Here is a 56,152-nt window from a genome sequence, read left to right on the forward strand (position 1 = left end):
TGAACTGTTGAATGGCAGCCGGGACTGCGTAACTGGCCCGGATAGCAGGAGGTGTACTACCGGGCGTTTGCGCAGGTGAGAGCGGATGGAGCCATTTGTTGGCAAAAGCTGCAACATGGCCCTGTCCTTTGGTAAATCAATCAAAGGAGAATTGATGATGGCTATCGAGTCCCATCTTGCCACGCTTGAACAGAAGCACGGCGCTTTGGAAGAGGAAATCTCCGAAGCTTTAGCGTCACCGGCAATTGATGACCTGCATGTTACGTCTCTCAAGCGCAAGAAGCTGGCTCTCAAAGAGCAGATTGAAAAGCTAAAAATTCAAGTGACGCGTCACTGATCCCCAAGCACGGTGTTCAACGCCCTTAACTGTTGATATTGCATCGTTTTTATAGGCTTATGATAGAGCGCGTTTCGATCTGATTAAATCAGATCGGCGCGCTGAATATTCGTTTTAATGAGCATCTTGTCAGAAAATGGAAACCCACTTTCGGGGATGCGCTCTAAATAAGCGATGTCGAGCAATTATTCTTTAAATATTGGCGGCTGCGTTACAGCCGCCGAACATCTTTATTTAATTGGCTTCGCTTTCCGCCCGTGGGTCGAGATTCATCCCCTCAGGCGTTGCACTCTTCACCGATGGCATGCTCTTAAACTGCTCTTTTTCTGATTTCGGTATCGATGCCCGTCTGCGGGAGCGAAACAGCGCGTAGCCCGTTATCGAAATATGCGCGAGCGCTGTGATGGCAAACAGGCCTGATGGCCAGAAAATATCCATCGCAGCCGCAGCCAGCAAGGGTCCGAGCATGGTGCCGAAGCCATATAGCAACAGCAGCCCACTCGATACTTTCACGAAGCTTTCAGATGTAGCGTGGTCATTCGCATGGGCTACTGCGACAGGATAAAGTGCATAGGCAAGTGCCCCATAACAGCCGGTCATGATGATGATAACCTTGCCGTTGGATGGACCGATAATAAAGGCTGCAAGGCCAACAAGGGCTGCAAGTGAAGCCACGCCAGCCAGCACATAACGGCGGTCAATCAGATCGGAAATGCGACCCACGGGTATTTGCATTAAAGCGCCAGCGGCAATTGTCACACTGACCATGAGCGCGATTTCCGGGGTCGAAATGCCTGATTTTGCGCCGAAAACTGCGCCAAGTGTGCCCCATGCACCGTTTGCAATGCCGATCAGGATACAGCCGACAAATGCGGCGGGTGAGTTGCGATAAAGTGCCTTCAGGTCAAGCTGCACTTCGGTCAGTGGCTTAGGGCTGACGGCAGTGGACATGGCGGTTGGTATAAGAGCCAAGCAGAAAAGAATGCCGGTGATCATAAAAAGGTGATCAGAACGAATATCGCCATTCGCCACCATCATCTGACCGCTCATGGTCGCACCGTAGTTGACCATCATATAGAGGCCGAAAATCTTGCCGCGCGATTCATTGGTGGCGCGCTCGTTGAGCCAGCTTTCAATGACCATGAAAGCGCCTGCCATTGAGAAGCCGGTAAATGTGCGCAGAATGATCCAGGACACCGCATCGATATAGATGCCAGATAAAAGTGCGATGATGGCCGCAGAGGCAGCGAAACAGCCAAAAGCACGCACATGGCCGACACGCCGCACAAGACGCGGTGCAAACAGACAGCCAGCAACGAATCCACCTGCCCATGTGGTGCCGAGCAAACCAAGCGATGCGACGGAGAAGCCTTCTAGCCCGCCGCGCAACGGCAGAAGCAGACCATGGAGGCCCGAGGCCATCAACAGAAAGGCTGTGCCGCAGAGCAGCGCCAGAACCTGAATATAAATGCGCAAGATCACGTTCCCGGGATTTTATGAAGTCGCTTTAATGCCACTTCGCTTTATCATTGATGACGAAACAGGGCAGTCTTAGAGCGTGTCGCACTTATTCGTATCCATAGCGCTCGCTCTAACTCCTGGTTCTTACGCATGTCGTTATCGGAAAAACGGTTCCCACTTTTCCGCGACATGCTTTAGCGGAAAAGGGCTTCAGCCGCAGCGCGACTGTCTCCCTTCTTAAGTCTCTCGGCTTTTAGGCGTTCTATTTCGGACTGGAGCAAAGCGATGTGCTGGTCGATTTCGATAACCGACAGCAGCGATAATTCTTCATCGCTAAGAACCACACTGTTGCGTGGTTTTGTAACATCTTCGTCAAAACCGCTCATGGCCTTCCTCCGGAGTCTATGATGGGCTTATAAAGAGAGAAAAGATTTAACACCTTGAATCTTCGCATATATATTTCCAGAAATCGATGATGATTTCTCTGAATTTGCCCAGCATGCCGATATGTGCGGCAAATATGCGACGATAGGACAAAACAGGAGCTTTGATCATGACGGCTGAATTGCCTTCCCAAATGACTGCAATCGAAATCGCGCAGCCGGGTGATGCGAATGTATTGCAACCTGTTGAGCGCGCAGTACCTCAGCCAAAAGTTGGCGAAATACTGGTGCGGGTTCGCGCTGCGGGCGTGAACCGTCCTGATGTATTGCAGCGACAAGGCAGTTATGCCCCACCAGCCGGAGCGTCAGACATTCCGGGATTGGAAATTGCGGGTGATGTTGTAGCAATTGGTGAAGGCGTTAAGCGTTATCGTATCGATGATGCGGTTGTCGCGCTTCTCGCTGGTGGCGGTTATGCAGAATATGCGACGGTGCATGAAAGCACTGCTCTGCCGTTGCTATCTGGCTATAGCTACAGTGAAGCGGCCGCAATTCCGGAGACTTTCTTTACCGTCTGGCACAATGTGTTTGAACGCGGCGGCTTGAAAGAAGGCGAAACGCTGCTGATCCATGGCGGATCATCTGGCATTGGCACCACGGCCATTCAGCTTGCGAAGGCTTTTGGTGCGAAGGTGATCATTACAGCTGGCTCCACTGACAAATGCGAAGCCTGTCTGAAGCTCGGTGCTGACCGCGCGGTGAATTATCGTGATGAAGATTTTGTCACTGTGGTGAAGGAGTTCACCGGCGGCAAGGGCGCTGATGTTATTCTTGATATGGTTGGCGGCGATTATGTTGATCGCAACTACAAGGCTGCGGCTGAAGATGGTCGCATTGTGCAGATCGCTTTTCTAAATGGTGCTAAGGCTACGGCGAATTTTGCAATCCTGATGACCAAGCGTCTCACCCATACTGGTTCGACATTGCGATCGCGTTCTGTGGAGTTCAAAGCAGGTATCGCGCGTGAATTGGAAGCAAAAGTTTGGCCGCTTCTGGCGGAACGTAAGGTTGCGCCGGTGATGGATATGACGTTCCCACTGAAAGATGCGTGCAAAGCGCATGAGCGCATGGAAGGCAGTCAGCATATCGGCAAGATCGTGCTCGAAGTTGCCTGATTTTATTCAATGAAAAGAGAACATGGGATGGGATGGCAGCAGTTTCTTGCTCTGCGCTTAAAAAAAATATATACAGACCGTGATTTCCCGGAATTTGTGGTTTTTCCCACGGCCCGCCCTACCGGAGCGGACGAACAAGAGGATTATATCTAATGGCCACCCAGCTTCTTATGCCGAAGGCAACGGCAGTCTGGCTCGTTGATAATACGGCTCTGTCCTTTGATCAGATCGCTGGCTTGTGCAAGCTGCATCCGCTCGAAGTGAAGGCGATTGCGGACGGCGAGGCCTCGCAGGGCATTAAGGGCCTGGACCCGGTTATCTCTGGCCAGCTTTCGCGCGAAGAAATCGCGAAGGGCGAAAAGGATCCATACCATCGCTTGAAGCTTTCCGAGCCAAAGGTTCGCGTACCGGAAGCCAAGCGTAAAGGTCCACGTTATACCCCGCTTTCAAAGCGTCAGGATCGTCCGAATGCGATTCTTTGGCTGGTTCGCAATCATCCAGAATTGAAGGATGCACAGGTTTCGCGTTTGGTTGGAACGACAAAGTCGACCATCGAACAGATTCGCAACCGTACGCATTGGAATTCGGCAACTTTGACCGCAATGGACCCGGTAACGCTTGGTCTTTGCACGCAGATTGATCTCGATCTTGAAGTTGATCGTGCAGCACGCAGCCGTCCTGTTGTCGAAGCCGACAGCACATTGCTGCCAGCATCGGCGACCGAAAACTTCGATTTCCGCGATGTGGCTCCTGAAGAAGAAGAGCTGGATGCGGAAAAGGTTTTCGCAAAGCTTTCTTCACTGAAGAGCACAAACACCGACGAAGACGAAGAATAAGATCGTCTTCGATGAACATAGAAAACCCGCCGGTCAGGCGGGTTTTTCATTTTAAGCTGGATGGCGTTTCAATCTTTAAAGGAATTCCATTCGCTTAATTCCATGAGTCGATAAAAGTCAGCCAGTGTTTTGCCGCGTTCTGAGCGGAATGTGCGACCAGCTTTGTCAGCAGCTATAATCCGATCCGTGCGAAACGTGCGGAAAGCATTGCGCAGCTCGCACCAGCCGATCACTGTCCAGACCTTACCCCAGAACCAAAGGCCGAGCGGACGGATATCGCGCTCACTCTCACGCGCTTCAAGATCACGATAGCGGATATTAAGCACCGTGCCTTCATCGACCGCGCGTTCAACGGCATCGATGATGCGCCGCTCATCCACACTGATAGATGTAGACGGTGCATGAATTTGCGTGCTGGTGATGCGCGCGCGTTCTTCCTTCGGCAGAACGGCTTCAATCTTCACCAATGCTTCTTCTGCACCGCGTGCCATAGAAACACCGCCCCATGCGCGGATCAGGCGTGCGCCCGCTACCAGTGCCACAATTTCATCGCGGGTAAACATCAGCGGCGGTAGCTCAAAGCCCTGACGCAGAATATAGCCGACACCAGCCTCCCCATCGATAGGAACGCCAGTTGATTGAAGATCGGCTATGTCGCGATAGATGGTGCGTTCGGAGACTTCCAGCCGTTCGGCCAGCTGGCGCGCAGTGACAAGCCTGCCACCGCGCAGGTGCTGAACAATCTGGAAAAGGCGGTCTGCTCGGCGCATGGTGATCTCAAGTATATTCGCGTGCAAAGAGCGCGCGCATTTGGCCAATACGTTCCCGTTCGGTTGGAAACAGCGTTTCTAGAAAAACAGCAGCGAAGGTGCCGGGTGCTGTACCCGGTGCCGAAACGATGCGTTTGTCCGCAACAGCATTCGGCACATCCTCATAGCGATCAGCACCCGCATATTGCGGTGCGCGCTCCGCGATCCATTCGCGGCCATTGCTGGTGTGATTGACGCCATTGAATATACCCGCGCGGGCTAGTGCAAGTGTTGCGCCGCAAATGCCACCAACTACACCGGATCTTTCGGCAATGGCGCGCAAGAGCGCCGTCATATCAGGAGCCTGTGGCGTCGCCCATAGATCGGAGCCGATAACGGCAATAGCGTCGAGATCAGCATTTTCTTGCAGGTCCGTGCTGCGATCGGGTGTTAGCCGAAAGCCGCTGAGCGAACGGACTTCCAAACCTGCGGGCGCAAGTGAAACGGTGTTTACGCCGAACCATTCGCGTGCTGATGCCGATAAAAATCCATATTCCCAATCAGCAAAGCCCTCAACGAAGACAAAACCGATCGTTTTGGTTTTCGCCATGGTGTTATTTCCTCTCATCGGCAGCGTTACGGCGCTGTTCGAGATAACGGTCCGGCCAGCCCATGTCCTTGCGCAGCTCGCTTGGAAGATTGTCGAGTGCGCGCTGTGTCAGCACAAAGCGCCGACGTTCATTTTGTCTGCGCCTGTATTCCTTCAGAATTGCCAGCAGTGGTGCGATTGCGAGTGCCATGGTGAATCCCTCATCTGTAAGAATGCACTATGACACAGTGCTCCTGACAACTCTCTGTCAGGAGTGAGCGTGATTTTCACGGTTTAAAACGCGGGTCTGCCGTGTAGCTGAGCGGTAGGCGTCCGCCGTCAGCATAAATGGTCTGGCCGGTGATGAAACTCGAATCGTTTGAGGCCAGAAATGAAGCAATTGCTGCAATTTCAGCGGCTTGACCGATTCGACCCAATGGTGTGCGGTCGAGTATTTTCTTGCGTGCCTCTTTGTCTGTATTCACCGCAGCAAGCATATCGGTTTCAATCGAACCGGGGCCAATCGCATTGACGCGGATACCCCATTTGGCAAGTGCCACTGCCATTGTGCGTGTCAGCTGGTTCATGCCGCCCTTGGAGACAGAATAAGCGAGCTGTTCCGGCAGGCCATAAATGGCATTGATCGACGACATGTTGATGATTTTGCCAGCGTCGCCACCGGCTTCCACGCGTGCGACCATGCGTTTTGCAACAGACTGCCCGCAGAGAAATGCACCTTTAAGATTGACGCGCATCACCCGGTCGAAATCATCTTCTTTCAGGTCTAGAAAATCGGACTGATGCACAATACCGGCATTGTTGACGAGAATATCGATCTCGCCAAGATTGGTCGTGGCATAGGTCAGCAGATTATGAATGTCGAGCTTGTCACCGACATCGCATGCAATCGACAGAACCTTGCCAAATTGCTCCAGATCTTTCATGGCTTTTGTGGCGGCTGTACCGTCAATATCCGATAAAACAACGCTTGCACCATCCATCAGGAAGCGTTTGGCGATGGCATAGCCGATGCCCCGCGCAGCCCCTGTGATGATTGCGACCTTGCCTTCTAACTGCATTCATCATTCTCCGAATTTTGCCGGAGAGTGGACCGGCGAGTTTCGCCGGTCAATGCATGATAAATAAATTAGACAAACGCTAGACCGATGTGGCGCTCTCGCAGAACAGTGCTTATCTCGTCCAGAATTGCCGGGTCATCGATGGTGGCGGGCATTTTCCATTCCGCACCATCAGCGATTTTTTGGATCGTTGAGCGTAAAATTTTGCCGGAGCGGGTCTTGGGCAAGCGCTTTACCGTGAGAGCCAGCCGGAAAGCTGCAATCGGACCGATGGCATCGCGAATCATGCTGACGCATTCCTTTTCGACTTCCTGAATATCGCGGTCGATATTGGATTTGAGGACGAGAAATCCGCAAGGCACCTGACCTTTGACAGAATCGGAAATGCCAAGCACCGCGCATTCTGCAACATCCGGATGGCTGGAAAGCACTTCTTCCATGGCGCCCGTCGAGAGACGGTGGCCAGCGACGTTGATGATATCGTCGGTGCGGCTCATGATGTAGAGATAGCCGTCTTCATCCATATAGCCCGCATCGGCAGTCTTATAATAGCCGGGAAATTCGTTGAGATAGGCTTTGCGGAAGCGCTCATCGGCGTTCCACAGGGTTGGCAAGCAACCGGGCGGCAAGGGCAACTTAATCAGGATGTTTCCAAGCTGGCCGCGTTCGACTTCATGACCTGCATCGTCAAGCACTTGAATGTCATAGCCGGGCAGGCAAACCGCGGGTGAGCCATATTTGGTTTCAAGCAGGCCGAGACCAAGCGGATTTGCGACCATCGGCCAGCCGCTTTCTGTTTGCCACCAATGGTCAATCACGGGACAGCCGAGCAGATTTTCAGCCCAGTGGATAGTGTCGGGATCGGCACGTTCACCGGCGAGATAGAGTGCGCGGAATTTGGAAAGATCGTGTTTGCGTACGAAATTGCCGTCCGCATCGTCTTTTTTGATGGCACGCAAAGCCGTTGGCGCGGTGAACATCACTTCCACATTGTGTTCAGCGATGATGCGCCAATAGGTGCCTGCATCTGGCGTGCCAACGGGCTTGCCTTCAAAAAGGATGCTGGTGGCACCGGCAATGAGTGGTGCATAGACAATATAGGAATGGCCGACGACCCAGCCGACATCAGATGCCGCCCAGAACACTTGTCCTGGTTCAACGCCGAAGACATTTTTCATCGACCAGGTAAGCGCCACCATATGCCCGCCATTGTCGCGCACAACACCTTTCGGTTCGCCAGTGGTGCCGGATGTATAAAGCACATAAAGTGGATCAGTAGCATCAACCGGCGTACAGAGAACGTGACGACCGCGGGCAGCATCGACGGATGTGCGGTAATCGATGTCGCGGCCTGCAACGGGATTATGCGGATGCTGCTCGCGCTGAAGGATGATGCAATGTTCGACCTTATGACGGGCCGTGGCAATCGCCTTGTCGAGCATCGCCTGATAGGGCACGACGCGGGTGGGCTCAATCCCACAGGAACCGGCGATAATCATCACCGGCTTTGCATCATCAATACGGGTTGCTAGTTCATTGGCGGCAAAGCCACCAAACACAACGGAATGCACGGCACCAATGCGCGCTGAGGCCAGCATTGCGATCGCTGCTTCAGGCACCATTGGCATGTAGATAAGCACGCGGTCGCCTTTGCTCACGTTATTGTCGAGCATGACAGACGAAAGCGCTTCGACCTCTTCGAGCAATTGGCGATAGGTGAACTTGCGCACGGAACCCGTCACCGGGCTTTCATAGATGAGTGCCACCTGATCGCCGCGCCCATTGGCGACATGACGGTCGAGCGCATTATAGCACGTGTTGCATTCAGCGCCTTTAAACCAGCGCCCATAGACGCCTTCATCGCTCGCAAAAACCTGATCCCATGGCTTGAACCAGTCAATGGCTTTAGCCGCCTCGGCCCAGAAGCCCTCTGGGTCTTTCTGCCATGCAGCATAGGTTTGCGCATATTTCGATGTCATGCCGTTCCTCCCAGACGCACGCTCTGACCGGCCTATAGCCTGTAAAAGCGTTGCGATAACATGCTGGATGAAAGCGCAAGATTTGGCTCGTTGGCCTTATCTCCTCCACACGCTTTTCATCTCCTCCGGGGATGAGTGTAAGCCGATGAGCGAAGTTTCGTCCATCAAACTAAAGATGAATAAACATATCAAAGTCGGGAATGCAGTGATCAGACTTGCAGCAGGCCTGTTGCTACGTCACAAGGAAGAATGAGAGGTGCTTCGTGACCAAAATTTTGCCGGTGCTGCTTATGGCCCTCATGGCGTTGCATATTATCAAGCCGCTGGGCTGGCCGGGACTGAAAAAGCGCGGTGATTTTTGGAAGATTGCGGTGTTTGCAATTTTCGCTATGGCGCTAGTCGTCGGGTTTCATTTCGCTGAAAGCTAAAATTATCAATTAGCGCACGATTTTATTGATATTTTCGCGGCTTAACAGCCATTTTAGCCATAATTGGGTTTTGAAATGGCGGTGAAAAATCCCATCTAAAGGCGACTAGAGCATTTCCAGTTTTCATTGAATCATTAGAAATGCTCTATCTATTTGTTTTTTTACGCGCATCTTGTTCCGAAAACCGTTTCACACTTTTCGGGATGCGCTCGAGTTATAGGAGGAGAGATGCGACGTGCCCTGTTAAGCCTGCCATTCATGCTGGCTGCATCGATGATCGCCGTTCCGATGCAAACCGCATTCGCGGAAAGTATCAATGCAGGAAGCAGGCAAGCCACCACTGAGTTGCCTTTCAATATAGCGCCAGTGGCGGAATTCGACACACCATGGGCGATTGCATTTTTGCCGGGCGGAAAACTAATCCTCACCGAAAAGGGTGGCAAAGCTTTTGTCGTAACCCAAAAGGGTGAAAAGACTGAAATTTCTGGTCTTCCGGAAGTTCTCTATAGCGGCCAGAACGGATTGCTGGACATTGTGCCAGCACCTGATTTTGCTAAGAGCAAGGCGATTTATTTCACCTATGTCATGCCGGAAAATGGTGGCGGCAGCCTTGTGCTGGCGCGTGCGACTTTGTCTGAAGGCAAAGGCAAGGCTGAGTTCAAGAACCTTGAGGCAATCTGGAGGCAGTCGGCGGTTGCCAAGGGTGGACAACCCGGCGGCAAGATCGCATTCTCGCCCGATAAAAAGCATCTGTTTCTGTCCGTTGGCGATCGCATGATCCCGGCCACTGCGCAGGATGAGAACTCCCCGATGGGCAAGGTTCTGCGTATGAACCTTGATGGTTCTGTTCCGAAAGACAATCCTCATGCATCAGAAGAGGGTGTTAAAGCGCTGACATGGAGCATGGGGCATCGCAATCCCTATGGGCTTGCTTTCGCACCTGATGGCAAGCTCTGGGAACATGAGATGGGACCGCGCGGTGGCGATGAATTCAATCTCATTAAGCCGGGTTTGAACTATGGTTGGCCGGTTGTTTCCAATGGCGACAATTATAGTGGACGGCCTATTCCACGGCATAGCACACGACCGGAATTTGAAGCGCCGATGCTGTTCTGGACGCCGGTGATTTCACCGGGTGGACTTGCTTTTTACAAGGGTAAGCAGTTTTCGGACTGGAACGGTTCTGCGCTGATCGCAGGCCTTTCATCGCAGGCATTGATCCGCGTCACGATTAACAGTGACGGTCAGCCGAATGAAGCAGAGCGCTTTGCGATGGAAAATCGTATCCGCGATGTGGCGGTTGCGCCTGATGGTGCGATCTGGGTGATCGAGGATGATAATCCGGGCCGGTTGTTAAAACTGACGCCTAAGCCATGAAGAAAAAGCCCCGGTTTCCCGGGGCTTTCTTTTTTACTTCTTTAAGACATCAACGCCTGGAAGCGGCTTGCCTTCCATCCACTCAAGGAATGCGCCGCCCGCGGTCGAGATATAGGTGAAGTCGTCGGCAACGCCTGCATGATTAAGCGCTGCAACCGTATCGCCGCCGCCGCCGACCGAAACAAGCTTGCCAGCTTTCGTGCGGGCTGCAACATGCTTTGCAGTCTTTACGGTTGCCGCATCGAACGGGCGCAGCTCAAATGCACCGAGCGGGCCGTTCCAGATGAGCGTTGCTGCATCATCAATGGCCGAAGCGATCAGATCAGTTGAAAGCGCGCCTGCATCAAGAATCATGCCGTCGCTTGGTACACCATCAACGCCGTAGGTCTGGTTTGGTGTGTCGGCAGCAAAGTGCCAGCCCACAACCGCATCAACCGGCAGAATGATCGCGCATTTGGTCTTTTCAGCCTTAGCCATGATTTCGCGTGCGGTATGTGCAAGATCATGTTCGCAAAGCGATTTGCCAACATCGTGGCCCTGTGCAGCGAGGAAAGTATTGGCCATGCCGCCGCCGATGACGAGCGCATCGACCTTTTCAATCAGGTTTGAAAGCAGGTCGAGCTTGGTGGAAACCTTGGCACCGCCAACGATTGCAACAACCGGACGTGCTGGCTGGCCGAGGCCTTTTTCAAGCGCTTCAAGTTCAGCCTGCATGCCACGGCCTGCATAGGCTGGCAGCACGTGTGCCAAACCTTCGGTCGAGGCATGAGCGCGGTGTGCAGCCGAGAATGCATCGTTGACGAAGATGTCGCCGTTTGCAGCAAGTGCCGCCACAAATTCAGGATCGTTCTTTTCTTCGCCCTTGTGGAAGCGGGTGTTTTCGAGAAGCAGGACGTCGCCGTCTTTCAGTGCATCGACTGCGGCTTTGGCTTTTTCGCCAATGCTGTCTTCCGCAAAATGCACACCATGACCAAGAACCTTGGCGAGCGGCTTTACGACATGCTTCAGCGAGTTTTCATCAGACGCCACACCCTTCGGACGACCGAAATGGGCGAGCAGGATAACCTTTGCACCCTTCTTCGAGAGTTCCGCAATGGTTGGAACAATACGTTCGATACGGGTGAGGTCTGTTACCTCGCCGTTTGCCATTGGCACGTTGAGGTCTACGCGAACCAGAACGCGCTTTGATTTGACGTCGACATCATCAAGGGTGCGGAAAGCCATTTTTCTTCTCTCGGTTTTGAATATGTAATTGAAAACGCCCCTTCGTGATTGAAGGGGCGTTGTCAGTTATTAGATCAGCTTGCCCATAGCGACTGCGGTGTCGCTCATGCGGCTGGAGAAGCCCCATTCATTGTCGTACCACGACAGGATACGAACCATCGTGCCGTCCATAACCTTGGTCTGGTCGGTGTGGAAGATCGACGAATGCGGATCGTGGTTGAAGTCGTGCGATACCAGCGGTTCATCGGTGTAACCGAGGATACCCTTGAGGCGGGCATTGGCAGCTTCGCGGATCGCATTGTTGATTTCTTCAACAGTGGTGGTGCGCTTTGCAATGAAAGTCAGGTCAACAACCGAAACATTCGGGGTTGGAACGCGGATTGCAACGCCGTCGAGCTTGCCTTTCAGTTCTGGCAGAACCAAACCAACAGCCTTTGCAGCGCCCGTCGAAGTTGGGATCATCGAAAGAGCTGCTGCGCGTGCGCGGTAGAGATCCTTATGCATGGTGTCCAGCGTTGGCTGGTCGCCCGTGTAAGAATGGATCGTGGTCATGAAGCCCTTTTCGATGCCGATGGCATCGTTAAGAACCTGTGCCACTGGCGCAAGGCAGTTGGTGGTGCAAGAAGCGTTGGAAATGACCAAATGGTCTTTCGTCAGCTTGTCGTGGTTGACGCCGTAAACGACAGTCAGGTCAGCGCCGTCGGCAGGTGCCGAAACGATAACGCGCTTTGCGCCGGCTTCAAGATGAAGGGCTGCTTTGTCGCGCGATGTGAAAATGCCGGTGCATTCCAGAGCGATGTCGACGTTTTCTTCTTTCCACGGCAGTTCAGCCGGGTTGCGAACAGCGTGAACCTTGATCGGACCGTAGCCAACGTCGATGGTGTCTCCAACGACTTTTACTTCCTTTGGAAAACGACCGTGAACGCTGTCATAGCGCAGCAGATGCGCATTTGTTTCGACCGGACCAAGATCGTTGATTGCAACGACCTGAATGTCGGTGCGGCCCGATTCGACGATAGCGCGAAGGACATTACGGCCGATGCGGCCAAAACCGTTGATTGCGACGCGAACTGTCATTTTCTCTAATTCTCCCAAAAGGGTTCTGCATATGCAGTGACTTGATAAAACAGCTAAGGCCTTAAGCCCTAACTGGAAACTTAAACGCCGGCGTGTTTAGCGCCGGCGTTTGAACATTATGCGGCGTTGAGCTTCTTTTCCGCAGCTTCAGCAGCGTGTTCTGCTGTGATGCCGAAGTGCTTGTAAAGATCGTTGATCTCGCCCGAAGCGCCGAAGCCCTTCATGCCGATGAACACGCCGTTTTCGCCGATGAAGCGTTCCCAGCCCATCGAAAGACCAGCTTCGATTGCGACCTTAACGGAAGCATCGCCGAGCGTTGCCTGCTTGTAAGCGTCGCTCTGTTCTTCAAACAGCTCGAAGCATGGAACCGAAACAACGCGGGTTGCAATGCCCTTGGCTTCGAGAAGGTCACGAGCCTTAAGCGCGATTTCTACTTCGGAACCAGTTGCGAAGATCGAAACCTTTGCATCGCCCTTTGCAGCTGCAAGTTCGTAAGCGCCGAATGCGGAGAGGTTTTCTTCGCGGTGATCGGTACGAACGACAGGCAGGTTCTGACGGGTCAGAGCGAGCGTCGAAGGGGTGCCCTTCGAATGCAGAGCAATCTGCCAGCATTCTGCAACTTCCACAGCGTCTGCCGGACGGAAGACATTGTGGTTTGGAATAGCGCGCAGAGCTGCAAGATGCTCAACCGGCTGGTGGGTCGGGCCGTCTTCGCCAAGACCAATCGAATCATGGGTCATGACGTAAACAACGCGGATGCCCATCAGCGACGACAGACGCATTGCCGGACGGCAATAATCCGAGAAGCACATGAAAGTGCCGGAGTAAGGGATCAGACCGCCATGCAGCGTGATGCCGTTCATGGCAGCAGCCATGCCGTGTTCGCGGATACCATAGTGGATGTAACGACCACCGTAGTTTTCTGGCGTAACAGCCTTGGTCTGGCTGGTCTTGGTGTTGTTGGAACCGGTCAGGTCGGCAGAGCCGCCCAGCGTTTCAGGCACAACGCCGTTGATCACTTCCAGAGCCATTTCGGACGACTTGCGGGTCGCTACCTTTGGCTTTTCAGCGGAAAGCTTCTTCTTGTATTCGTTGATCGCGTCATCGAAGTTTGCAGGCAGGTCGCCACGCATACGGCGTTCGAATTCAGCGCGGGTTTCCGCATCGACATTCGCCAGACGCTTTTCCCATTCCAGACGCTTCTTCGCAGCGTTCAGACCAGCAACGCGCCATGCATCGAGAACTTCAGCAGGAACAACGAAAGGTTCAGCCGACCAGCCAAGTGCCTTGCGTGTTGCAGCGATTTCTTCTGCACCGAGCGGCGAACCGTGGACCTTGTTGGTGCCAGCCTTGTTTGGCGAACCAAAACCGATAGTGGTCTTGCACGCGATGAAGGTTGGCTTTTCCGAAACCTTGGCAAGCTCAATTGCCTTGGCAATCGCGTCCTGATCGTGACCATCAACAGCAATGGTGTTCCAGCCCGAAGCGGCGAAACGTGCTGGCTGATCGGTGTTGTCGGACAGCGAGATCGGGCCGTCGATGGAGATGTTGTTGTCATCCCAAAGAACGATCAGCTTGTTAAGCTTCAGGTGGCCGGCAAGCGAGAGAGCTTCCTGGCTGATGCCTTCCATGAGGCAGCCGTCACCAACAACCGCATAGGTGTAGTGGTCAACAAGGCTGTCACCGAACTGTGCATTCAGAACGCGTTCGGAAAGCGCCATGCCAACAGCATTGGCAATGCCCTGTCCGAGCGGACCAGTTGTGGTTTCGATACCAGCGGCATGACCGTATTCTGGGTGACCAGCAGTACGTGCGCCGAGCTGACGGAAATTCTTGATTTCCTCAATCGAGATGTCTTCGTAGCCCGAAAGGAAGAGCAGCGAATAAAGAAGCATCGAGCCGTGACCTGCGGAAAGCACGAAGCGGTCGCGATCTGGCCAATGTGGGTTCTGTGGGTCATGCGACAGGAAGCGCGTGTAAAGCGCGGTCGCAATATCGGCTGCACCCATCGGGAGTCCGGGATGGCCGGAGTTGGCTTTTTCAACCGCATCAATCGAGAGGAAGCGGATTGCATTGGCCAACTGATTTTGTTTATCGGAATTCGTCATGGTCTCAGCCGTCTTTCCAGAGTGGTTTGAACGGGGTTGCGGCGATGCCTCGGGACTGAAGCACGAATTTCTTATACTAAACGATTTAATCTATTTAAACCGATTAAATGCATGAGATGCTCGCGCTGCAGAAGGCTTTGGGACACATAGCACCTGCGACCAAGGAGTCAACAAAACGATAGCTTTTCGACAATAAACACTCCGCGATCAGGCGCGAAATGCGGGCAATTGTTGGGGCGGCTAACACTGAAAAGCCTTTTTTGCGCTGATAACGGTGCATGAACGGGGTCAAAGCCCCCTCATTTGTTGCTTATCGGGCTCACGATTATTACAGTCTTTTTAAAGATGCCCGTCCGGCAGGCGCGATTCGAAGTCTGTAATCTGCGTCTGTGATCTGGCATTGGAAAGGATATGGATGGCACCCGATACGACCCTCAGGCAAGTCCTCGAACGGCTGGACAAAGCACTCAACACGCTTGAACAAGCAGTTGATCTGCGGCTGGACAAGGAAGGCGACTTCGCCGAAGCCGAGGAAGAGGTGCAGCGTATGAACGCTGACCGTAGCAAACTTGCTCAGGAACTTGATCAATCTGAGGCGCGCGCAGAGCGGCTTGAAGCTGCGAACCGCGAAGTGTCACGTCGTCTTGTGACCGCTATGGAAACCATCCGCGCCGTTCTGGATCGATAAAGGACACAAGCATGGCGACTGTAACCGTTACCATCGATGGCAAAGCTTATCGGATGGCCTGTGACGAAGGGCAAGAAGAGCATCTCTCTGGCCTTGCGGATCGTTTCGACCAGTATGTTACTCATCTGAAATCCTCTTTTGGCGAAATCGGCGATCTGCGCCTCACTGTTATGTCCGGCATTATGGTGATGGATGAGCTGGCTGAGACGCAAAAGCGCGTTAAAGCGCTTGAAAAAGAGGTTGAAAACCTGCGCCACTCGCATGACGAAGCGCTGACAAGTGCCGACAAGAATGATGCTGCCGTAACGGGAATGCTCGCAGATGTCGCGACGCGTCTTGAACAGGTTGCTGCGCGTATCTCACCGCGTCGCGGTTCTGCCTGATTTTTCTAAAAGATTTCTGTATCTGTCTTAACGCCTCTGGCGCTTAAGCGTGAGTGCGCCTATATGTGTTGTCGGCGTACTGCGCTTCCCGACAGGTGTAACAGCATCCCCGGGGCCTTATTGATCTCTAAGGGAGCTGTCCCTGTGAAGGCCTGTGGGCTTTCGCATATGGCGCCCACCTACGTTGTAGGTTCCCGGGATCAAACACTACCATCGGTCGTCGTGGTCGCCACTTTCTTTCGCTTCGTGCCTTTTTGAGCCAAGCGGTTTGTTATTTAAGATAAGTATGTTCTAACGCGCCTTATCCCTTCAAAGATATGTGCGTTTGCTGATGACTTATACTCCCCCTGATTTGCCTCCAGTGTCTGAACGTCTGCGCGTCGCTGTTCCGATTGCGATGGTCTACGGGCTGTTGCTCTATATGCTGATCTGGCTGACGCCCATTTCGGATATGATGCCCTTCATTGGTGGGCTGATGCTTTTGCCGATGGGAATTGCGAGCCTTGCATCGAGTATCAGCGATCCGCGTGCACTAAAGCCCCTTTGGAACCACGTGAAAATGGGCTGGATGATTATCGGCGGCCTCGTTGTTATCAGCATGGTTTTCTTTCGCGAGGGCGGGATTTGCGTGATTATGGCTGCGCCGTTTTTCGCAGTTTTCTCGGCGATTGGATCTTGGGTGACGCTTTCCCTCATTCAGCGGTTTCGTTCGCCGCGTTCGACAATGCTGGTGATTGCACTTCCGTTGATGTTTTATCCGTTAGAGCCGTTGCTGAAATATGAGCCGCATGAGGGGGCGGTTACGACTGTTATCGATATTGCAGCTTCGCCTGACATTGTGTGGCAGCAGACGGCTGAAATCCGCAATGTGCGCCCGGATGAACTGTCTTGGACATTCAGTCATGGCATCGTCGGAGTTCCGCAGCCAGTGGATGCGCGGCTTGAAGGCGAGGGTGTCGGCGCTGTACGCCAGCTTGAATGGACACGCGGTGTAAAATTTCAGGAAATCATAACGCAGTGGGAAGAGAATCGACATCTCGCATGGGATTTCAATTTTGGGCCGGAATCGATACCTGCAGCTGTTGAAGCGCATATCGATGTGGATAGCTCCTATCTCAAGCTGACCAATGGCGATTATCAGCTTGAAACACTTCCGAATGGTCACACACGCCTGACGCTGACCACGCGCTACCGCATTGCGACGCCAATCAATTTCTACTGCGATCTCTGGGGTAAGGTTTTCCTGAATGATTTCCATGGCGTTGTGCTGAAAGTTATTCGTGAGCGCTCGGAGAGATTAGCAACTGACCCTTGACGGAGAAGCGCATTCCGGTTCCACTATCAGCAATTGGTGGAGGCGTTTGATGAATGATACCGGGCAGCCGCAGAGCGGCGATAAGCAGCATTTGAGGCGAACAGTGCTTTCGCGCCGCGATGCGCTTGATCCGCGGTTTCGTTACGAAGCCTCTTTGTCGGCAGCTAAAAAGGCAGAAGCCGCTCTTCATATTCCCAAGGGAGCAATGATCGCGGGTTATTGGCCTATCCGGTCGGAGATTGATCCACGCCCGCTATTGTCGTTTATGCGCGATAAGGGTGTGCGGCTTTGTTTGCCGGTAGTGCTTGATAAAGAGACAATAGCATTTCGCGAATTTCTGCCAGATGCGGAATTGGTGCAGACAGGCTTTGGTACGATGGGTCCAGATAAAAATGCGCCGCTGGTCGACCCGGCGATTCTGTTGATGCCGCTTGCAGGTTTTGACAAACGTGGCCACAGGCTTGGCTATGGGGCAGGGCATTATGATCGCGCTCTTTCGCGATTCAGGGGTCGGGGTCTGGAGCCGCTGCTGATCGGTATGGCATTTGATTGTCAGGAAGTGCCACATGTGCCCAATGAGTCGCACGATATTGCTCTTCACCAGATACTGACCGAGACTGGCTTGCGCTCCTTCGATCAGGGCTGATAAAGACGGATTTATGAGATTACTTTTTCTTGGTGATATGGTGGGCCGGTCGGGGCGCACGGCAGTCTATGACAAGCTGCCGGGCTTAATTTCCGATCTGAAGCTGGATTTCGTGATCGTCAACGGTGAAAACGCCGCTGGCGGCTTCGGTATTACCGAAGAGATTTTTCACGACACAATCCGCGCGGGTGCTGATGTTGTGACGACCGGCAATCACGTATGGGATCAGCGCGAGGCGCTTGATTTCTCCAAGCGTGAAGATCGTTTTCTGCGTCCTGCAAATTTTCCGAAAGGAACTGCGGGTAAGGGGGAAGGGCTTTACATTGCAAAGAACGGTGCGCGGGTGCTGGTCTCCAATGTGATGGGCCGCGTTTTCATGCATCCCGACCTCAATGATCCGTTCATCGCGGCCGAGAAAATTCTTGAAGCTTGTCCGCTTGGTGAACAGGCCGATGCCGTGTTCTTCGATTTTCATGCGGAGGCCACAAGCGAAAAGCAGTGCTTCGGTCATTTCGTCGATGGTCGTGCCAGTGCTGTGGTTGGAACGCATACCCATGTGCCGACTGCTGACTATCAAATCCTGCGCAACGGCACGGCTTATATGTCGGATGCTGGCATGTGCGGCGATTATGATTCGTCGCTGGGCATGGAAAAGGAAGAGCCGCTTAATCGGTTCCTGTCGAAAGTACCGAAAGGTCGCTTTGAGGCCGCCAGCGGTCCTGCCACTGTCTGCGGCGTGGGGATCGAGATTTCTGACCGCACTGGGCTTGCTGAAAAAATTGCACCGTTGCGTATTGGCGCACGGCTGGAAGAGAATATTCCAGAATTCTGGAAATAGTCTGCGCTATAATCTGATTTGAACACCCGCATAATCGTCGTTGACGGCGATGCGGGTACAGAGATCTGACCACTCGCAAGACTGACAGGCTTTGCGGATGGTTCCTGCTACAAAGGCCGACCGCATCAATGCAAGTCGCGCCGCATCGAGCTCGAAATCTGAGCCTGCGGCGACTGTGGTTTTGAATAAATCTGAGATGGAGTTCAGCGCCAGCCGGTCGCGCACGATCACGCTTTCATTTAAGCAATGACAATCGCCATCACAAAGCAGCGGCTGACAAATATCGTCCGGCCCATCGATGATCTCGATGTCTTCTCCATCAGACAAGCGCCCGGCAATCGTGTCATAATTGTCCACGAATGCCGGGCTGTAGCCCTTGCCGATATAAGTCAGCATGCAGAGAAGATGATGGCCGCGTAAGCGTACCGTCATTTTTTGCTTATCGATTTGCTGCTTTAAGGATTGCTGCACCCAGTGCCGACTTGATCACTGCACCGACTAGGAATGGTGTAACACCGAAGGCAACGGCCTTTTCAATGCCGATCGCGCCCGAAAGCCATAGTGCGCCGAGAGCCAGACAGATCGCGTTGGCGGCAAGGAACGACGTGAAGCTCAGAACAATGCTCTTATTCCACCCGCGTTCAGCAAGATAGCCGGTCAGCGCTGCGATAATCGGGAAGGCTGCGAGATAGCCAGCCGTTGCGCCTGCAAAGTGATGGATACCGCCAGCACCGCCTGCAAGAACAGGAAGGCCGATCATCGCCTGACCCAGCCATGCAAGAACCGTGGCTGCACCCAGGCGCCAGCCATAGAGCGCGCCGATCAATGGTACGATCAGCGTCTGAAGCGTGATTGGAACGGGGATCATCGGAACTTCGATCTGTGACGAGATTGCCAGAACCAGTGTACCAAATGCGACGGCTGCGATGCGCAGGGCAGGGGAGCGGGACTCAAGATCAAGCGGGCTGAAAGATACGCTCTTCTGGGTGATGTAGGCCATGGCTTCCTCAAATTATAGATAAAATTACGACTCGATCTATTTAAAATCTCCGGATTGATGAATTTTGGCAAGTGAGAAATAGATAAAATATATAAAAATGTAAAAATTGTTTAAAATCAAGACAATAAAGCCCGTTCGAAATCTGCTGAAGCGGCAGATCACGTCGCAGCAAAAAACTGATCGTTGAAACTGCTGTCTAGCCGACGATTGCGAAGGAATCGCGTGTCTTGCCAGATGCCGTTTTGATCGGGCGATGGCCGATCCATTGCACATGCCGGGCGAGGATGGTCGTTGCGGCTTCAATGTCATTCTGACGAAGGGCGGTTAAAATAGCCCGGTGGTCATGATCGGTGCGAGTTTCCCATTCCGACCGCCATGTGGCGAACAAAAAGCGCGCACTGGCTGCATGCAGATCGTCAATGGTCGCAAGTAAGCGTGGCATGTTGCAGGGTTCGAGAATCAGCCGGTGAAAGCGACGATTGGCTTCTTCCCAGCTTCTGACGTCGCGTGATTTATCACCTTCGACTGTGGCTTGTTCTGCTGCATCCAGTGTAGCGCGTGTGATGTGCGGTGCCGCATGGCGCAATGCCAGCACTTCAAGAGCCGCGCGCATTTCCGCCACTTCACGAATTTCTTTGATGTCGAAAGAAGCAACCCGAACACCGCGCCTTGGCTCTGAAATTGCAAGCCCTTGTGCTTCCAGCCGTCGAAACGCTTCGCGGACAGGCACATGGCTTGTTTCGAACTCTTCAGCAATATGATCCTGCCGCAACTTAACACCCGGCTCGATCTCGCCGGCAATGATGCGGTCGGCGAGTATGCGGCTGATACGGGTAGCAATTGTTTCGCTGGTGGTATTGCTGGAATGCTGTTTCATGGCTTTATAGATAAAGCTGTTTGGGTCCGGGCGTCGACAGCTAATCGCATAATTGACAGAGGAATTTGTAATTTGGCGCTTTTGCTGGACGAATGGGCCTCAATTCCTTATAACGCGCCCATTCTGCACGGAAAGCACGCTGGCCCGAGCTGTGGCCTGCCCTCTTCTCAAGTGACGCTTTCTCCGTGCGCTTCATTTGAACCGAACAGGGGTGCCATGGCTGGCCATTCACAGTTTAAGAATATCATGCACCGCAAAGGCCGTCAGGATGCCGTGCGGTCGAAAATGTTTTCCAAGCTCGGACGCGAAATTACCGTTGCGGCCAAGCAGGGTCTGCCTGACCCATTGATGAACCCGCGCCTGCGTCTGGCTATCCAGAATGCCAAAGCGCAGTCCATGCCGAAAGACAATATTGAACGCGCCATTAAGAAGGCCGCTGGCAATGACGGCGAAAACTACGATGAAGTGCGTTACGAGGGCCGTGGCCCCGGTGGCGTTATGGTTATCGTTGAAGCCCTGACCGACAACCGCAATCGAACAGCCTCCAATGTCCGCGCAGCTTTCACCAAGTCCGGTGGCGCGCTGGGCGAAACCGGATCGGCTGCGTTCATGTTCGATCGCGTTGGCGAAATCGTCTACAAGATTGCCGTTGGCGACGCCGATACCGTCATGGAAGCGGCGATTGAAGCCGGTGCTGACGATGTTCAGACAGGCGAAGAGGAGCATGTGATCCTCTGCGCCTTTGAAGACATTGGCGACGTTTCGAAAGCGCTGGAAACAGCGCTTGGTGAAGCCGAATCGATCAAGACGATCTGGAAGCCACAGACCAACACTGAACTGGATGAAGAAAAGGCACGCTCCGTGCTGAAGCTTCTCAACGTGCTTGAAGATGATGATGACGTTCAGAACGTCTACAGCAACTTCGAAGTCAGCGATGAAGTGATGGAAAAGCTGAGCGCCTAAGTTCCGGTCTCAGTTCTAAATCTTGAAACTCCCGGCTCGTCCGGGAGTTTTTTATTGGGTCTTCGCTTGAAATGCAGACAACAAAAAACCCCGCCGGAGCGAGGTTTTTCGTAATCTCATCAATGACGGTATTAGATACCGAGATTGCCGAAACGGTTCTTGAACTTGGAAACGCGGCCACCGCGATCAAGCATGGTCTGCGAACCACCGGTCCAAGCTGGGTGCGTCGATGGATCGATATCGAGATTCATCGTATCGCCTTCTTTGCCCCATGTGGAACGGGTTGTGTATTCCGAACCATCGGTCATCACGACCTTGATGGTGTGGTAGTCGGGATGGATATCAGCTTTCATCTTCTCAATCCTGAAAGTCTGGGAAGAAAAGCCCAGCTCTAGTGTTTAAAACTGCGGCACTTTCGCCCGATGGTCAATATGAAGACCCGTTACCAACGGCAACGGCTTCCAAAAGGGTTGGCGAGCCTATACATCAGGCGCACGGCAATAACAAGGGCGCAATCTCAAGAATGGCCAGCACAGACAGTCAAATTCGCATGAATCCTGATTTCAATACGCAAGAAGATCGGAAACGCCGCTCGCTCAAGCCTTTGAAGCGGATGATCCCATTTCTCTCGCGTTATAAGAGTCTGGTCGTTGGCGCGCTTTTTTCGCTGGTCCTTGCTGCTGCCACCACCCTCGCAGTTCCTGTTGCCGTTCGCCGGATGATTGATCACGGTTTCTCAGGCGCTGATGCGATCTTCGTCAATAATTACTTCGTCATGCTGGTGGCACTGGCGCTTGTGCTGGCGCTGGCGTCCGGGCTTCGCTATTTCTTTGTGATCTCGCTTGGCGAGCGTGTTGTGGCTGATCTGCGCAATGCCGTGTTTTCGCATGTGACCAGCCTTTCGACCGAGTTCTTTGACCGCTCGCAGTCTGGCGAAATCGTTTCGCGACTGTCAGTCGATACCACGCAGATTAAGTCGGTTGTGGGTGCGACGGCCTCTGTTGCTTTGCGCAACATGATTCTCGGTATTGGTGCGTTGATCATGATGGTCGTCACCAGCCCCAAGCTATCCATGTTGGTGATTGCCGCCATTCCGCTGATTGTTATTCCGCTGATTGCGTTTGGCCGCTCGGTACGTCGTCGCTCGCGAATGACGCAGGATATGCTGGCCCATGCCAATGCCTATGCCAGCGAACAGATTGGTGCCATGCGCACTTTGCAGGCTTTCACCAATGAAAATATGGTTGTGGGGCGCTTTGCAGGTGCCGTTGAAAAAGCTTATCAAGCCGCACGTTCATCCATCAAAGCACGCGCTATTCTCACCGGCTTTGCGATCTTTCTGATCTTTGCCAGTGTTGTTGCGGTGCTGTGGTTTGGCTCGCGCGATGTCCTGTCGGGCACAATGAGCGCCGGTACGTTGGGCCAGTTTGTTCTTTACGCTGTGTTTGCAGCCAGTGCATTCGGTGCGCTTTCCGAAGTCGGTGGCGAACTTGCGCAAGCCGCTGGTGCTACTGAGCGTCTTGCTGAGATCCTCGATGAAAATCCGGGCATCGCGGCACCTTTGAAACCTGTTGCTCTTCCAGAGCCTGCACGTGGTGAAATCAGCTTCGATAATGTGCATTTTTCTTATCCGACGCGTCCTGACGCTCCATCGCTCAATGGCGTCAGCTTCACTGTAAAGCCCGGTGAGACGGTTGCGATTGTCGGGCCATCTGGCGCTGGCAAAAGCACGATCTTCTCGCTGGTGATGCGTTATTACGATCCTCAGACGGGTTCTGTGCTGATGGACGGTGTAGCTTTGCCAAATGCTGATCCGGCTAAGGTGCGCGAACGCATTGCAGTCGTGCCGCAAGACGTTGTGATCTTTGCTACGAGCATTCGTGAAAATATCGGCTTTGGTAAGCCGGGTGCGAGTGATGCGGACATTGAAGCTGCAGCGAAAGCAGCACTCGCGCATGATTTTATTTTGGCACTCGATAAGGGCTATGACACGGAAGTCGGCGAACGCGGCGTGACGCTTTCAGGCGGTCAGCGTCAGCGTATAGCGATTGCGCGCGCGATTCTGCGGGCGGCACCTGTTCTGCTGCTGGATGAGGCAACCTCGGCACTTGATGCAGAAAGCGAAATGCTGGTGCAGAAAGCACTGGATAGCTTGATGGATAATCGCACCACGCTGGTTGTGGCGCATCGTCTGGCTACGGTTCTGAAAGCCGACCGCATTCTCGTGCTCGATAAAGGGCAGATTGTCGAAGAGGGCACTCATCAGACGCTGGTTGAAAAGGGCGGGATTTATGCCCGTCTGGCCAAGCTTCAGTTTGAAGCCGGTTCCGGCGTTTTCGGAAAATAAAAAAGGGGCTAAGCGCCCCTTTATTTATTTTGCGCGCATCTTATCCGAAAACCGCTTCACACTTTTCGGGACGCGCTAAATTATCTCTCAGTCAGTTTCAACTCAATGCGGCGATTTCTGGCACGGGCATCGGGCGCATCGGAGCTGTCAAGCGGCTGATACTCGCCAAAGCCTGCCGCGACCAGACGATTGGGCGGAACACCATTGGCGATCAAGTCTTTCACCACAGCTGTTGCACGCGCCGAGGAAAGCTCCCAGTTGTCGCGGAAACGACCAGTTCCTGCGAGTGGCACATTGTCGGTATGACCATCCACACGCAGCACCCAGTTGATGTCATCCGGGATTTCCTGATTGAGCGTGATGACTGCCTCGGCGAGCTTCTTCATTTCATCCAGGCCGGCGGGATTGAGATCAGACGAGCCGGTCGGGAAAAGAACTTCCGACTGAAAGACGAAGCGGTCTCCGACAATGCGGATGTTTTCCTTGTCGGACAGAATCGCGCGCAGACGACCAAAGAAGTCAGAACGATAGCGGTTCAACTCCTGCACACGCTGTGCAAGTGCCACATTCAGGCGGCGACCAAGATCGGCAATTTTAGCGTTGGATTCGCGATCACGCGATTCGGACGCATTGAGTGCATCTTCCAGTGCGCCAATCTGACGACGAAGTGCTGAAATCTGCTGGTTGAGCAATTCAACCTGTGAAAGCGCACGTACGCTAACCTGCTTTTCCGCATCAAGGCTCTGGCCCAGCTCACCAGCGCGCTTTTCAGCGGCAGCACCTGCGCCGGTTCCTTCATTGAGTAGCGCTTGCAAGCGGGAACGCTCGCTCTCGGCACCTGACAAGGATGCTTGCAGATCTGCAATTGTATCCTGCATGTCCTGTGAGTTGCTTTTTTCGAGTGAGAGAAGCTGTGTCAGTTCCTGTATCTGGCTGTTAAGGCGAGCGAGAGCGGTGTCTTTGGTATCGACATCGCGGCTTAATAGAAACTGCCCCAGCACGAACACTGTGAGTAGGAACATGATGGCCAGCAGCAATGTCGTCAGCGCATCGACGAAGCCGGGCCAATAATCGACATGACGTTGCGGGCGGCGGTTACGGCCTAGAGCCATGCTGCTTACTCCGGCCGTTTGCTGTCAGTGGGGCGACCCGGAGCGCGCTCGGCAGGGGCTCTGGAAGCAATGGCCTCGTTGAGACGTCCAAGCGTTTCGCGAATGGCCTTTTGCTCATCCGTCTGCTTCTCAACCCAATCGCGCATCAACTGCTGTTCGCTGCGCATGCTTTTGACAAGCCCCTGAATGCCTTCTGCAAGATTGGCAAGCGCTGCCGTTGTGCGCTGGCTTGAAGCCTCGCCACCTTGCAGGTTTTGCACATGCTCGGCGAGATTGCGGATGCCGCCGAGATGTTCATCGGTGCTGAGATCCGAACCGAGATCGGTCACGGATGAGAGCCAATTTTCAAGCTCGGTATAGAAACGATTCTGCGCACGGCCCGACTGCAAGTCGAGGAAGCCAAGAATCAACGAACCCGAAAGACCAAACAGTGAGGACGAGAACGCCGTTCCCATACCCGACAGCGGTGCTTGCAAACCAGCTTTGAGCGAATCAAGCACATCGGTTGTGCTGCCCGAACTCGGGTCCAGTGATTGGATGGTCTGGCCAATAGAGCCTACCGTTTCGAGCAGCCCCCAGAACGTGCCAAGCAGACCCAGAAAGACCAGCAAGCCGATCAGATAGCGCGAAATATCGCGGCTTTCATCAAGGCGCGAGGCAATCGAGTCGAGAATGGTTCGGGTGGATGTTGTGGTCAGCGCCATCGACTGTCTGCGACCGATCAGAGCGCGCATTGGTGCAAGAAGCACAGGCGGACGTGTAGTGCCGTCGCGCTCGCCGTCGCGGAATGAATTGACCCAGCGGATTTCTGGCAGCAACCGCAGCACCTGTCCAAAGGCCAGCAGAATACCGATGAGCAGCACGCCGAAGATCAGTCCATTCAGGCCGGGATTGGTGACGAAAAATGTATGGATCTGCCGCATCAGGACTGCTGCAAGGAATGCAACAATGATGAGAAAGATCACCATGGATAGAATGACAATTCTCGGGCTGCTCAGGCGGTAGGGGTCGTAGTCCCGTGTATCGTCGAGGCGTTCCCGTGAAAGTCTCAGATCGCTCATGCGTTTGGCTCCATGGATATCCATTGGGATAATCTGTCGCGGGGGAGCCTACTGCATAATTTAGCGAAGCGGAATCGCTTAAACACAAAAAATAATGCGCCCCGGTTGGAATACCGGAGCGCAGTAAAACATAAAAATAGGAAGCTGATCAGATTGGCTTGTTGACCGTCTTGAGCAACGCCTTCTGAATGATTTCGTTGCCCGCAACGATGGTCTTCGTGTCAAAAATGTCCTGACCACCCTTTTTGTCGGATACAAAACCACCGGCTTCGCGGATCATCAGGATGCCTGCGCCGAGATCCCACGGATGCATGCCGTCTTCCCAGAAACCATCAAGGCGACCTGCTGCGACATAAGCGAGATCAAGAGCAACGGCACCCATGCGGCGGATACCCGATGTTTCAGCCATGACATTGCGCAGTTCGACAAGGTATTGGCCGTGGCCGGGGCGACCAAGATGCGGAATGCCGGTGCCGATCACGCAATCAACCAGCTTGTTGCGGGCAGCAACGCGCAGACGACGATCATTGAGGAACGCGCCGCCGCCGCGTTCAGCGGTGTAAAGCTCGTCCATAGCCGGATTGTAAATTACGCCAGCAACGATCTGTCCCTGACGCTCAAGAGCGATAGAGACTGCGAAAACAGGAATACCATGAAGGAAGTTTGTGGTGCCGTCGAGCGGATCGACCAGCCAGCGATGCTGTCCGTCTTTCGATTCAACCTCGCCCGATTCTTCCATCAGGAAGCCAAAATCCGGGCGGGCGCGGCTCAGTTCTGTGTAGATAACTTTTTCCGCTTTGCGGTCAGCCTGGCTGACATAATCGCCGGGGCCTTTGAGAGAAACCTGAAGGTTCTGCACTTCGCCGAAATCGCGCGCAAGGCCGCGTCCGGCTTTCATAGCGGCCTGAACCATAACATTGAGAAGGGCTGAACGCGCCATCTGATCGTCCTTTTAGAAGCGCATTCCGAAACCTGTGAGCTGGCTTTCGAAAAAGATGCGCGTTGATAAATCACAGAGCGCCGATCTGATGAGATCAAACCTATGGCACTCAGAACTGAGCAAGCTGAGAAAGAACTGTCGCATTCCTCTTAAAAGAGGATGGACTGCGGCGCCGGTTCTAAAGGCGCCGCATGATTTTAAATATTCGATTATGCGCGGCTGATATAGGTCAGTTCGCTTGTATCAACGATCACGCGTTCACCCGAAGCGATGAATGGTGGAACGAGGATACGAATACCATTTTCAAGAACAGCTGGCTTGTAAGAAGAAGCAGCAGTCTGGCCCTTAACGACCGGATCAGCTTCAACGATTGCAAGTGTAACCTGTTCTGGAAGACGAATGCCGATTGGCTTTTCTTCGTAGAGTTCAACGGTAACCATCATGCCGTCCTGAAGGAAGGCTGCGCGGTCGCCAACGAAATCTTTCAGAAGTTCAAGCTGTTCGTAGGTTTCGGTGTCCATGAAAACCAGAGCTTCGCCCTGTTCGTAAAGGAACGAGAAGTCCTTCTGTTCCAGACGAACGCGCTCTACGGTTTCAGCTGCGCGGAAACGTTCGTTAAGCTTGGTGCCGGTGATGAGGTTCTTCAGTTCAACCTGATTGTAAGCGCCGCCTTTACCAGGCTTGACTGCATTGGTCTTAACCGCTGCCCACAGGCCGCCATCATGTTCGATAACATTGCCTGGGCGGATTTCGTTACCATTGATCTTCATAAGATTAATCCGGGAGTAAATGTGAAACTGTTGCGGCCCGGCGCATCACGACAGAAAGGCAATCTCTCGCTTGTTTGCAGGGATTGCGTCCATCTTTAACTCGAACCACGATAATCGGGCTCTCCAAGACCATAAAATAGCGCTTTGTGCAAGCCTGAGCCGTAAATCAGCGGGTCAGCTCATCAAAAAACTGTCTGGTTTTATCGAACACGCAGATTGTTTGCGATCTGGATTGCCTGCTTAAGCTGATCATCAGCCAACCCATCCATCATGTCATTGAGGTCTGGTGAGCGATAACCGGCGCGCTGAGCAACGATATACCACGCAGCTGATTTGACCGTATCACCATCTGTGCCGATACCGTCGCGATAAAGTCTTGCAAGCCAGGCTTGAGCCAGAACCATGCCGCGCTGTGCTGCAATCTGCATCCAGCCAAAGCCCTGCTCGTAATTGCGATCACCGCCCCGGCCCTCAACCAGCCAACGGCCCAGATCATATTGTGCCGTGTCATAGCCCTTGCGCGCAGCGCGCAGCAGATATTCACGCGCTTTCTTGTCGTCATGCGGGATTTTGTCAGTGCCGTTGGCGTAAATCTGGCTCAAGGCATATTCTGCATCGGCGAGCTGCGCGTTGGCAGCTTTCTCAAACCACGGGAAAGCTGCATCAATGCCAGAAGCTGTTGTCGCTTTCATCATGACCAGCTGACCGTAATTGAACTGCGCCATGGCATTGCCGCTTTCGGCAGCCTTTTGCATCAGTTCTGTCGCCTTGGCTGTGTCTTTTTTGACGTACTGGCCTTGAAGCAGCAAGGCGGCATAGCGAAACTGCGCTTCATGCACACCCTTATCCGCGGCTTTGGCATACCATTCGGCGGCTTTTTTCTGATCCGCAGGTACACCCAGACCACGCGCATAGATTTCTGCCACAAGTGTCTGTGAAGCTGGATCGCCTTGCTCAGCCTTTGGTTTCGCCAGATTAAATGCGGTCAGATAAAGCCCACGCTGATAGGCACCGAAGGCTTCATCCGCTGGTTTGTCGCCAAACCTGCTTGGGTCAATTGCAGGCAAAGCACTGGTTGATGCCGGTTGCGGCAGCATCTTGGGCTTGTCAGCAGGCTTATCGCTTTTCTTGTCGTGTTTCTTTTGCACGCCTGCGGGTTCGCCAGCAGTTCCGGCAGCATGGGCAACCGGAAAAGATGCAGCGAATATCAAAGCTGTGGCGAGAAGAATTTTGCTCTTCATGGGGCGTACAAAACCTTGGGCGTTATTTCTCGAAACGAGGTGCGTGTTCGTCGAGAAGCCGGTTGGCTTCCGCAACAGCTTCCGCAGGGTTTTCTGCTTCAAATATGGCACTACCAAGGGCGACGAAATCTGCACCGGTTTCTGCGGCGGCGATGACGCTTTCCAACGTGTTGCCAGCTTGTGCGACGCTCGGAATTTCAACGAGTTCGGACCACCATTCAGCCAAAGACAGATTGCGCGGATGCGCATCGGGCTTTTTGTCAGCGCCAATCTTGCCGAAGAAAACGTAGTCAGGCTGCAGTTCGCCGATTTCCATAGCACTATGGCGATCACGCAGATTGCCCGTGCCAACGATGAATTTCGGTGTGTGCTTTTCGATTGCTTCAGCAAGCTCAGCTGCTTTTCCTTCAATGTGGATGCCATCGGCACCAACACGGCCCGCAATGCGCGTATCATTTAGGATGATCGCGGCAGCACCTTTTTCCTGAATGACGGCAACGGCCTTCTGGGCCGATGCCTGAAATGTGGCTTCATCCAGATCAGTGCCATCGAGAATCACACTTGCAACGTCGCCGCCTGACAAGGCTGCCGATAACAGTTTTGCGAGTGCATCCCCATTTGCGATGGGTGGTGCAACCAGCAAAAGGCGGCAGCGATCATTGTTTTGTTTAGCAGTTGGCGCGTTCATAAACCAAACCTAGCGAAAAATGTTGATGGAATTCGGGCATAAAGTAAGAGGCGTTGCTTGAACAGCCCCTTTGCATTTTAACGCTTTTGTTGCGGGAGCGGGAAACCCCTGTGTTGGCATAATGTTATCCACTGGAACGAAAGTTGATTGGAACCAACCGCGTTCTCACCGAATTACCAGTTATATAGGCGGCAATGAGTGCTGCGCTATCGCAGACTGAAATATAAACAGCAGGCAGGCGAAATGACGAATGAAACGGCGAAAATAGTGCCAAAGGTCCGCGACACACGCATTGATGTGTTTCGCGCGCTGGCACTGCTTACGATTTTCATCAATCATGTGCCCGGAACCTTTTTCGAGCATTTCACGCATAAGAATCTCGGCTTTTCGGATTCGGCAGAAGCTTTTGTTCTGATTTCAGGCATGGCAGTGGCACTGGCCTATGGATCGAAGTTTGCTCCGGGCAATCGTCTTATGCTGACGTTGAAAATGTGGCGTCGCGCCTGTGTGCTTTATACGGCGCACATTATGACGACGCTCGCGACGATTGGCATTTTTGCCTCTGCCGCGATTTTCCTCAAGCATCGTGAACTTCTGACACAGATCAATATTGGCCCACTGGTCAAGCAGCCGGTTGAGGCACTTCTCGGTCTGGTTACGCTTGGTCACCAGCTCGGCTACAATAATATTCTCTCGATGTATGCGGTTGTGCTTCTACTTACACCACTGTTGCTTTTGCTCGCTCGTATCAGCCTGTCGCTGATGCTCGGTGTGTCGGGCATGGTGTGGTTGCTTGCGGGTCTCTATCATGTGGCTCCGGTGAACTACCCGACAGAGGGCGTCTGGTTCCTTAATCCGCTATCATGGCAGTTCCTGTTTGCTATCGGTATTGCTGGCACCATCCATGTGCGTCGTGGCGGCAAGCTGCCGACCAATCCAGCATTGATTGCTGCTTCCGTTGGCTATCTGGTTCTTTCGCTGGCTTGGGTCCGTATTCCGCTTTGGGGTATTGATGTTTCAATGGGCATGCCTGCGGTTCTGACTGGCTTCGACAAGACGTTTTTGTCGGCTCCACGTCTTTTGCATGTGCTCGCCATGGCTTATCTGATCGCCGTTGTGCCAACGCTTAACAGCATCGCGCGTACCTCGCCGGATAACCCACTCGCGATTCTCGGCAAGCATTCGCTGCCGGTGTTTATTGCCGGTACGTTGTTGGCGATGGTTGCGCAGGTCATGAAGCTCGTTAATCCGGGTGGCCTTCCATACGACGCTTTGCTTATTGCGACGGGTGTAGTGATGCAGTTTGCGCTGGCTTATTATCTGGAATGGCTCCCAACCATTGGCTGGGGCAAGAAGCCTGCCGCAAAACCGGCCGCGGAAGGTTCAAAGGCTTCGCTTGGAGCCAATCCAAAACCCGCACTTCAGAGAATGTAATTAAAAGCCGCCTTCGGGCGGCTTTTATGTTTGCGGATTATTCCACAGCTGGCGCTCAGAATTAACCAATCATTAATCTTAACGGCGTTTAATGGTTTACATCCAGTTCGGCTGGATTCTTACCGAGTGGTGAAGCCACTTTGTTTGACGCCTCCCTGTTAAACTCCTGAGAGCCGCCTTTGCGGCTCTTTTTTTTATGGTTTTGTGGGAATCGCCTGTTTTCTGGCGAAACTGGCGTCAATGCCTTTCAGAGTTTATTCAAAAGCATTTTAAAAAATTAACCGAATGTTAAACATAAACTTGCGCGGCGGTGCATGAAGGTGCAGTTTATCGTGGACTTGCCCGATCAAGCTGTTCCGTCCCAGCTCTCCCCATGATCGAACAGCAGTTCATTCTATTATTTCACGCACATTTTGACAGTGCGCGAGCAACAAAATAATCGCAGATGCGTTTATGTAAGGTGGCAGAGCAGTGATTAGCGAACAGGGACAGATGCCGGGCAATATGATCAGCCTCGCTGAGCGCATGGTTTTCTCAGATTCGTTCAAGCCGATTTACAGTGAAGGCATGGACATGGTTGAGGAAGCCGCCAGCTATCTCGACGGCGAAGGCCGTGAGGAAGCGCGCAATCTCTCGCGTGTTGCCGCAACCCTTTATGCTGCCGAATCGATGCGTCTGACCACACGTCTTATGCAGGTTGCTTCATGGCTGTTGCTGCAGCGAGCAGCGCGTAATGGCGAAATGTCCCGCAAGCAGGTTGAAGCTGAAAAGGCCAAAGTTCGTCTTGATACGCCGTCTGCCGGTGATCTCGCGACAGGTTGGAACGAGTTGCCATTCGCTTTCATCGAACTCATCGAACGTTCTATCCGCTTACAGGCACGCGTTCGCCGTATGGATCGCAACGTTTATGGTGAAGTTGTCGCTTTGCAGAGTGCGCCGCGGGGCAATCCGGTTTCCGATCAGATTGTGCTGCTGAAGACTGCTTTCGGCGCGTCTTAAGTAAAATCTGCGCAGTCTTATTGCGTCTGCGGATGCAATGTTTCTCTTTTGTTCACATTTGTGCTGTCAAGTGAACCTGTCTGAGGATAGGGTTCACTTATGAAAGAAACGATTCGCATCATTGGTATTGATCCGGGGCTCCGCCGTACCGGCTGGGGCGTTGTGGAATCGCTTGGAAATTCCCTGCATTTTATCGGCTCCGGCACTGTGACCTCGAATGCTGAGATGGATCTCGCTTCAAGGCTTTGCCAGTTGCATGAAGGACTGTCTAAAGTCCTGCATGAATTCATGCCGCATGAAGCAGCCGTTGAACATACATTCGTCAATAAGGATGCGACGGCGACGCTGAAGCTTGGTCAGGCGCGTGGTATTGCACTTCTGGCACCTGCACAGGCTGGGCTCCCGGTTGCGGAATATGCGCCGAATGCTGTCAAGAAGGCGGTCATTGGCGTGGGCCATGGTGAAAAGCAGCAAATTCATATGATGGTGAAGGTTTTGATGCCGCGCGCAACGTTCGATACGAGCGATGCTGCCGATGCGCTTGCCATTGCTATTTGCCATGCGCATCATCGTCAGAGCATTGTCAGCGCACGCAGAATGCAGGCGTTATTAGCGGGATAAAACCAGAATGATCGGCAAGCTTAAAGGCGTGATCGATGAAATTGCTGATGATCATGCCGTCATTGACGTGCATGGTGTTGGCTATGTTGTCTTCTGTTCTTCTCGCACGCTCGGTAATCTGGGCGGAGAAGGCGAGGCGGCGGTGTTGCTGATCGAAACCTATGTGCGAGAGGATATGATCCGCCTTTATGGTTTCGGATCACAGCTTGAACGCGAATGGTTCCGCCTGTTGCAGAATGTGCAGGGCGTGGGTGCCAAGGTTGCGCTCGCGGTGCTTGGCACTTTGACGCCACCTGAACTTGCAAACGCAATTGCGCTTCGTGATCTCGCTATGGTTTCGCGTGCGCCGGGTGTTGGTAAAAAAGTTGCCGAACGTATTGTTACGGAGTTGAAGAACAAGGCACCGGCCTTTGCAGGGGACGCCAGCGGCACCATCGGGCTTAAGCAGGAACTCGGCGAGGGCGTTGCATCAGCGCCGGTTAGCGATGCAGTCTCGGCTCTCTCCAATCTTGGTTATTCGCGCGATCAGGCGGCAAATGCTGTGGCCGCGGCTCTCAGAGAAGCTGGGGAAGATGCCGATTCGGCCAAGCTTATTCGTCTTGGTTTGAAGGAACTGTCGCGTTGAGTGACTTGTCTCAAGTGAACGTTCATGCGAGAGGACTGGCATGAGCGACCGCAATCCTCTTATTGATGCTGATCTGCGTGGTGACGACGCCGACAGAACTTTACGCCCGCAAACACTGGATGATTTTGTGGGGCAGGCCGCTGCGCGCGCCAATCTCAAAGTATTTATCGAGGCTGCAAAAGTGCGCGGTGAAGCGCTGGATCATGTCCTGTTTGTCGGCCCTCCGGGATTGGGAAAGACCACGCTTGCGCAGATCATGTCGAAAGAGCTGGGTGTTAATTTCCGTTCGACCTCTGGTCCGGTGATTGCCAAGGCAGGTGATCTTGCAGCTCTGCTGACCAATCTTGAAGACCGCGATGTGCTGTTTATTGATGAAATCCATCGTCTCAGCCCGGCTGTTGAAGAAATTCTCTACCCGGCGATGGAAGACTTTCAGCTTGATCTCATCATTGGTGAAGGGCCGGCGGCCCGTTCGGTGAAGATTGATCTTGCGAAATTTACGCTGGTCGCAGCAACGACGCGTCTTGGGCTTCTGACGACGCCGTTGCGGGATCGTTTCGGCATTCCGGTCCGGCTCAATTTTTATACGGTCGAAGAACTTGAATATATTGTGCGCCGTGGTGCGCGCATCATGCAGATGGGCATTTCACCGGATGGTGCGTTAGAAGTTGCGCGTCGTTCACGTGGTACACCGCGTATTGCAGGCCGTTTGTTGCGGCGCGTGCGCGATTTCGCGCTGGTCGCAGGTGTTGATGTTATTGATCGTAAGATCGCCGATGAAGCTCTCTCGCGGCTGGAAGTCGATAATCGTGGTTTCGATCAGCTTGACCGGCGTTATCTCGATATGATTGCACGCAATTTTGGTGGCGGACCAGTCGGTATCGAAACCATTGCAGCGGGCCTGTCGGAACCGCGTGATGCGATTGAAGATATTATTGAACCCTATATGATTCAGCAGGGCTTTTTGCAGCGCACACCACGGGGTCGCGTTTTAACAGCGTTGGCGTGGCAACATATGGGCCTGACAGCGCCCACTGAGGTTACGCAGCAATCGCAGTTTGGCCTTTTCACGGAAGACGAATAGATATGAACCATGCACAGGTTGCGGGCGAACTCAAAGACGGCACGCATCATCTCTATGCACGCATCTATTATGCCGACACCGATTTTTCAGGTTTCGTCTATCACGGTCGTTATCTCGAATTTTATGAGCGTGGCCGCACGGATTTCCTGCGGCTTCAGGATGTTCATCATATTGAGCTTGCCGAAGGTTCGCTTGGCGAAGAGATGGTTTGGGTCGTCCGCCGTATGGAGATCGACTATAAATCACCTGCAAAAATGGACGATCTTATTTTGATCGAAACGCGTGTCAGCGAAATTCGTGGCGCACGTGTCATCATGGCGCAAAAAATCACCTGTGGTGAGCGACTGCTTTCGGAAGCAAAAGTCGAGGCCGTGATGATCACGAAAGAAGGCCAGCCGCGCCGAATACCCGATGAATGGCGTGACGCTTTCACAAAAGCTGGCTGATTTTTAGAGATGCCCTGCAATATTTTACGGGCAAGCTCGTCTTGTCAGCAAATGCTAACGCATATTTAACCATAATATCGGATTAATCACGCTGACGGATTCGGTTGAGAGGCTCGTTACGGTGTAACGCCTTCCTTTCACCAAAATTAACCATGACAAGCGCTTGAGGATTTAAAGCTAAAATCCGGTTATGGCGGTTGGGGCGTTCGGCAGCGGACGTTTTTCGAGTAATTTGCAATGCCGCCCGGTCACAATGCCGGGCGTTTGGATTCGAGGACGGTAGATCGATGGAAAATATTGCGCTCGCGGCCCCTGCCGCCGATATTACCCTCTGGGGCCTGTTTATGCATGCGGGCTGGGTGGTCAAGCTTGTGATGCTCGGCCTGATAGGTGCATCGGTCTGGACCTGGGCAATCATCGTCGACAAGATTGTTTCCTATCGTCGCGCTCGCGGCGCGATGGAGCGTTTTGAGCAGGCGTTCTGGTCAGGACAGTCGCTGGAAGAACTCTACCGCACGCTCAATGAACGCCGTACCACCGGCATGGCCTCCATTTTTATTGCCGCGATGCGTGAATGGAAAAAGTCGTTTGAGAAAGGTGCGCGCTCGCCGATTGGTTTGCAGATGCGTATCGATAAAGCGATGGATGTGGCGCTGGCGCGTGAGGGCGAAAAGCTCGATTCCCGCCTTGGCTTCCTTGCAACGACGGGTTCTGCTGCACCATTCGTCGGTCTGTTCGGAACGGTTGTGGGTATCATGACCTCGTTCCAGGCGATTGCCGCTTCCAAGAATACAAGCCTTGCAGTTGTGGCACCGGGTATCGCGGAAGCACTGCTTGCAACGGCGATTGGTCTGCTCGCCGCTATCCCTGCGGTTATCGCTTATAACAAGCTTTCAGCAGATGCGGGCAAGATCAGCGGACGCCTCGAAGGCTTTGCCGATGAGTTCTCCGCCATACTGTCGCGCCAAATTGATGAGAAGCTGACGCCGCGCAGCTAAGCATGTCGCGGAAAAGTAGGAACCGGTTTTCCGATAACGACATACGTGAAAACAAAAAATAAAGCGTTCCAGCAAAAACAGTTGAAATCGAGCCTTCGGGAAACTTGCAATGGGCATGTCAGTTGGAAATCAGGGAATGCAGTCGGGTGGTCGCCGCAGGCGTGGCCGCAAGAAGGCATTGATGAGCGAAATCAACGTTACGCCATTCGTGGACGTGATGCTGGTTCTGCTGATCATCTTCATGGTTTCCGCACCGCTTCTGACTGTTGGTGTGCCAATTGATCTGCCGGATACGCAGGCAAAATCGATGAACGCCGACACGCAGCCGATCACTGTCTCGGTGAACAACGAAGGCAAGATCTATCTTCAGGAAACTGAAATTCCGATTGATGAAGTTGTCGCTAAACTTCAGGCGATTGCCAAGACTGGCTACGAAGAGCGCATCTTCGTGCGCGGTGACAAGGCTGCCGATTACGGCACTGTCATGAAGGTCATGGCTCGCATTTCCGCCGCCGGTTTCAAGAATATCGGCCTTGTGACCCTCCAGGAGCAGGATAGCTGACGCCATTATGAAGGCTGGCCTTACATCTTCTGTTGTGTTCCATGTCGTGTTGATCGGGATGGGAATCTTCTCTTTTTCCTCACCGAAGTCATTCGAAGTGCAGGATTCAGAGTCGTTTCCGGTCGACATCGTGCCAATTGAATCGATCACGCAAATTCAGCAGGGCGATAAAAAAGCGCCGATGAAGGAAAAGTCGGCACCTATTCCGACCACAAAGCCGCAGACCGTGCCAGATGCGCAGGAGTTTGGTGATCAAAGCGTTGATAGCCAGACACCGCCTACACCTGACACCAAGGCAAAACCGCTTGAAGCCGCTGAAGAGCCAAAGGCGCAGCCAGAGCCGGTAAAAAAGCCAGAGCCTAAACCCGATCCAAAGCCTGAACCTAAACCGCAGGATAAGCCGACGCCGGTTCCTGCTACCGAAGTTCAGACCAAGCCGGAAGAAAAACAGGAAGTGAAGCCTGACCCGGTCGCGGAAGCGATTGAGAAGCAGGTCGAAGCTCCTGATCAGGCTGCACCGAAATTGCCGGATAATGTTCCTGCACCGCAGGAAAAGCCAAAGCCTCCGCAGGCGCAGACGGCCAAGACACCGGACCGCAAGCCTGTTGAAGAGAAGAAGCCGACGCAGTCAGCTTCGCAGACGTCGCAGTCTAAGAATGATGCTATTGCTGACGAAGTGGCAGCACTGCTTAATAAGCAGAAGGCTTCCGGCGGTGGTGCAAAGCGTTCGACCGATCAGGCATCGCTGGGCGGCAAAAAGAATACGGGTGGCTCGAAACTGAGCCAGAATGAAATGGATGCGCTTCGTGGCGCAATCTCGAAGTGCTGGAACGTGCCAGCGGGTGTTGCAGATGCGCCCGGACTGGTTGTGACAGTTAAGATGAAACTCAATCAGGATGGCTCTATTCAGGGCTCGCCTGAAGTGACATCCGGTGGTGGTGGCGATGGTGTTGGCCGAGCCGCAGCAGAAAGCGCTCGTCGCGCAGTGGCACGTTGCGCACCGTACAATCTGCCAGCAGATAAATATGACAATTGGTCGGAAGTGATTGTTAACTTCGACCCAAGCGAAATGTTCTGACCGGGTTCCGGTTGCAGTTAAGTTCCATGCCAAGGACAAAAGAGGTCCCCGAAGACATGAAAATGGGCATTATGAAAACGAAGATCCGAGCAGCCCTTTCGGCTTTGGCCTGTGTCATTGCCGCAAGTTTTGTTGCAACCGCTCCTGCGCATGCCGTGGTCGAAATCAACATCAACAAGGGTGTTGTCGAACCATTGCCGATTGCGATCACCGATTTCCTTTCTGGCGATCAACTTGGTGCCAATATCAGTTCCGTGATTGCAGCAGATCTTGAACGATCTGGCCTGTTTGCGCCGATCAGCAAAAGCGCATTTATCGAACAGATTTCCAATCCTGATGCGTCTCCGCGTTTTGAAGACTGGAAGGTCATCAATGCGCAGGCGCTGGTGACCGGTCGCATTACCAAGCAGCCAGATGGCCGCCTGAAGGCGGAGTTCCGTCTCTGGGATACGTTTGGTGGACAACAGCTGATTGGTCAGCAGTTCTTTACCACGCCTGATAACTGGCGTCGTGTTGCGCACATTATCGCTGATGCGATTTATGAGCGCCTGACCGGTGAAAAAGGTTACTTCGATACCCGCGTCGTTTTTGTTGATGAATCTGGTCCAGCTCAGAAGCGCGTCAAGCGTTTGGCGATCATGGATCAGGATGGTGCCAATATTCGTTACCTTTCCGATGGCCGCGACATGGCGTTGACCCCGCGTTTTTCGCCAAACCGTCAGGAAGTGACTTATATGTCCTTTGCTGGTGGCCAGCCGCGCGTTTACCTGTTGCAGCTTGAAACCGGCCAGCGCGAGCTGGTTGGCAACTTCCCCGGCATGTCGATTGCACCGCGCTTTTCGCCCGATGGCCAGAAGGTTGTCATGAGCCTTCTTCAGGATGACGGCAGCGCGAATATCTACACTATGGATCTGCGTAACCGCACCACGACACGTCTGACCAACAGTCAGGCAATCGATACCAGTGCGTCTTACTCGCCGGATGGTTCGCAGATTGTGTTCTCGTCTGATCGTGGCGGACGTCCGCAGCTCTACGTGATGGGCGCTGATGGCTCCAATCCACGCCGTATCTCGTCGGGTGATGGCAGCTACTCGACCCCGGTTTGGTCCCCACGTGGTGATCTCATCGCCTTCACCAAGCAGTCGCAAGGCCAATTCTCGATTGGCGTTATGAAGACTGATGGTACGGGTGAGCGACTGCTGACCTCCGGCTTCCACAATGAAGGTCCGACCTGGGCACCAAATGGCCGCGTGCTGATGTTCTTCCGCAAGGCATCGGGTGCCGGTGGTCCGAAGCTCTTCAGTATCGATCTGACGGGACGTAATGAACGCCAAATCCAGACACCGAACTTCGGTTCTGATCCGGCCTGGTCGCCATTGCTTGAGTAGTTTTGGTGTGAGTTGGAATGAGTTTAGGGCGCGAGGCATCGGTTTCGCGCCTTTTTCATGGCAAAATGCCACAATTATAGCCTTGGAGCCGTGTTTCTGCCTCATTTAGCCCTCAAGGGCTAAAAGCAGAATTGCAACCGGATAAAAACGGTTCGCAGATGGTCGCAAGAAATTATTAACCATACTTCTTGAGCCTGTTTTAACCTAAATATGATTATTGGTTGGTTACGCAGGAACATCAAATCTTAAGGAGCTCCGGCCCATGCGCCGTATCCAGTCGATTGCACGTAGCCCGATCGCTATTGCCCTTTTCATGTCGCTCGCCGTTGTTGGTTGTGCGTCGAAAAAGAACCTTCCGAACAATGCCGGTGATCTTGGCTTGGCTGGTGGCGCTTCAACGCCCGGCTCCGCTCAGGACTTCACTGTAAATGTCGGTGACCGCATTCTGTTTGACCTCGATTCGTCGCTGATCCGTTCGGATGCGCAGCAGACATTGTCGAAGCAGGCACAGTGGTTGCAGCGTTACCCACAGTACTCCATCACTGTCGAAGGTCATGCCGACGAACGTGGTACACGTGAGTACAACCTTGCACTCGGCCAGCGTCGTGCTGCTGCAACCCGTGACTTCCTTGCAGCCCGTGGCGTTCCAACCAGCCGTATGCGTACCGTTTCCTACGGCAACGAGCGTCCAATCGCTGTTTGCGATAACAACTCTTGCTGGTCGCAGAACCGTCGTGCCGTTACCGTTCTTAACGGTGCTGGCAGCTAAGTTTCAGAAAATAGTCTGAACCTAATCAGAGAAAAGCGGTCTTCGGGCCGCTTTTTTCTGTTCAGACGTCAGGTAATTGTCTTTTCGACAAATTTTGGCCGAACTCACCTGTGTCATAGGGAAAGCATCTATGCTTTTTAAGGTTTTTCTCTAATAACTGAAAAGAACCGCGGAAATTCAGGTGTTCAGAAAATGTTCAGGCATCGTGTTTGATTGTTTATCCAGACCTTGGTGGTCGCGGTTTATAGTTTCAGGGCACCATCATTTTTCGACAATGAGCGATAGGGGCAAAAAGGGAATGAGGAAACCAATGAGGAAAGTGACGCTGGCAATTGCCATGCTGCCGCTTTTGGCGAGTGCGCCGGTTCTGGCAGCATCTGGTTTTTCGCAGCAGGGGAATATCCAACTCGCGCAAGCTGGAACTCCCGGTGGCGATCAGTTTTCGCAGCAGGTCTGTAATCTGGCGCATCAGAATGCACAGTCCTATGCCCGCATCATGCAATTGCGCGACAATATGCTGAAAATTCAGCGTGATAATGAAACCCGTTTTCGTGCGCTGGAAAAGGGCAATGGTGGTGGGCAGAATCACGCAAATGTCGGCTCGACCGCAATTCTCGACGATGCCATGCGCGACAACGGCAGCGCAGGTGGTCAGGGTGGCTATCAGCAAAGCCCCGGCTTGCAGCAAGAGCTGATCCGTAACCTCACGGGTAAGGTTGAGGATGTTGATGCGCAGATTTCGTTTACGAACGAGCTGCTACAGAAGACACAAGACGACAATGATTTCCGATTTGAAGAGCTGGAAAAGAAGCAGGGTGTAACCGCTCCTGCAAAGTCTGATCTGTCTCAGAATGCTCAGGTCAGTGCACCTCCCGGCAGCGATCTTTGTTCGCAGGGTATGGGCAATCCTGTGGGCACCGCTGATACGCTCAGCAATCGTGCCGAAGCCATGAACTTCCAGGTCCTTGAATTGCAGGACCAGATGCAGAAAATGCAGGAAGACAATGAACGCCGCTTCCAGAAGCTGGAAGGTGGCCGCGCTGATGCAGGCAATGCGCCCGGCGATACGTCGCTCGCAGATGCGACACCGGCTGGAAACCCCGATGATGGGGTTTCTGGCAACACGGCACAGAGCGGCAATATCGGTTCAGATACACAAACGGCGACCAATGATTCATCGGGCGCCGATTCCATGGCTATTGGTTCGGGTGCTGCCGCGCAGGGTGGCCCACAGCGTGGGGAGCCGCCGCAATCGCTTGGCTCAATCCGCTTTGATAACAATGGCAATGTAATCGGCGAAACCATGAATGCGCAGCCACGTCCGGTTGAACAGGGTGCTGCATTGCCAGCTGGTCAGGCTGCAGGGCAGGCAGTGGCATCGCTGCCGACTGATGATAATCCAAATTCACTCTATCAGGCCGCGTATCAATATGTGATGTCGGGCGATTATAAAGCGGCGGAGACTGGTTTCCGCGAGCACATCAAGCGATATCCGGCTGATCCGACCACGGCTGAAGCACGCTATTGGCTGGGCGAATCGCTTTATGGTCAGGCGCGGTATCCAGAAGCTGCAACTGTTTTCATTGATACGCAGCGAGATTACCCCGATTCCAAACGCGCAGCGGAGAATATGTTCAAGCTGGGTATGACGCTTGAAAAGATGGATAATCACGACGTCGCTTGTGCAACTTTTAAGCAGATTCCAGAGCGCTATCCGAAGGCTGCACCCGCCGTTTTGAAGCGGGTGAGCGATGAGCGCACGCGTATCAAGTGTTGATTTTGGAGATTATGTGTGGGGCTTTCCCCGAAAGATATTTTTGAGCCTTTCAGAATAGAAAATGCAAAAGGAATCATTGCTGCCGTTTCCGGTGGCAGCGATTCTCTGGCTCTTCTTTTCCTCTTGAAAGACTATCTCGCGACGCTGGATAACCCGCCACCGCTGACGGCTGTTACCATTGATCACCGTTTGCGTGCGGAATCGACGCAAGAGGCCGATAATGTAGGCGCGCTTTGCCATCAACACGGCATCGCTCACCGTGTTCTTTCGTGGGACGAAGCCAAGCCGAAGACTGGTCTCGCTGCCGCTGCTCGCTCTGCCCGCTATCGGTTGCTGGTGCAGGCGGCGCATGAGGCGGGCGCGGATTTTATTGCGACGGGACATACGCGCGACGATCAGATTGAAACATTCCTGATGCGCAAGGAGCGGAGTTCCCACTCGGAAGCACGTGGACTTGCCGCTATGGCACCGCAGTCATGGCTTGAAAATTCGGTCGTCTTGGTAAGACCGCTGCTGGAAACATCCCGCTTAAATCTGCGTCAGGAACTCACTGAGAAAGCGGTGGTCTGGATTGATGATCCCAGCAACGTCAACACCAGCTATGAGCGTCCGCGCGTGCGGCTGACATCGGCTACAGAAGTCGATCCGGATCGCGTGATGGCCCAAGTCGCACTGGCATCAGCGGCGCGAAAACGCGATAATGCGGCGCTTGTTGCAGCATTGTCTGATCCGGTCTACCTGCAAATGAATGCGTTTGGCACGATCCTGGTCGACGCGTCCATTTATGCGAAGCTTCCAGAAACTGTTCGGCGCTTGTTTTCGGGTCTTCTTGCATCGATTGCGGGCGGGCGGCGTTTTCTCCCCGGTGATGCTGAACGCGCACGTATTGAAAAGCTTTTGTCCGGTCAGGAGAAAGTTGGGCGTCTGACAGTGTTTGGTGCGCTCGTCGAGCTTGGCAAAAATGGTGAGCCGCATAAGTTTCGTCGCGAACGTCGTAACCTGCCAACGTTGCAACTTCATCCCGGCCAAACGATCATCTGGGATGGGCGCTACCGCCTGACAAATCACACTCAAACAACCTTCGAGGTGGCCGCACCTGATCGGCAGGAACTGGCTGATTTCATTGAAGTACATCAGATTGATGTCGATTTTGTACAACGCGAAGCGCTGCTGGTGCTGCCCGCGATCTATGAAAACGGCAAATTGCTGCAAGTTCCGGCAGTTAACGGTCAGCAGTTGCCTTCAGGAATCACTGTCGAAAAGCACTTCGCAATCTTTGATCATGTGCTTCCGGGCTATGATTTTGCGCTTGCAAAAGCCATTGAAACGCAGTTTGGGCGCGAATGTCCTAATTTTTATAAACCAGTTTGATAAGAATCGAAGATGAGGCGGCTCTCGCGCCTTGGCAACGCCGTTCTTCGATCCTATGTTAAGTCGAAACATCGTACCGCCCTTGTCGGGTGGCTGTGGTATCGATAGGACCCGATATGAATCCGAACTATCGCAACTTCGCCCTCTGGGCGATCATTGCTCTACTTTTGATAGCGCTGTTCAACCTGTTCCAGAGTCCTGGCCAGCGCTCGAATTCCCGTGAAGTTTCCTACTCCCAGTTTATCGATGACGTTTCCAATGGACGCGTTAAGTCGGTCACTATTACTGGTGAGAAGATCAGCGGTACATTTGCCGATAATGGATCGACCTTCCAGACCTATTCGCCGGGCGATACGGGACTGGTTTCTCGTCTTGAGGAAAAGGGCGTTGCAATCACCGCTCGTCCTGAAAATGACGGCTCCGGTTCGCTTCTTGGTATCCTGCTTTCATGGTTGCCGATGATCCTAATTTTGGGTGTGTGGATTTTCTTCATGCGCCAGATGCAGGGTGGTTCACGCGGTGCGATGGGCTTTGGCAAGTCGAAGGCGAAGCTTTTGACCGAAGCGCATGGCCGTATCACCTTTCAGGATGTCGCTGGCGTTGAAGAAGCCAAGCAGGATCTGGAGGAAATCGTAGAATTCCTGCGTGATCCGCAGAAGTTCCAGCGTCTGGGCGGTAAGATTCCGCGCGGCGTGCTGCTCGTTGGCCCTCCCGGAACCGGTAAAACTTTGCTCGCGCGCTCTGTTGCAGGCGAAGCTAATGTGCCGTTCTTCACGATTTCTGGTTCTGACTTCGTTGAAATGTTTGTTGGTGTTGGTGCAAGCCGCGTCCGCGATATGTTCGAACAGGCTAAGAAGAATGCACCTTGCATTATCTTCATCGACGAAATCGATGCTGTTGGTCGTCATCGTGGTGCCGGTCTTGGCGGCGGTAACGACGAACGCGAACAGACGCTCAACCAGCTTCTGGTCGAAATGGATGGTTTTGAAGCAAACGAATCAATCATTCTGATTGCTGCGACCAACCGTCCTGACGTTCTTGATCCAGCACTTCTTCGTCCGGGCCGTTTTGACCGTCAGGTCGTTGTTCCGAACCCGGATATTGTTGGCCGTGAACAGATCCTCAAAGTGCATGTGCGCAATGTGCCGCTTGCTCCGAATGTCGATCTTAAGATTGTAGCACGCGGTACGCCGGGCTTCTCTGGTGCCGATCTTGCCAACCTCGTCAACGAATCTGCTCTGATGGCAGCGCGTCGCAACAAGCGTCTCGTGACCATGCAGGAATTTGAAGACGCTAAGGACAAGATCATGATGGGTGCGGAGCGCCGCTCCGCCATGACGCCGGAAGAAAAGGCCAACACGGCCTATCACGAAGCAGGTCACGCTATTCTGGCAATCAATGTGCCGAGTTCCGATCCCGTTCATAAGGCAACCATCATTCCGCGCGGTCGTGCGCTTGGCATGGTTATGCAGCTGCCAGAAGGTGATCGTTATTCGGCAACTTATACCTGGATGGTGTCGCGCCTAGCGATCCTGATGGGCGGTCGTGTTGCGGAAGAGCTGAAATTTGGTAAGGAAAACATCACATCTGGTGCGTCTTCCGATATTCAGCAGGCAACCAAGCTGGCGCGTTCGATGGTGACCCAGTGGGGTTATTCCGACAAGCTCGGTCGCGTGGCTTACGGTGACAATCAGGAAGAAGTGTTCCTTGGTCATTCGGTTTCACGCACGCAGAATATTTCGGAAGCAACCGCGCAGATCATCGATGCTGAAGTGCGACGTCTTGTGGATGAAGCCTATGCCGAAGCAACCCGTATCCTGACCGAAAAGCGTGAGGATTGGATTGCGCTTGCTGAAGGTCTGCTTGAATATGAAACTTTGAGCGGCGATGAAATCAAGGAACTGATTGCGGGCAACAAGCCATCGCGTGATCAGGGCAATGATACGCCATCGCGCGGTTCAGGCGTTCCCAAAGCGGGCAGCCCACGCAAGCGTAAGGGTGAAGAACCCGGCAGTGAGCCTGGCATTGAGCCAAACCCACAGCCGCAGTAGGCATCTGTAAGAACTATGAAAAGCCGGGCATTTTGTCCGGCTTTTCTGCTTCTGAAGCGTCTTTCGTTTGAAAGGCTCGGTTAAGGATTTCGGCGCATCATGGGACAAGTTCGGAAATTGATGCTTTGATACGATCTGTTTCGTCGAAAGGTGAAATTGCAATGACAGGTGGTTTTGCGCTATTAACGCAGACAATCGATTGCCGGGCTAACAATCCCGGATGCCATTGCCGTCTCACAGATTAACAGCGACTGATATTTTATTGCTTCGAGACAGCTTTATGGCGCAACGCAAGGCTAAGAATATGACACGTAAATATTTTGGAACTGATGGTATTCGCGGCAAGGCAAACAGCTTTCCGATGACGCCAGATATTGCCATGAAAGTCGGTATGGCGGTGGGGCATATTTTCCGTCGTCACGGCCAAGCCTCGCGCGTTGTGATCGGTAAGGATACGCGCCGTTCTGGTTATATGCTGGAAAACGCGCTTGTTGCAGGTTTCACTGCTGCGGGTATGGATGTGTTCCTGCTCGGCCCAATTCCGACGCCAGCTGTTGCCATGCTTTGCCGTTCATTGCGTGCAGACATTGGCGTGATGATCTCGGCTTCGCACAATCCATTCTATGACAACGGCATCAAGCTGTTTGGTCCTGATGGCTTCAAGCTGTCAGACGAAATCGAATTGAAGATTGAGAGCCTCATCGACAGTGATCTCTCCGCGCATCTTGCGACCCATGGCGAAGTCGGGAAGGCCAAGCGCGTTGACGGTGATATCTATCGATATATCGAATTTGCTAAGCGCACTTTGCCACGCAATATCTCGCTCAAGGGGCTGCGCATCGTGGTCGATTGCGCGAATGGTGCTGGCTATAAGGTGGCACCTGCTGCACTTTGGGAGCTCGGTGCAGAAGTCATCACCATCAATGACGAGCCAAACGGCATCAACATCAATGAGGATTGTGGCTCGACCCATCCGATTGGCCTGATGAAGAAGGTCCATGAAGTGCGCGCCGATGTCGGCATTGCGCTTGATGGTGATGCGGACCGCGTTTTGTTGGTCGATGAAAACGGCACAGTCATCGATGGCGATCAGCTTCTGGCAGTCATTGCCGAATCATGGGCCAAATCAGATCGCCTTCAGGGCGGCGGTATCGTCGCAACGATCATGTCCAATCTCGGTCTTGAGCGTTACTTGCATGACCACAATATGACGCTGGCCCGCACCAAGGTTGGTGACCGCTATGTGGTTGAACACATGCGTGAGTATGGCTTCAATGTGGGCGGCGAACAGTCGGGTCACATTGTTCTGTCAGATTTTGCGACGACCGGCGATGGGCTGGTTTCCGCATTGCAGATTCTTGCGGTCGCGCAGGAAGAGAACAAGCCACTGAGCGAGCTTTGCCGCAAGTTTGAGCCGGTGCCACAGTTGCTCAAGAATGTGCGTACTTCTGGCGGAAAACCGCTTGAAAACAAGAAGGTTAAGAGCGCGATTGACGAGGCGACTGATCGTTTGGGCGCGCAGGGACGTCTGGTTATCCGCCCATCGGGAACAGAGCCGCTGATCCGCGTTATGGCAGAAGGTGACGACCGTGCACTCGTTGAGAAGGTCGTCAACGACATCATTAATGTGATCTCGTCGGAAAGCGCTGCTGCCTGAGTTGACGGACTAAAATTCACAAAGAGCGCGGGTTTTCCGCGCTTTTTTGTTTGTTCCAAAAGACTTCCGCTTTGAAAAAGCATGGATAAAAAACGATTAAAAAATAAGGTTAATTAGTATTTAATTTTTGATCCCTATTTTGATCCCAAGTTTCTGGTTTCGGCGTGTTTGCTGCGTCACTGATTGATGGGACAAATAAATGAATGGTCTGATTAAGACTTTTGGTGCCGGCCTTGTTTTATCCGCTGCACTGACTGGCTTTTCGTCTGTGGCATTTGCCGCTGATGATATGGAATCAGTGCCGGAAGTCATTGTTACGCCGTCCGCCACTGGCGGTTGGTATCTGCGTGGTGATATTGGTTATTCCTTCAATCGCTTCAAAAGAGCAGATTTTGATGGCACTCGATTTGATGGTGATCTGAAAGATTCCTTCGTCTTTGGCGGTGGCGTTGGCTATCAGATTACGGATTATTTCCGTACTGATTTGACGCTTGACTATTCAACGCGCTCAAAATTCACCACCGATTACGATAACAGCAAGATGTCCGGTTTGTCGGCTCTGGCAAATGCTTATGTCGATCTGGCCAATTTTGGCGGTGTGACACCTTATGTCGGTGCAGGGCTCGGAGGTATGCGTGTGAAGTGGGACGATATGGCCCTTACAACTGATGGTAACGAATTATCAGGTGAAACCGATTGGCGCTTTACCTATGCATTGATGGCCGGTGCATCGGTCGATCTCACGCATAATCTTAAGCTGGATGCTGGCTATCGCTTCCGCCATGTTAATGGTGGCAAAATGTTTGAGGGTGATACAGATATTGGTGCAGTCCGCGATAAGGGCATGAACATCCACGATATCCGCGTCGGCCTTCGCTATATGTTTGGCGGCTGATCGCATAGATCAATGAATTTCAAGGCCCGGTTTTCCGGGCCTTTTTGTTTTATGTCCCAAAACATCGTGCTGAAAGTGCATAAGTTAGCAAAAACTCTATTTTTTGTATCATATATTTCAAATAGCGCATAGAAACCCGCATGAAACAGGCATGGCCTGTGTTTTATGAACTTCGGTTTGCTTGAAAGGAATTGAAATGAAAGCCATTGCAGCTTTTTCAGATTTTGTCGGGCGGTCATTTGCCGTCTGGGTTATCGTTTTCGCTGTGCTGGGTTTCCTGTTGCCATCGGCATTCAGTATTTTTGCGCCGTGGATCGTTGTGCTGCTCGGCATCATCATGTTCGGTATGGGCCTGACAATTTCGACCAAGGATTTTGCCGAAGTTGCGCGCCGTCCTTTTGACGTATTGATTGGCGTATTGGCGCAATTCATCATCATGCCGCTGCTGGCTGTTTTGCTGACGCGTGTAATTCCTATGTCACCGGAAGTCGCTGCCGGCGTTATTCTGGTCGGCTGTTGCCCCGGTGGTACGGCCAGTAACGTGATGACTTATCTCAGCAAGGGCGATGTTGCTTTGAGTGTTGCCTGCACAAGCGTTACGACATTGCTGGCTCCTCTCGTTACGCCGTTTCTGGTCTGGTTCTTCGCCAGCCAGTATTTGCCAGTGGATGCAATGAGCATGTTTATCAGCATTATCAAGGTCATTCTGGTGCCGCTGGCACTTGGATTTATTTTGCAGAAGCTGATGCCCGGCCTTGTAAAAGCAGCTGTTCCAATGTTGCCTCTCGTTTCGGTTATCGGCATTGTGCTTATTGTCTCTGCTGTTGTCGCGGTCAACAAGACAGCAATTGCTCAGTCAGGCTTGCTGATATTTGCTGTTGTATTTTTGCATAATGGTTTGGGCTTGTTGCTCGGTTATTTTGCGGCACGGTTCGCAGGATTGTCGCTGGCCAAGCGTAAGGCAATCAGTATTGAAGTTGGTATGCAGAACAGCGGCCTTGGTGCGGCCCTTGCAAATGCACATTTTTCGCCATTGGCAGCGGTGCCAAGTGCGGTTTTCAGTGTCTGGCACAATGTCTCTGGTGCACTGATTGCGAGCTACTACGCACGTATGAAAGACGAGACTTCAAAATAACATCAGCAATGCACTTTAACCCGCCGCCAGTTACTGCGGCGGGTTTTGCAAAATATATTTCCAACCACCTTGTGAAATTTTTGCTTTCCGATATTTTCATCAGTGGGCCACGCTTCCCCAACGAGGCGCGTGCTATCTGTGAGGATAGGAAACAAAATGACGACGATTGCGAAGCCGGCAGTTCGCCCGGCTAACCCTAATTTTTCTTCAGGTCCCTGTGCAAAACGCCCCGGTTGGTCGCTTCAAGCGCTCGCCGATGCGCCGCTTGGCCGTTCGCACCGTGCGAAAATCGGCAAAAACAAGCTGAAAGAAGCCATCGACCTTACCCGCGAAATTCTTGGCGTTCCAGCTGACTACCGAATTGGCATTGTCCCGGCATCCGATACGGGTGCGGTCGAAATGGCTTTGTGGTCGCTGCTTGGTGAACGCGGCGTTGATATGGTCGCATGGGAAAGCTTCGGCTCCGGCTGGGTCACAGATGTGATCAAGCAGCTCAAACTCGAAGACACCCGCACCTTTGTTGCGCCTTATGGCGAACTGGTCGATTTCGCTGAAGTCGATTTCAACCGTGACGTTGTTTTCACATGGAATGGCACGACGTCTGGCGTTCGCGTGCCTAATGCGGATTTCATTCCGGCAAACCGTGAAGGCCTGACCATTTGCGATGCAACATCGGCTGCATTTGCGCAGCGTCTTGATTTTGCAAAGCTCGATGTCGTTACTTTCTCATGGCAGAAAGTTCTAGGCGGCGAGGGTGCACACGGCATTCTCATTCTTTCGCCGCGCGCCGTCGCGCGTCTGGAAAGCTATAAGCCAGCATGGCCGCTGCCAAAGATTTTCCGCCTGACTTCGGGCGGCAAGCTGATCGAAGGCATCTTCGTCGGCGAAACCATCAACACCCCTTCGATGCTCTGCGTTGAAGATTATCTCGACGCGCTGAGCTGGGCGCGTTCGGTCGGTGGTCTCGACGGCTTGGTCGGTCGTGCAGATGCGAATTTTGCCGTGCTTGATGCTTTCATCGAAAAAACGCCTTGGATTGCCAATCTGGCGCAAAAGCCAGAAACACGCTCGAACACATCGGTCTGCGTGACGATTGTTGATCCTGACGTGACTGCTTTGTCCACTGATCAACAGGCCGCTTTTGCCAAGGGCATAGTCTCTGCGCTCGAAAAAGAGGGCGTTGCCTTCGATATTGGTGCTTATCGCGATGCACCTTCGGGATTGCGTATCTGGGCGGGTGCGACGGTAGAGGCTTCTGATCTTGAAGCTTTGACTGCATGGCTCGACTGGGCTTTTGCAGCACAGAAAGCAGCACTCAAAGCCGCAGCATAAAAGCAAGCGATGACAGCGTTGTGGACGAAGTTGGGACGGCCACAGCCTGCGTCTTATTATCGTACAATCCGAAGGAGGCCCTTATGGCACCTCGCGTACTCGTATCCGATAAATTGTCGCCGACCGCCGTTCAGATTTTCAAAGACCGCGGCGTTGAAGTTGATTATCTGCCAGATCTTGGCAAGGACAAAGAAAAGCTGCTCGAAGTCATCGGCCAATATGATGGTCTTGCTATCCGCTCTGCCACCAAGGCAACAGAAAAGCTGATTGCAGCAGCAACGAAGCTCAAGGTCATTGGTCGCGCAGGTATTGGTGTGGACAATGTCGATATTCCGGCAGCATCGCGCCGTGGTATCATTGTGATGAATACGCCTTTCGGCAATTCGATCACCACGGCAGAACATGCAATTGCACTGATGTTTGCAGTTGCGCGTCAGTTGCCGGAAGCTGATGTTTCCACGCGTGCTGGCAAGTGGGAAAAGAACCGCTTCATGGGTGTGGAAATTACCGGCAAGACGCTTGGTGTTGTCGGTTGCGGCAATATCGGCGCTGTGGTTGCTGCGCGCGGTATTGGTCTCAAGATGCATGTTGTTGCGTTTGATCCGTTTCTATCGGAAGCGCGGGCGCAGGAACTCGGCGTCGAAAAGCTTGAGCTGGATGAACTTCTGGCGCGTGCCGATTTCATCACCTTGCATACGCCATTAACCGACAAGACACGTGGCATTATTAATGCGGAAGCGCTGGCTAAGACGAAGCCGGGCGTTCGTATTATCAACTGCGCACGCGGCGGATTGATCGTTGAAAAAGATCTGGTTGAGGCATTGAAATCGGGTCATGTTGCTGGTGCTGGTATCGACGTGTTCGAAACCGAGCCTGCAACAGAGAACGAATTGTTCAATCTGCCCAACGTGGTCTGCACACCGCATCTCGGTGCGTCTACGTCAGAAGCGCAGGAAAATGTCGCCATTCAGGTCGCCGAACAAATGTCGGATTATCTGGTCAAGGGTGCGGTTTCCAACGCCATTAATATGCCTTCGATCACGGCAGAAGAAGCACCACGTCTGAGGCCTTTCGTGAAGCTTGCAGAGGTTCTGGGTGCTTTTGTCGGTCAGGTGACAGATGAGCCTATTCAGGAAGTAGAAGTGCTTTTTGATGGTGCGACTGCTGCTATGAATACGCGCGCTTTGATCAGTGCAGCACTTGCTGGTCTGATCCGCCCGCAGGTTGCTGATGTGAACATGGTTTCCGCCCCGATTATGGTGAAAGAGCGTGGAATCATCGTTTCTGAAATCAAGCGTGACAAGTCCGGGATTTTCGATGGCTATATCAAGCTGATCGTCAAAACGACTGAACGTGAGCGTTCGGTTGCCGGTACATGCTTCTCGGATGGCAAGGCACGTTTCATCCAGATCAAGGGAATCAACCTTGATGCGGAAGTCGGTCCGCACATGCTTTATGTCACCAATGTCGACATTCCGGGCATGATTGGTCTGCTGGGAACGATCTGCGGTAAGCATGATATCAACATCGCAAACTTTGCTCTCGGACGTGATCATCCGGGCGGTGATGCCATTGCGATGCTTTACGTCGATGACAGGATTCCACAGGCAGCACTTGACGAACTGATCGCACAAGAGGCAATCAAGGCGGCAAGACCTTTGGAATTTAACGTCGAGGAAGCTTAAACGACATGACAGACGGGATTGAACAGGCAGAATGGCGGCGGATGCAGGCGCAGGATTTTGCAGGCGTTACTGCGGTCGCTAACATTGTTCATCCCGACTTCTTCGAGGATGAGGCGGTCTTTCGGGACCGCTTCAACATTTATCCTGCTGGTTGTTTCGTGTTGGCAAAGGGCAGTGAAATCGTCGGTTATGGCATCAGTCATCCGTGGAAACTCGATTCGGTTCCTGCACTGAATTCGGTTCTTGGCGAACTGCCAAAAGATATCAGCACCTATTATATCCACGATATTGCGCTTTTGCCGGAAGTGCGTTCTGGCGGGCAAGCATCGCGTGTTGTCGAGCTGATGGGCGCACAGGCAGAGCGGGACGGTTTTGCGACCATGGCACTTGTTGCGGTGAATGGTTCGCAGGGGTTCTGGGAGAAAAAGGGCTTCGTTACCCGTGATGTGCCTGCGCTTGAAGACAAGCTGAAAGGCTATTCGGACGAGGCTCTATATATGGTCCGCGCCGGCTGAATGTCTGATGTCATGATGAAGCATGAATTGATACATGAAGTTTGGCTCAATCCTGAACTTGATGGACAGATGCTCCCCGGCATGTGTCTTGTCGGCCCCATGGGAGATAGTTTTAGGCAACTTCTCAATGAGGGAGCTGAAAAAATTGCAGAGATAACCGGCCATAGTCATTTTCATGTCATGACTAAATATTGGGCGCTTCAAGGCTGGGGGAAATATCATGCCCTGGATCAACAGGACTACGAACCTTATCCGAGTGAATGGATTTCAGTACAGCGCATATTTTTAGATAGCGTTTAAACTCACTATTTCTCCCTTAATCCGCTGCCTTTCCACGTCTTCGTGAAAATATTCGTATTTTTTGCATGTAAAGAGTCGCGTAAGCACGATTCAGTCTGTATAGAGACGAGGGATCAGCACCTCGCGTCAAACTGTCGGGGCTGCTTGCGATCCTTGGGTTATATTTACGGCTGAGATGCCGGACCGAGGAGTTTTCTCAATGGCTAATGTGGTTGTCGTCGGGTCGCAATGGGGCGACGAGGGCAAGGGAAAGATCGTGGACTGGTTGTCCGAACGCGCCGATGTGATCGTGCGCTATCAGGGCGGTCATAACGCGGGTCATACACTTGTTATCGATGGCGTCAGCTACAAGCTTTCGCTTCTTCCATCTGGTCTCGTGCGCGGTAAGCTGAGTGTGATTGGCAATGGTGTTGTGGTTGACCCGCATCATTTCGTCATGGAAGTCGAAAAGCTGCGCGGGCAGGGCATCGATATTAATCCGGATGTTCTGCGTATTGCTGAAAACGCTCCGTTGATTCTCTCGGTTCATCGTGAGCTCGATGCGATGCGCGAAGGCGCTACCGAAGGTCTCAAGATTGGTACCACCAAGCGCGGCATCGGCCCTGCTTATGAAGATAAGGTTGGCCGTCGCGCAATCCGCGTGATCGACCTGACCGAGCCAGACACCCTTGAACCGAAGGTTGAGCGTCTGCTTGCGCATCACAATCTGCTGCGTCGTGGCATGGGCCTTGAAGAAATCGCGGTTGCGACTATTCTCGAAGAGCTGACCTCGGTTGCTGACAAGATCCTTCCTTATATCGATCAGGTCTGGCGCGTTCTCGATGAACGCCGCAAGTCAGGTGCTCGTATTCTGTTTGAAGGTGCGCAGGGCGCGCTTCTTGATAACGATCATGGCACCTATCCGTTCGTAACGTCGTCCAACACTGTTGCCGGTCAGGCTGCTGCTGGATCTGGCCTTGGTCCGACAGCGATCGGTTATGTTCTCGGCATTACCAAGGCTTACACCACCCGCGTTGGTGAAGGTCCGTTCCCGACCGAACTCAATGATGAGATCGGCGAATTCCTCGGCACCAAGGGCCATGAATTTGGCGTGGTGACAGGTCGCAAGCGTCGTTGTGGCTGGTTTGATGCGGTCATCGTTCGCCAGACTGTTCGCACGTCGGGCATTACCGGTATTGCATTGACTAAGCTTGACGTTCTCGACGGTCTTGAAGAAATCAAGATCTGCGTGGCTTACGAGCTTGATGGCAAGCGTATCGACTATCTGCCATCCTCGATGGGTGCGCAGGCTCGCGTGAAGCCGATTTATGAAACGCTGCCGGGTTGGTCAGAGACGACTGCCGGTGCACGTTCATGGAACGATCTTCCAGCGCAGGCTGTCAAATATGTTCGCCATATTGAAGAGCTGATCGGTGCACCTGTATCGATGCTTTCGACCAGCCCGGAACGCGAAGACACAATCCTTGTAACTGATCCGTTTCAGGATTAGTCGATAGGGCCTTTGGTTCTTAAGAATAAAAACCCGGTTTACCTTTATGGCTGACCGGGTATTTTTTTGAGGTTTTTTCGCGATCTGATTGAAAGGGTTGACGTAATCAACGCCGCAACCTTTGCTTTCTAACGATTATTGTGATTATTGAGGTATTTACTGCATTTCGAACGCGCGGAAACTGGGTAACACGTATGGCTGATTTTGTAGCGGTTCTGAAAAAGACAATCGATGCTCAGGCGGATAAATCGCCTGAACTGCGCGAGCGTGTCTATGCAAAGGCACGTGCGACGATTGAACAGAAGCTTGTGACAGCAAATGCTTCGCAAGTTGTGGCGGTTCGCCAACGCAAAATACTTGAAGATGCCATCAAAGAAGTCGAAGCCTTTTATGCGCCGCCGGCTGCTGCACCTGTTGTTGATGAACCGTTGCATGATCCGCTCGAAGATTTTCTCGCCGAATCAACGCAAGCCTCTGCTTCACCATCCTATGATGATGCGCCTTTCGCTGCTGGCAATCGGTCCTATTCCGATCATGATGTCGATACTGACGAAGACGCAGCACCCGTGCATGTGCGTCGTCAGGATGAATGGTCGGCAGAGCGCGAACAGGATCGCACGGAAGACAAGCCAGCTTACGCCCGTCGTGGGGAATATACTGACCCGGTTCGCTTCAAAGAAAAGCGTTCTTACAAGGGTCTAATCATTGGCCTTATTGCTGTCCTTGCTTTGGGCGGAGCCGGTTACGGCGTTTGGGCGAATAAAGACAAGTTGCAGGAACTGGCTTCAAGCCTGGGTCGCAGCGATGCACCAGCAAGCGGTGATGCAGGAACAACGCAGCCAGAGGCCGGACAGACCGCTGGTTCTGAACAACCACAAACTGGCCAGCCAGCGACGCCATCTGAAGAACAGAAAATGACGCAGCGTCTGATGGAAGATGGCAGCGAAAAGGACGAAGGTCCGGCGGGTGGTCAGGCAGGTCTTGGCGAAGGTAAGTCGACGGCGGCTTCAACGCCGGGCGCGGAACAGACCAATACACCAAACCAGCCACAAGCTCAGCAAGCTGTTGCTGTTGGCCAGCAGGCACTTCTTTATGAAGAGCGTGGTGGAACAGAAACTGGCTCGGTTGAGCGTGGAACGGTTGTCTGGTCTGAAATCCAGGAAAGCCCGAGCGAGGGTGAACCTGCGGCTCCGGCAATTCGTGGCACGATCACGATGCCTGACACCAAAGCTGAACTTAAGTTGACCATTCGCAAGAATACGGACCAGTCCATTCCTGCAAGCCATCTGATCGAAATGGTATTTACTTTACCGGATGATTTTGTTGGCGGTGCTGTCGATAATGTTCAGCGCATCACGTTCAAAGATACGGAACAGGCAGCGGGCAATCCGCTGATCGCTGTGCCCTCAAAGATTGCAGATAACTTCTTCATTATCTGGCTCAATGACGCAACAACGGCACAGGACACCAACTTGTCCCTCATGCGTCGTTTGCAGTGGATCGATATTCCGATCTCATACCGCAATGGTCGCCGTGCTCTGATCAGCCTTGAAAAAGGCGTGCCCGGTGAAAAAGTCTTTAACGATGTTCTTGGCGCAGGTTGATAGCGATAGAACCTATTAAAATTTGGAATGAGATAAATTGAACCCCGCGAAAGCGGGGTTCATCGTTTTAATTATGAGATAATTGGCTTAAAAACTGCCGTGTTATTGGCCACCATTGTCGCCGCCATTGCCATTGCTGCCGTTGGTGCCACCAGTGTCCCCGCCGCCGGTGTCGGCCCCACCATTGTTGCCGCCGTTACCGTTGCTACCGTTATTACCACCAGTATCACCACCTCCGGAATCGTCGCCGCCATTGTTGCCGCCATTCCCATTGCTGCCGTTGCTGCCACCGGAATCGTCTCCACCGTTGTTGCCGCCATTACCGTTGCTGCCGCCAGTATCACTGCCCCCGGTATCAGTTCCGCCGTTGTTGCCACCGTTGCCATTACTTGCGCCGGTGCCAGTATCGGTGCCGCCGTTATTGCCACCAGTGCCATTGCTTGCATCAGTGCCGGTATCTGTTCCACTGTTGTTGCCGCTATTTCCATTGCCCCCATTTGATGGCGGGACTGGAATGGTTGGGACTTTACAGCCATGACGCTTTAGCAGGGCCGTATTGGATTTGGTTCGCGGCTTTTTAACGAGTGCCGCACAATTTACGTGTGAGCTTTGCTCTGATCTCAGTTCGCGCAAGCCTGCTTCCGACATGTCTGCTGAGAATGCAGA

56 protein-coding genes and 1 other RNA gene (1 of these 57 running past the window's edge) are annotated in these 56,152 nt (G+C 53.0%); 36 read left to right on the forward strand and 21 right to left on the reverse strand.

The window, feature by feature from the left end; all coding sequences use genetic code 11:
• Positions 1 to 154 precede the first annotated feature (154 nt).
• Positions 155 to 337, forward strand: coding sequence for a YdcH family protein (locus ACOZHT_RS17905; protein WP_250041152.1), 183 nt, complete (start codon positions 155 to 157; stop codon positions 335 to 337).
• A 234-nt stretch (positions 338 to 571) separates the two neighbouring features.
• Here ACOZHT_RS17905 and ACOZHT_RS17910 read toward each other — a convergent pair whose 3' ends face one another.
• Both ACOZHT_RS17910 and ACOZHT_RS17915 read right to left on the reverse strand, forming a co-directional pair.
• Positions 572 to 1,813 (reverse strand): MFS transporter, encoded by a 1,242-nt coding sequence (locus ACOZHT_RS17910; protein WP_339513145.1) that lies wholly within the window; start codon positions 1,811 to 1,813, stop codon positions 572 to 574.
• 179 nt (positions 1,814 to 1,992) lie between these two features.
• On the reverse strand, positions 1,993 to 2,184 hold the full coding sequence (locus ACOZHT_RS17915; protein ID WP_250041148.1) for a DUF1192 domain-containing protein: 192 nt from the start codon (positions 2,182 to 2,184) through the stop codon (positions 1,993 to 1,995).
• A gap of 167 nt (positions 2,185 to 2,351) precedes the next feature.
• On the opposite strand from ACOZHT_RS17915, the gene ACOZHT_RS17920 reads away from it, so the two are divergent.
• A complete protein-coding gene (locus ACOZHT_RS17920) occupies positions 2,352 to 3,356 on the forward strand; it encodes an NAD(P)H-quinone oxidoreductase (protein ID WP_339513148.1) in 1,005 nt (334 codons plus the stop codon).
• A 152-nt stretch (positions 3,357 to 3,508) separates the two neighbouring features.
• The gene (locus ACOZHT_RS17925) at positions 3,509 to 4,192 is read left to right on the forward strand and encodes a DUF1013 domain-containing protein (protein WP_339513150.1); all 684 of its coding nucleotides are present in this window, start codon (positions 3,509 to 3,511) and stop codon (positions 4,190 to 4,192) included.
• Positions 4,193 to 4,260: 68 nt separating this feature from the next.
• On the opposite strand, the gene ACOZHT_RS17930 is transcribed toward ACOZHT_RS17925, so the two are convergent.
• From ACOZHT_RS17930 to ACOZHT_RS17950, 5 genes are all read right to left on the reverse strand, one after another.
• Complete coding sequence (locus tag ACOZHT_RS17930) at positions 4,261 to 4,962, reverse strand: YafY family protein (RefSeq protein ID WP_339513152.1); 702 nt, start codon at positions 4,960 to 4,962, stop codon at positions 4,261 to 4,263.
• Positions 4,963 to 4,969: 7 nt separating this feature from the next.
• Positions 4,970 to 5,551, reverse strand: a complete 582-nt coding sequence (locus ACOZHT_RS17935; protein ID WP_339513154.1) for a DJ-1/PfpI family protein — start codon at positions 5,549 to 5,551, stop codon at positions 4,970 to 4,972.
• 4 nt (positions 5,552 to 5,555) lie between these two features.
• The gene (locus ACOZHT_RS17940) at positions 5,556 to 5,741 is read right to left on the reverse strand and encodes a hypothetical protein (protein WP_339513156.1); all 186 of its coding nucleotides are present in this window, start codon (positions 5,739 to 5,741) and stop codon (positions 5,556 to 5,558) included.
• A 76-nt stretch (positions 5,742 to 5,817) separates the two neighbouring features.
• Complete coding sequence (locus ACOZHT_RS17945; RefSeq protein ID WP_339513157.1) at positions 5,818 to 6,609, reverse strand: SDR family oxidoreductase; 792 nt, start codon at positions 6,607 to 6,609, stop codon at positions 5,818 to 5,820.
• Positions 6,610 to 6,677: 68 nt separating this feature from the next.
• Positions 6,678 to 8,588: a propionyl-CoA synthetase gene (locus ACOZHT_RS17950; RefSeq protein WP_421566186.1), complete on the reverse strand. Its 1,911-nt coding sequence runs from the start codon at positions 8,586 to 8,588 to the stop codon at positions 6,678 to 6,680.
• Positions 8,589 to 8,851: 263 nt separating this feature from the next.
• On the opposite strand from ACOZHT_RS17950, the gene ACOZHT_RS17955 reads away from it, so the two are divergent.
• Positions 8,852 to 9,016, forward strand: a complete 165-nt coding sequence (locus ACOZHT_RS17955; RefSeq protein ID WP_421566187.1) for a hypothetical protein — start codon at positions 8,852 to 8,854, stop codon at positions 9,014 to 9,016.
• A 228-nt stretch (positions 9,017 to 9,244) separates the two neighbouring features.
• Positions 9,245 to 10,393 carry a PQQ-dependent sugar dehydrogenase gene (locus ACOZHT_RS17960; RefSeq protein ID WP_339513162.1) on the forward strand — a complete coding sequence of 383 codons (1,149 nt, stop codon included), beginning with the start codon at positions 9,245 to 9,247 and terminating at the stop codon, positions 10,391 to 10,393.
• Positions 10,394 to 10,426: 33 nt separating this feature from the next.
• On the opposite strand, the gene ACOZHT_RS17965 is transcribed toward ACOZHT_RS17960, so the two are convergent.
• From ACOZHT_RS17965 to tkt, 3 genes are all read right to left on the reverse strand, one after another.
• Complete coding sequence (locus tag ACOZHT_RS17965) at positions 10,427 to 11,617, reverse strand: phosphoglycerate kinase (RefSeq protein WP_339513164.1); 1,191 nt, start codon at positions 11,615 to 11,617, stop codon at positions 10,427 to 10,429.
• A 69-nt stretch (positions 11,618 to 11,686) separates the two neighbouring features.
• A complete protein-coding gene (gene gap / locus ACOZHT_RS17970; RefSeq protein ID WP_339513166.1) occupies positions 11,687 to 12,694 on the reverse strand; it encodes a type I glyceraldehyde-3-phosphate dehydrogenase in 1,008 nt (335 codons plus the stop codon).
• 116 nt (positions 12,695 to 12,810) lie between these two features.
• The gene (gene tkt / locus ACOZHT_RS17975; protein WP_339513168.1) at positions 12,811 to 14,802 is read right to left on the reverse strand and encodes a transketolase; all 1,992 of its coding nucleotides are present in this window, start codon (positions 14,800 to 14,802) and stop codon (positions 12,811 to 12,813) included.
• A gap of 415 nt (positions 14,803 to 15,217) precedes the next feature.
• On the opposite strand from tkt, the gene ACOZHT_RS17980 reads away from it, so the two are divergent.
• The 6 genes from ACOZHT_RS17980 to ACOZHT_RS18005 all read left to right on the forward strand — a co-directional run bounded on the left by ACOZHT_RS17980 (position 15,218) and on the right by ACOZHT_RS18005 (position 18,672).
• Positions 15,218 to 15,490 carry a DUF4164 domain-containing protein gene (locus ACOZHT_RS17980; RefSeq protein ID WP_250041133.1) on the forward strand — a complete coding sequence of 91 codons (273 nt, stop codon included), beginning with the start codon at positions 15,218 to 15,220 and terminating at the stop codon, positions 15,488 to 15,490.
• An 11-nt stretch (positions 15,491 to 15,501) separates the two neighbouring features.
• On the forward strand, positions 15,502 to 15,873 hold the full coding sequence (locus tag ACOZHT_RS17985; protein ID WP_339513170.1) for a cell division protein ZapA: 372 nt from the start codon (positions 15,502 to 15,504) through the stop codon (positions 15,871 to 15,873).
• 73 nt (positions 15,874 to 15,946) lie between these two features.
• Positions 15,947 to 16,105, forward strand: a non-coding RNA gene (gene ssrS, locus ACOZHT_RS17990) — 6S RNA.
• A gap of 99 nt (positions 16,106 to 16,204) precedes the next feature.
• A complete protein-coding gene (locus tag ACOZHT_RS17995; RefSeq protein WP_339513172.1) occupies positions 16,205 to 17,188 on the forward strand; it encodes an SRPBCC family protein in 984 nt (327 codons plus the stop codon).
• Between the two features lie 49 nt (positions 17,189 to 17,237).
• Positions 17,238 to 17,834, forward strand: a complete 597-nt coding sequence (locus tag ACOZHT_RS18000) for a 5-formyltetrahydrofolate cyclo-ligase (RefSeq protein WP_339513174.1) — start codon at positions 17,238 to 17,240, stop codon at positions 17,832 to 17,834.
• Between the two features lie 13 nt (positions 17,835 to 17,847).
• Complete coding sequence (locus tag ACOZHT_RS18005) at positions 17,848 to 18,672, forward strand: TIGR00282 family metallophosphoesterase (protein WP_339513176.1); 825 nt, start codon at positions 17,848 to 17,850, stop codon at positions 18,670 to 18,672.
• Between the two features lie 6 nt (positions 18,673 to 18,678).
• On the opposite strand, the gene ACOZHT_RS18010 is transcribed toward ACOZHT_RS18005, so the two are convergent.
• The 3 genes from ACOZHT_RS18010 to ACOZHT_RS18020 all read right to left on the reverse strand — a co-directional run bounded on the left by ACOZHT_RS18010 (position 18,679) and on the right by ACOZHT_RS18020 (position 20,549).
• Complete coding sequence (locus ACOZHT_RS18010; RefSeq protein WP_339513178.1) at positions 18,679 to 19,104, reverse strand: DUF1284 domain-containing protein; 426 nt, start codon at positions 19,102 to 19,104, stop codon at positions 18,679 to 18,681.
• A gap of 7 nt (positions 19,105 to 19,111) precedes the next feature.
• Entirely contained in the window at positions 19,112 to 19,672 is a 561-nt protein-coding gene (locus tag ACOZHT_RS18015; RefSeq protein WP_339513180.1) for a biotin transporter BioY, read from the reverse strand.
• Between the two features lie 196 nt (positions 19,673 to 19,868).
• Positions 19,869 to 20,549, reverse strand: coding sequence for a GntR family transcriptional regulator (locus tag ACOZHT_RS18020; RefSeq protein WP_339513182.1), 681 nt, complete (start codon positions 20,547 to 20,549; stop codon positions 19,869 to 19,871).
• A gap of 216 nt (positions 20,550 to 20,765) precedes the next feature.
• On the opposite strand from ACOZHT_RS18020, the gene ACOZHT_RS18025 reads away from it, so the two are divergent.
• A complete protein-coding gene (locus tag ACOZHT_RS18025; protein ID WP_339513184.1) occupies positions 20,766 to 21,512 on the forward strand; it encodes a YebC/PmpR family DNA-binding transcriptional regulator in 747 nt (248 codons plus the stop codon).
• A 131-nt stretch (positions 21,513 to 21,643) separates the two neighbouring features.
• Here ACOZHT_RS18025 and rpmE read toward each other — a convergent pair whose 3' ends face one another.
• On the reverse strand, positions 21,644 to 21,865 hold the full coding sequence (gene rpmE / locus ACOZHT_RS18030; RefSeq protein ID WP_339513186.1) for a 50S ribosomal protein L31: 222 nt from the start codon (positions 21,863 to 21,865) through the stop codon (positions 21,644 to 21,646).
• A gap of 197 nt (positions 21,866 to 22,062) precedes the next feature.
• On the opposite strand from rpmE, the gene ACOZHT_RS18035 reads away from it, so the two are divergent.
• Positions 22,063 to 23,859: an ABC transporter transmembrane domain-containing protein gene (locus ACOZHT_RS18035; protein WP_421566196.1), complete on the forward strand. Its 1,797-nt coding sequence runs from the start codon at positions 22,063 to 22,065 to the stop codon at positions 23,857 to 23,859.
• An 80-nt stretch (positions 23,860 to 23,939) separates the two neighbouring features.
• Here ACOZHT_RS18035 and ACOZHT_RS18040 read toward each other — a convergent pair whose 3' ends face one another.
• From ACOZHT_RS18040 to ACOZHT_RS18065, 6 genes are all read right to left on the reverse strand, one after another.
• Positions 23,940 to 24,971, reverse strand: a complete 1,032-nt coding sequence (locus ACOZHT_RS18040; protein ID WP_339513188.1) for a peptidoglycan -binding protein — start codon at positions 24,969 to 24,971, stop codon at positions 23,940 to 23,942.
• Positions 24,972 to 24,976: 5 nt separating this feature from the next.
• Positions 24,977 to 26,032 (reverse strand): flagellar motor protein MotA, encoded by a 1,056-nt coding sequence (locus tag ACOZHT_RS18045; RefSeq protein ID WP_339513189.1) that lies wholly within the window; start codon positions 26,030 to 26,032, stop codon positions 24,977 to 24,979.
• 148 nt (positions 26,033 to 26,180) lie between these two features.
• The gene (locus ACOZHT_RS18050; protein ID WP_339513191.1) at positions 26,181 to 26,972 is read right to left on the reverse strand and encodes an inositol monophosphatase family protein; all 792 of its coding nucleotides are present in this window, start codon (positions 26,970 to 26,972) and stop codon (positions 26,181 to 26,183) included.
• 209 nt (positions 26,973 to 27,181) lie between these two features.
• On the reverse strand, positions 27,182 to 27,742 hold the full coding sequence (gene efp, locus ACOZHT_RS18055; RefSeq protein ID WP_339513193.1) for an elongation factor P: 561 nt from the start codon (positions 27,740 to 27,742) through the stop codon (positions 27,182 to 27,184).
• A 200-nt stretch (positions 27,743 to 27,942) separates the two neighbouring features.
• The gene (locus ACOZHT_RS18060) at positions 27,943 to 28,983 is read right to left on the reverse strand and encodes a tetratricopeptide repeat protein (RefSeq protein ID WP_339513194.1); all 1,041 of its coding nucleotides are present in this window, start codon (positions 28,981 to 28,983) and stop codon (positions 27,943 to 27,945) included.
• A gap of 22 nt (positions 28,984 to 29,005) precedes the next feature.
• Entirely contained in the window at positions 29,006 to 29,671 is a 666-nt protein-coding gene (locus ACOZHT_RS18065) for a thiamine phosphate synthase (protein ID WP_339513195.1), read from the reverse strand.
• A 243-nt stretch (positions 29,672 to 29,914) separates the two neighbouring features.
• On the opposite strand from ACOZHT_RS18065, the gene ACOZHT_RS18070 reads away from it, so the two are divergent.
• From ACOZHT_RS18070 to ACOZHT_RS18180, 23 genes are all read left to right on the forward strand, one after another.
• Complete coding sequence (locus ACOZHT_RS18070) at positions 29,915 to 31,105, forward strand: OpgC family protein (RefSeq protein WP_339513196.1); 1,191 nt, start codon at positions 29,915 to 29,917, stop codon at positions 31,103 to 31,105.
• A 492-nt stretch (positions 31,106 to 31,597) separates the two neighbouring features.
• Complete coding sequence (locus ACOZHT_RS18075; RefSeq protein WP_339513317.1) at positions 31,598 to 32,104, forward strand: DUF1465 family protein; 507 nt, start codon at positions 31,598 to 31,600, stop codon at positions 32,102 to 32,104.
• A gap of 99 nt (positions 32,105 to 32,203) precedes the next feature.
• Positions 32,204 to 32,725: a crossover junction endodeoxyribonuclease RuvC gene (gene ruvC, locus ACOZHT_RS18080; protein ID WP_310015271.1), complete on the forward strand. Its 522-nt coding sequence runs from the start codon at positions 32,204 to 32,206 to the stop codon at positions 32,723 to 32,725.
• A gap of 7 nt (positions 32,726 to 32,732) precedes the next feature.
• Positions 32,733 to 33,350 carry a Holliday junction branch migration protein RuvA gene (gene ruvA, locus ACOZHT_RS18085; protein ID WP_339513199.1) on the forward strand — a complete coding sequence of 206 codons (618 nt, stop codon included), beginning with the start codon at positions 32,733 to 32,735 and terminating at the stop codon, positions 33,348 to 33,350.
• Between the two features lie 40 nt (positions 33,351 to 33,390).
• Positions 33,391 to 34,434, forward strand: coding sequence for a Holliday junction branch migration DNA helicase RuvB (gene ruvB / locus ACOZHT_RS18090; protein ID WP_339513201.1), 1,044 nt, complete (start codon positions 33,391 to 33,393; stop codon positions 34,432 to 34,434).
• Positions 34,435 to 34,436: 2 nt separating this feature from the next.
• Positions 34,437 to 34,880, forward strand: a complete 444-nt coding sequence (gene ybgC / locus ACOZHT_RS18095; RefSeq protein ID WP_339513203.1) for a tol-pal system-associated acyl-CoA thioesterase — start codon at positions 34,437 to 34,439, stop codon at positions 34,878 to 34,880.
• A gap of 287 nt (positions 34,881 to 35,167) precedes the next feature.
• Complete coding sequence (tolQ, locus tag ACOZHT_RS18100; protein WP_339513205.1) at positions 35,168 to 35,878, forward strand: protein TolQ; 711 nt, start codon at positions 35,168 to 35,170, stop codon at positions 35,876 to 35,878.
• A 109-nt stretch (positions 35,879 to 35,987) separates the two neighbouring features.
• Positions 35,988 to 36,440 (forward strand): protein TolR, encoded by a 453-nt coding sequence (tolR, locus tag ACOZHT_RS18105; protein WP_339513207.1) that lies wholly within the window; start codon positions 35,988 to 35,990, stop codon positions 36,438 to 36,440.
• Between the two features lie 7 nt (positions 36,441 to 36,447).
• A complete protein-coding gene (locus ACOZHT_RS18110; protein WP_339513209.1) occupies positions 36,448 to 37,518 on the forward strand; it encodes a hypothetical protein in 1,071 nt (356 codons plus the stop codon).
• Positions 37,519 to 37,574: 56 nt separating this feature from the next.
• A complete protein-coding gene (tolB, locus tag ACOZHT_RS18115; protein WP_339513210.1) occupies positions 37,575 to 38,906 on the forward strand; it encodes a Tol-Pal system beta propeller repeat protein TolB in 1,332 nt (443 codons plus the stop codon).
• A gap of 262 nt (positions 38,907 to 39,168) precedes the next feature.
• Positions 39,169 to 39,675, forward strand: a complete 507-nt coding sequence (gene pal / locus ACOZHT_RS18120; protein ID WP_339513212.1) for a peptidoglycan-associated lipoprotein Pal — start codon at positions 39,169 to 39,171, stop codon at positions 39,673 to 39,675.
• A gap of 298 nt (positions 39,676 to 39,973) precedes the next feature.
• The gene (gene ybgF / locus ACOZHT_RS18125) at positions 39,974 to 41,452 is read left to right on the forward strand and encodes a tol-pal system protein YbgF (protein ID WP_339513214.1); all 1,479 of its coding nucleotides are present in this window, start codon (positions 39,974 to 39,976) and stop codon (positions 41,450 to 41,452) included.
• A 15-nt stretch (positions 41,453 to 41,467) separates the two neighbouring features.
• Positions 41,468 to 42,823 carry a tRNA lysidine(34) synthetase TilS gene (tilS, locus tag ACOZHT_RS18130; RefSeq protein WP_339513216.1) on the forward strand — a complete coding sequence of 452 codons (1,356 nt, stop codon included), beginning with the start codon at positions 41,468 to 41,470 and terminating at the stop codon, positions 42,821 to 42,823.
• Between the two features lie 116 nt (positions 42,824 to 42,939).
• Positions 42,940 to 44,874 carry an ATP-dependent zinc metalloprotease FtsH gene (gene ftsH, locus ACOZHT_RS18135; protein ID WP_339513218.1) on the forward strand — a complete coding sequence of 645 codons (1,935 nt, stop codon included), beginning with the start codon at positions 42,940 to 42,942 and terminating at the stop codon, positions 44,872 to 44,874.
• Positions 44,875 to 45,178: 304 nt separating this feature from the next.
• A complete protein-coding gene (gene glmM / locus ACOZHT_RS18140) occupies positions 45,179 to 46,531 on the forward strand; it encodes a phosphoglucosamine mutase (protein ID WP_339513220.1) in 1,353 nt (450 codons plus the stop codon).
• 199 nt (positions 46,532 to 46,730) lie between these two features.
• Positions 46,731 to 47,426: an outer membrane protein gene (locus ACOZHT_RS18145; protein WP_339513222.1), complete on the forward strand. Its 696-nt coding sequence runs from the start codon at positions 46,731 to 46,733 to the stop codon at positions 47,424 to 47,426.
• A 196-nt stretch (positions 47,427 to 47,622) separates the two neighbouring features.
• The gene (locus ACOZHT_RS18150) at positions 47,623 to 48,561 is read left to right on the forward strand and encodes a bile acid:sodium symporter family protein (protein ID WP_339513224.1); all 939 of its coding nucleotides are present in this window, start codon (positions 47,623 to 47,625) and stop codon (positions 48,559 to 48,561) included.
• Positions 48,562 to 48,717: 156 nt separating this feature from the next.
• On the forward strand, positions 48,718 to 49,893 hold the full coding sequence (locus ACOZHT_RS18155; RefSeq protein WP_339513226.1) for a phosphoserine transaminase: 1,176 nt from the start codon (positions 48,718 to 48,720) through the stop codon (positions 49,891 to 49,893).
• 83 nt (positions 49,894 to 49,976) lie between these two features.
• Positions 49,977 to 51,578 carry a phosphoglycerate dehydrogenase gene (gene serA / locus ACOZHT_RS18160; RefSeq protein WP_339513228.1) on the forward strand — a complete coding sequence of 534 codons (1,602 nt, stop codon included), beginning with the start codon at positions 49,977 to 49,979 and terminating at the stop codon, positions 51,576 to 51,578.
• 5 nt (positions 51,579 to 51,583) lie between these two features.
• Complete coding sequence (locus ACOZHT_RS18165) at positions 51,584 to 52,093, forward strand: GNAT family N-acetyltransferase (RefSeq protein ID WP_339513230.1); 510 nt, start codon at positions 51,584 to 51,586, stop codon at positions 52,091 to 52,093.
• On the forward strand, positions 52,094 to 52,393 hold the full coding sequence (locus tag ACOZHT_RS18170; RefSeq protein ID WP_339513232.1) for a hypothetical protein: 300 nt from the start codon (positions 52,094 to 52,096) through the stop codon (positions 52,391 to 52,393).
• Positions 52,394 to 52,592: 199 nt separating this feature from the next.
• Entirely contained in the window at positions 52,593 to 53,882 is a 1,290-nt protein-coding gene (locus ACOZHT_RS18175; RefSeq protein ID WP_339513234.1) for an adenylosuccinate synthase, read from the forward strand.
• Between the two features lie 194 nt (positions 53,883 to 54,076).
• Complete coding sequence (locus ACOZHT_RS18180) at positions 54,077 to 55,486, forward strand: transcriptional regulator (protein ID WP_339513236.1); 1,410 nt, start codon at positions 54,077 to 54,079, stop codon at positions 55,484 to 55,486.
• 102 nt (positions 55,487 to 55,588) lie between these two features.
• On the opposite strand, the gene ACOZHT_RS18185 is transcribed toward ACOZHT_RS18180, so the two are convergent.
• A protein-coding gene (locus ACOZHT_RS18185; RefSeq protein WP_421566188.1) for a hypothetical protein crosses the window boundary here: on the reverse strand, positions 55,589 to 56,152 show its 3' portion. It continues 54 nt past the right edge of the window; 564 of the gene's 618 nt are visible here — the last part of the coding sequence; its start codon lies off the right edge, out of view; it ends in the stop codon at positions 55,589 to 55,591.

Origin of the sequence: Ochrobactrum sp. EDr1-4 (genome assembly GCF_049199085.1) — a bacterium.
In the GTDB taxonomy this organism is placed as follows: domain Bacteria; phylum Pseudomonadota; class Alphaproteobacteria; order Rhizobiales; family Rhizobiaceae; genus Brucella.

Excerpts from the sequence above, each read along its gene's own strand:
- ACOZHT_RS18050 (WP_339513191.1), bottom strand. The coding sequence starts at position 26,972 with ATGGCGCGTTCAGCCCTTCTCAATGTTATGGTTCAGGCCGCTATGAAA.
- ACOZHT_RS18015 (WP_339513180.1), bottom strand. The coding sequence starts at position 19,672 with ATGGCCTACATCACCCAGAAGAGCGTATCTTTCAGCCCGCTTGATCTT.
- ACOZHT_RS18010 (WP_339513178.1), bottom strand. The coding sequence starts at position 19,104 with ATGACGGTACGCTTACGCGGCCATCATCTTCTCTGCATGCTGACTTAT.
- ruvC (WP_310015271.1), top strand. The coding sequence starts at position 32,204 with ATGAAAGAAACGATTCGCATCATTGGTATTGATCCGGGGCTCCGCCGT.
- ACOZHT_RS18155 (WP_339513226.1), top strand. The coding sequence starts at position 48,718 with ATGACGACGATTGCGAAGCCGGCAGTTCGCCCGGCTAACCCTAATTTT.
- ACOZHT_RS18075 (WP_339513317.1), top strand. The coding sequence starts at position 31,598 with ATGCCGGGCAATATGATCAGCCTCGCTGAGCGCATGGTTTTCTCAGAT.
- ruvA (WP_339513199.1), top strand. The coding sequence starts at position 32,733 with ATGATCGGCAAGCTTAAAGGCGTGATCGATGAAATTGCTGATGATCAT.
- ACOZHT_RS17985 (WP_339513170.1), top strand. The coding sequence starts at position 15,502 with ATGGCGACTGTAACCGTTACCATCGATGGCAAAGCTTATCGGATGGCC.
- ACOZHT_RS17925 (WP_339513150.1), top strand. The coding sequence starts at position 3,509 with ATGGCCACCCAGCTTCTTATGCCGAAGGCAACGGCAGTCTGGCTCGTT.
- ACOZHT_RS18150 (WP_339513224.1), top strand. The coding sequence starts at position 47,623 with ATGAAAGCCATTGCAGCTTTTTCAGATTTTGTCGGGCGGTCATTTGCC.
- pal (WP_339513212.1), top strand. The coding sequence starts at position 39,169 with ATGCGCCGTATCCAGTCGATTGCACGTAGCCCGATCGCTATTGCCCTT.
- ACOZHT_RS18170 (WP_339513232.1), top strand. The coding sequence starts at position 52,094 with ATGTCTGATGTCATGATGAAGCATGAATTGATACATGAAGTTTGGCTC.
- ACOZHT_RS17980 (WP_250041133.1), top strand. The coding sequence starts at position 15,218 with ATGGCACCCGATACGACCCTCAGGCAAGTCCTCGAACGGCTGGACAAA.
- ybgF (WP_339513214.1), top strand. The coding sequence starts at position 39,974 with ATGAGGAAACCAATGAGGAAAGTGACGCTGGCAATTGCCATGCTGCCG.
- gap (WP_339513166.1), bottom strand. The coding sequence starts at position 12,694 with ATGACAGTTCGCGTCGCAATCAACGGTTTTGGCCGCATCGGCCGTAAT.
- ACOZHT_RS18180 (WP_339513236.1), top strand. The coding sequence starts at position 54,077 with ATGGCTGATTTTGTAGCGGTTCTGAAAAAGACAATCGATGCTCAGGCG.
- ACOZHT_RS18035 (WP_421566196.1), top strand. The coding sequence starts at position 22,063 with ATGAATCCTGATTTCAATACGCAAGAAGATCGGAAACGCCGCTCGCTC.
- ACOZHT_RS18065 (WP_339513195.1), bottom strand. The coding sequence starts at position 29,671 with ATGAACGCGCCAACTGCTAAACAAAACAATGATCGCTGCCGCCTTTTG.
- ACOZHT_RS17995 (WP_339513172.1), top strand. The coding sequence starts at position 16,205 with ATGACTTATACTCCCCCTGATTTGCCTCCAGTGTCTGAACGTCTGCGC.
- efp (WP_339513193.1), bottom strand. The coding sequence starts at position 27,742 with ATGAAGATCAATGGTAACGAAATCCGCCCAGGCAATGTTATCGAACAT.
- ACOZHT_RS17905 (WP_250041152.1), top strand. The coding sequence starts at position 155 with ATGATGGCTATCGAGTCCCATCTTGCCACGCTTGAACAGAAGCACGGC.
- tolQ (WP_339513205.1), top strand. The coding sequence starts at position 35,168 with ATGGAAAATATTGCGCTCGCGGCCCCTGCCGCCGATATTACCCTCTGG.
- ACOZHT_RS17945 (WP_339513157.1), bottom strand. The coding sequence starts at position 6,609 with ATGCAGTTAGAAGGCAAGGTCGCAATCATCACAGGGGCTGCGCGGGGC.
- ACOZHT_RS17915 (WP_250041148.1), bottom strand. The coding sequence starts at position 2,184 with ATGAGCGGTTTTGACGAAGATGTTACAAAACCACGCAACAGTGTGGTT.
- ACOZHT_RS18040 (WP_339513188.1), bottom strand. The coding sequence starts at position 24,971 with ATGGCTCTAGGCCGTAACCGCCGCCCGCAACGTCATGTCGATTATTGG.
- ACOZHT_RS18070 (WP_339513196.1), top strand. The coding sequence starts at position 29,915 with ATGACGAATGAAACGGCGAAAATAGTGCCAAAGGTCCGCGACACACGC.
- ACOZHT_RS18005 (WP_339513176.1), top strand. The coding sequence starts at position 17,848 with ATGAGATTACTTTTTCTTGGTGATATGGTGGGCCGGTCGGGGCGCACG.
- tkt (WP_339513168.1), bottom strand. The coding sequence starts at position 14,802 with ATGACGAATTCCGATAAACAAAATCAGTTGGCCAATGCAATCCGCTTC.
- ybgC (WP_339513203.1), top strand. The coding sequence starts at position 34,437 with ATGAACCATGCACAGGTTGCGGGCGAACTCAAAGACGGCACGCATCAT.
- ACOZHT_RS17920 (WP_339513148.1), top strand. The coding sequence starts at position 2,352 with ATGACGGCTGAATTGCCTTCCCAAATGACTGCAATCGAAATCGCGCAG.
- tolR (WP_339513207.1), top strand. The coding sequence starts at position 35,988 with ATGGGCATGTCAGTTGGAAATCAGGGAATGCAGTCGGGTGGTCGCCGC.
- ACOZHT_RS17935 (WP_339513154.1), bottom strand. The coding sequence starts at position 5,551 with ATGGCGAAAACCAAAACGATCGGTTTTGTCTTCGTTGAGGGCTTTGCT.
- ACOZHT_RS18110 (WP_339513209.1), top strand. The coding sequence starts at position 36,448 with ATGAAGGCTGGCCTTACATCTTCTGTTGTGTTCCATGTCGTGTTGATC.
- ACOZHT_RS18000 (WP_339513174.1), top strand. The coding sequence starts at position 17,238 with ATGAATGATACCGGGCAGCCGCAGAGCGGCGATAAGCAGCATTTGAGG.
- ACOZHT_RS17940 (WP_339513156.1), bottom strand. The coding sequence starts at position 5,741 with ATGGCACTCGCAATCGCACCACTGCTGGCAATTCTGAAGGAATACAGG.
- rpmE (WP_339513186.1), bottom strand. The coding sequence starts at position 21,865 with ATGAAAGCTGATATCCATCCCGACTACCACACCATCAAGGTCGTGATG.
- ACOZHT_RS17960 (WP_339513162.1), top strand. The coding sequence starts at position 9,245 with ATGCGACGTGCCCTGTTAAGCCTGCCATTCATGCTGGCTGCATCGATG.
- ACOZHT_RS18045 (WP_339513189.1), bottom strand. The coding sequence starts at position 26,032 with ATGAGCGATCTGAGACTTTCACGGGAACGCCTCGACGATACACGGGAC.
- tolB (WP_339513210.1), top strand. The coding sequence starts at position 37,575 with ATGAAAATGGGCATTATGAAAACGAAGATCCGAGCAGCCCTTTCGGCT.
- ACOZHT_RS18060 (WP_339513194.1), bottom strand. The coding sequence starts at position 28,983 with ATGAAGAGCAAAATTCTTCTCGCCACAGCTTTGATATTCGCTGCATCT.
- ACOZHT_RS17930 (WP_339513152.1), bottom strand. The coding sequence starts at position 4,962 with ATGCGCCGAGCAGACCGCCTTTTCCAGATTGTTCAGCACCTGCGCGGT.
- ftsH (WP_339513218.1), top strand. The coding sequence starts at position 42,940 with ATGAATCCGAACTATCGCAACTTCGCCCTCTGGGCGATCATTGCTCTA.
- ACOZHT_RS18175 (WP_339513234.1), top strand. The coding sequence starts at position 52,593 with ATGGCTAATGTGGTTGTCGTCGGGTCGCAATGGGGCGACGAGGGCAAG.
- ACOZHT_RS17965 (WP_339513164.1), bottom strand. The coding sequence starts at position 11,617 with ATGGCTTTCCGCACCCTTGATGATGTCGACGTCAAATCAAAGCGCGTT.
- ACOZHT_RS18025 (WP_339513184.1), top strand. The coding sequence starts at position 20,766 with ATGGCTGGCCATTCACAGTTTAAGAATATCATGCACCGCAAAGGCCGT.
- serA (WP_339513228.1), top strand. The coding sequence starts at position 49,977 with ATGGCACCTCGCGTACTCGTATCCGATAAATTGTCGCCGACCGCCGTT.
- ACOZHT_RS18145 (WP_339513222.1), top strand. The coding sequence starts at position 46,731 with ATGAATGGTCTGATTAAGACTTTTGGTGCCGGCCTTGTTTTATCCGCT.
- ruvB (WP_339513201.1), top strand. The coding sequence starts at position 33,391 with ATGAGCGACCGCAATCCTCTTATTGATGCTGATCTGCGTGGTGACGAC.
- ACOZHT_RS18020 (WP_339513182.1), bottom strand. The coding sequence starts at position 20,549 with ATGAAACAGCATTCCAGCAATACCACCAGCGAAACAATTGCTACCCGT.
- ACOZHT_RS17950 (WP_421566186.1), bottom strand. The coding sequence starts at position 8,588 with ATGACATCGAAATATGCGCAAACCTATGCTGCATGGCAGAAAGACCCA.
- glmM (WP_339513220.1), top strand. The coding sequence starts at position 45,179 with ATGACACGTAAATATTTTGGAACTGATGGTATTCGCGGCAAGGCAAAC.
- ACOZHT_RS18165 (WP_339513230.1), top strand. The coding sequence starts at position 51,584 with ATGACAGACGGGATTGAACAGGCAGAATGGCGGCGGATGCAGGCGCAG.